The 57,671-nt window shown below is 33.2% G+C and carries 48 protein-coding genes, 3 tRNA genes and 1 pseudogene (1 of these 52 running past the window's edge); 14 read left to right on the top strand and 38 right to left on the bottom strand.

All coding sequences use genetic code 11. The annotated features are described in order from the left end of the window. From KHA90_RS19465 to KHA90_RS19385, 17 genes are all read right to left on the bottom strand, one after another. Positions 1-656, bottom strand: partial view of a PorP/SprF family type IX secretion system membrane protein gene (locus tag KHA90_RS19465; protein WP_213305123.1) — the 5' portion only. 247 nt of this gene lie to the left of the window's left edge; 656 of the gene's 903 nt are visible here — the first part of the coding sequence; the start codon lies at positions 654-656; its stop codon lies beyond the left edge, outside the window. Between the two features lie 64 nt (positions 657-720). Further along, positions 721-5,562, bottom strand: coding sequence for an MBG domain-containing protein (locus KHA90_RS19460; RefSeq protein WP_213305109.1), 4,842 nt, complete (start codon positions 5,560-5,562; stop codon positions 721-723). Between the two features lie 666 nt (positions 5,563-6,228). After that, a tRNA-Arg gene (locus tag KHA90_RS19455) sits at positions 6,229-6,302 on the bottom strand. Positions 6,303-6,375: 73 nt separating this feature from the next. After that, positions 6,376-6,825, bottom strand: a complete 450-nt coding sequence (locus tag KHA90_RS19450) for a GatB/YqeY domain-containing protein (protein ID WP_213305106.1) — start codon at positions 6,823-6,825, stop codon at positions 6,376-6,378. Positions 6,826-7,033: 208 nt separating this feature from the next. Next, positions 7,034-9,073, bottom strand: a complete 2,040-nt coding sequence (gene ftsZ, locus KHA90_RS19445; RefSeq protein WP_213305103.1) for a cell division protein FtsZ — start codon at positions 9,071-9,073, stop codon at positions 7,034-7,036. Positions 9,074-9,154: 81 nt separating this feature from the next. Beyond that, the gene (gene ftsA / locus KHA90_RS19440; protein ID WP_213305100.1) at positions 9,155-10,570 is read right to left on the bottom strand and encodes a cell division protein FtsA; all 1,416 of its coding nucleotides are present in this window, start codon (positions 10,568-10,570) and stop codon (positions 9,155-9,157) included. A gap of 6 nt (positions 10,571-10,576) precedes the next feature. Further along, a complete protein-coding gene (locus KHA90_RS19435; protein WP_213305096.1) occupies positions 10,577-11,299 on the bottom strand; it encodes a cell division protein FtsQ/DivIB in 723 nt (240 codons plus the stop codon). Then, positions 11,286-12,635 carry a UDP-N-acetylmuramate--L-alanine ligase gene (gene murC / locus KHA90_RS19430; RefSeq protein ID WP_213305093.1) on the bottom strand — a complete coding sequence of 450 codons (1,350 nt, stop codon included), beginning with the start codon at positions 12,633-12,635 and terminating at the stop codon, positions 11,286-11,288. The genes KHA90_RS19435 and murC overlap by 14 nt, the downstream gene beginning before the upstream one ends. A 155-nt stretch (positions 12,636-12,790) precedes the next feature. After that, the gene (gene murG, locus KHA90_RS19425; RefSeq protein ID WP_213305090.1) at positions 12,791-13,876 is read right to left on the bottom strand and encodes an undecaprenyldiphospho-muramoylpentapeptide beta-N-acetylglucosaminyltransferase; all 1,086 of its coding nucleotides are present in this window, start codon (positions 13,874-13,876) and stop codon (positions 12,791-12,793) included. A 48-nt stretch (positions 13,877-13,924) separates the two neighbouring features. After that, a complete protein-coding gene (locus KHA90_RS19420; protein ID WP_213305087.1) occupies positions 13,925-15,244 on the bottom strand; it encodes an FtsW/RodA/SpoVE family cell cycle protein in 1,320 nt (439 codons plus the stop codon). An 80-nt stretch (positions 15,245-15,324) separates the two neighbouring features. After that, the gene (gene murD / locus KHA90_RS19415) at positions 15,325-16,656 is read right to left on the bottom strand and encodes a UDP-N-acetylmuramoyl-L-alanine--D-glutamate ligase (protein WP_213305084.1); all 1,332 of its coding nucleotides are present in this window, start codon (positions 16,654-16,656) and stop codon (positions 15,325-15,327) included. A gap of 162 nt (positions 16,657-16,818) precedes the next feature. After that, positions 16,819-18,051 carry a phospho-N-acetylmuramoyl-pentapeptide-transferase gene (gene mraY, locus KHA90_RS19410; RefSeq protein ID WP_213305081.1) on the bottom strand — a complete coding sequence of 411 codons (1,233 nt, stop codon included), beginning with the start codon at positions 18,049-18,051 and terminating at the stop codon, positions 16,819-16,821. Between the two features lie 92 nt (positions 18,052-18,143). After that, positions 18,144-19,607 carry a UDP-N-acetylmuramoyl-L-alanyl-D-glutamate--2,6-diaminopimelate ligase gene (locus KHA90_RS19405; protein ID WP_213305078.1) on the bottom strand — a complete coding sequence of 488 codons (1,464 nt, stop codon included), beginning with the start codon at positions 19,605-19,607 and terminating at the stop codon, positions 18,144-18,146. Further along, positions 19,604-21,616: a penicillin-binding protein gene (locus KHA90_RS19400; RefSeq protein ID WP_213305075.1), complete on the bottom strand. Its 2,013-nt coding sequence runs from the start codon at positions 21,614-21,616 to the stop codon at positions 19,604-19,606. Before KHA90_RS19400 ends, KHA90_RS19405 begins: the two co-directional genes overlap by 4 nt. Then, entirely contained in the window at positions 21,607-21,954 is a 348-nt protein-coding gene (locus KHA90_RS19395; RefSeq protein WP_213305072.1) for an FtsL-like putative cell division protein, read from the bottom strand. The genes KHA90_RS19400 and KHA90_RS19395 overlap by 10 nt, the downstream gene beginning before the upstream one ends. A 16-nt stretch (positions 21,955-21,970) precedes the next feature. After that, positions 21,971-22,879: a 16S rRNA (cytosine(1402)-N(4))-methyltransferase RsmH gene (rsmH, locus tag KHA90_RS19390; protein ID WP_213305069.1), complete on the bottom strand. Its 909-nt coding sequence runs from the start codon at positions 22,877-22,879 to the stop codon at positions 21,971-21,973. After that, a complete protein-coding gene (locus KHA90_RS19385; protein ID WP_029273286.1) occupies positions 22,854-23,327 on the bottom strand; it encodes a division/cell wall cluster transcriptional repressor MraZ in 474 nt (157 codons plus the stop codon). The genes rsmH and KHA90_RS19385 overlap by 26 nt, the downstream gene beginning before the upstream one ends. Before the next feature lie 378 nt (positions 23,328-23,705). Between KHA90_RS19385 and KHA90_RS19380 the strand changes: the two genes are divergently transcribed. Further along, on the top strand, positions 23,706-24,470 hold the full coding sequence (locus KHA90_RS19380; RefSeq protein ID WP_213305054.1) for an alpha/beta fold hydrolase: 765 nt from the start codon (positions 23,706-23,708) through the stop codon (positions 24,468-24,470). A 42-nt stretch (positions 24,471-24,512) separates the two neighbouring features. Next, complete coding sequence (gene yihA / locus KHA90_RS19375; protein WP_213305051.1) at positions 24,513-25,133, top strand: ribosome biogenesis GTP-binding protein YihA/YsxC; 621 nt, start codon at positions 24,513-24,515, stop codon at positions 25,131-25,133. A 391-nt stretch (positions 25,134-25,524) separates the two neighbouring features. Here the strand turns inward: yihA and gldC are convergent, their stop codons facing one another. Then, a complete protein-coding gene (gene gldC / locus KHA90_RS19370; protein WP_213305038.1) occupies positions 25,525-25,860 on the bottom strand; it encodes a gliding motility protein GldC in 336 nt (111 codons plus the stop codon). Beyond that, positions 25,860-26,819, bottom strand: a complete 960-nt coding sequence (gene gldB, locus KHA90_RS19365; RefSeq protein ID WP_213305035.1) for a gliding motility lipoprotein GldB — start codon at positions 26,817-26,819, stop codon at positions 25,860-25,862. Before gldB ends, gldC begins: the two co-directional genes overlap by 1 nt. A 100-nt stretch (positions 26,820-26,919) precedes the next feature. On the opposite strand from gldB, the gene nadE reads away from it, so the two are divergent. Further along, positions 26,920-27,726 (top strand): NAD(+) synthase, encoded by an 807-nt coding sequence (gene nadE, locus KHA90_RS19360; RefSeq protein WP_213305032.1) that lies wholly within the window; start codon positions 26,920-26,922, stop codon positions 27,724-27,726. Positions 27,727-27,819: 93 nt separating this feature from the next. Further along, positions 27,820-28,449, top strand: a complete 630-nt coding sequence (locus KHA90_RS19355; RefSeq protein ID WP_026730588.1) for a response regulator transcription factor — start codon at positions 27,820-27,822, stop codon at positions 28,447-28,449. Here KHA90_RS19355 and dnaG read toward each other — a convergent pair. The 8 genes from dnaG to rlmN form a co-directional block, all read right to left on the bottom strand. Then, entirely contained in the window at positions 28,446-30,506 is a 2,061-nt protein-coding gene (dnaG, locus tag KHA90_RS19350) for a DNA primase (RefSeq protein WP_213305029.1), read from the bottom strand. The two genes, KHA90_RS19355 and dnaG, sit on opposite strands and share 4 nt — an antisense overlap. Before the next feature lie 125 nt (positions 30,507-30,631). Beyond that, positions 30,632-31,663, bottom strand: coding sequence for a hypothetical protein (locus KHA90_RS19345; RefSeq protein WP_213305026.1), 1,032 nt, complete (start codon positions 31,661-31,663; stop codon positions 30,632-30,634). 680 nt (positions 31,664-32,343) lie between these two features. Beyond that, positions 32,344-32,565 carry a hypothetical protein gene (locus KHA90_RS25470; protein ID WP_244860453.1) on the bottom strand — a complete coding sequence of 74 codons (222 nt, stop codon included), beginning with the start codon at positions 32,563-32,565 and terminating at the stop codon, positions 32,344-32,346. Then, positions 32,552-33,112 (bottom strand): RNA polymerase sigma factor, encoded by a 561-nt coding sequence (locus KHA90_RS19335; RefSeq protein ID WP_213305023.1) that lies wholly within the window; start codon positions 33,110-33,112, stop codon positions 32,552-32,554. The genes KHA90_RS25470 and KHA90_RS19335 overlap by 14 nt, the downstream gene beginning before the upstream one ends. A gap of 312 nt (positions 33,113-33,424) precedes the next feature. Beyond that, positions 33,425-35,347, bottom strand: coding sequence for a DUF2207 domain-containing protein (locus KHA90_RS19330; RefSeq protein WP_213305020.1), 1,923 nt, complete (start codon positions 35,345-35,347; stop codon positions 33,425-33,427). 12 nt (positions 35,348-35,359) lie between these two features. Continuing rightward, positions 35,360-35,914, bottom strand: coding sequence for a LemA family protein (locus KHA90_RS19325; RefSeq protein ID WP_213305017.1), 555 nt, complete (start codon positions 35,912-35,914; stop codon positions 35,360-35,362). A gap of 60 nt (positions 35,915-35,974) precedes the next feature. Next, positions 35,975-36,952, bottom strand: coding sequence for a polyprenyl synthetase family protein (locus KHA90_RS19320; protein WP_213305014.1), 978 nt, complete (start codon positions 36,950-36,952; stop codon positions 35,975-35,977). Between the two features lie 402 nt (positions 36,953-37,354). Next, positions 37,355-38,398, bottom strand: a complete 1,044-nt coding sequence (gene rlmN, locus KHA90_RS19315; RefSeq protein ID WP_213305011.1) for a 23S rRNA (adenine(2503)-C(2))-methyltransferase RlmN — start codon at positions 38,396-38,398, stop codon at positions 37,355-37,357. Positions 38,399-38,690: 292 nt separating this feature from the next. Here rlmN and KHA90_RS19310 point away from each other — a divergent pair, with 292 nt between their 5' ends. From KHA90_RS19310 to KHA90_RS19280, 7 genes are all read left to right on the top strand, one after another. Then, entirely contained in the window at positions 38,691-39,281 is a 591-nt protein-coding gene (locus KHA90_RS19310) for a YceI family protein (RefSeq protein WP_213304996.1), read from the top strand. 236 nt (positions 39,282-39,517) lie between these two features. Continuing rightward, positions 39,518-40,087: a YceI family protein gene (locus KHA90_RS19305; RefSeq protein WP_244860451.1), complete on the top strand. Its 570-nt coding sequence runs from the start codon at positions 39,518-39,520 to the stop codon at positions 40,085-40,087. A 5-nt stretch (positions 40,088-40,092) separates the two neighbouring features. Next, positions 40,093-41,472, top strand: coding sequence for a hypothetical protein (locus tag KHA90_RS19300; RefSeq protein ID WP_213304993.1), 1,380 nt, complete (start codon positions 40,093-40,095; stop codon positions 41,470-41,472). Positions 41,473-41,477: 5 nt separating this feature from the next. Further along, positions 41,478-42,029 (top strand): hypothetical protein, encoded by a 552-nt coding sequence (locus KHA90_RS19295; RefSeq protein ID WP_213304990.1) that lies wholly within the window; start codon positions 41,478-41,480, stop codon positions 42,027-42,029. 255 nt (positions 42,030-42,284) lie between these two features. Further along, positions 42,285-42,617: a hypothetical protein gene (locus tag KHA90_RS19290; protein ID WP_213304987.1), complete on the top strand. Its 333-nt coding sequence runs from the start codon at positions 42,285-42,287 to the stop codon at positions 42,615-42,617. Between the two features lie 111 nt (positions 42,618-42,728). Next, a complete protein-coding gene (locus KHA90_RS19285) occupies positions 42,729-43,370 on the top strand; it encodes an O-methyltransferase (RefSeq protein ID WP_213304984.1) in 642 nt (213 codons plus the stop codon). Between the two features lie 70 nt (positions 43,371-43,440). After that, positions 43,441-44,169, top strand: a complete 729-nt coding sequence (locus tag KHA90_RS19280; protein WP_213304981.1) for a phytanoyl-CoA dioxygenase family protein — start codon at positions 43,441-43,443, stop codon at positions 44,167-44,169. A gap of 402 nt (positions 44,170-44,571) precedes the next feature. Here KHA90_RS19280 and KHA90_RS19275 read toward each other — a convergent pair whose 3' ends face one another. From KHA90_RS19275 to KHA90_RS19245, 7 genes are all read right to left on the bottom strand, one after another. Continuing rightward, positions 44,572-45,135, bottom strand: coding sequence for a phosphatase PAP2 family protein (locus KHA90_RS19275; RefSeq protein ID WP_213304967.1), 564 nt, complete (start codon positions 45,133-45,135; stop codon positions 44,572-44,574). Continuing rightward, entirely contained in the window at positions 45,135-45,494 is a 360-nt protein-coding gene (locus KHA90_RS19270) for a Sec-independent protein translocase subunit TatA/TatB (protein ID WP_213304964.1), read from the bottom strand. The genes KHA90_RS19275 and KHA90_RS19270 overlap by 1 nt, the downstream gene beginning before the upstream one ends. 102 nt (positions 45,495-45,596) lie before the next feature. Continuing rightward, a complete protein-coding gene (locus KHA90_RS19265; protein WP_213304961.1) occupies positions 45,597-47,834 on the bottom strand; it encodes a M1 family metallopeptidase in 2,238 nt (745 codons plus the stop codon). A 67-nt stretch (positions 47,835-47,901) separates the two neighbouring features. After that, complete coding sequence (locus KHA90_RS19260) at positions 47,902-48,408, bottom strand: DUF6702 family protein (protein WP_213304958.1); 507 nt, start codon at positions 48,406-48,408, stop codon at positions 47,902-47,904. After that, on the bottom strand, positions 48,405-49,160 hold the full coding sequence (locus KHA90_RS19255; RefSeq protein WP_213304955.1) for a hypothetical protein: 756 nt from the start codon (positions 49,158-49,160) through the stop codon (positions 48,405-48,407). The genes KHA90_RS19260 and KHA90_RS19255 overlap by 4 nt, the downstream gene beginning before the upstream one ends. Next, on the bottom strand, positions 49,150-49,875 hold the full coding sequence (locus tag KHA90_RS19250) for a carboxypeptidase-like regulatory domain-containing protein (protein WP_317197402.1): 726 nt from the start codon (positions 49,873-49,875) through the stop codon (positions 49,150-49,152). The genes KHA90_RS19255 and KHA90_RS19250 overlap by 11 nt, the downstream gene beginning before the upstream one ends. Next, positions 49,862-50,629 (bottom strand): carboxypeptidase-like regulatory domain-containing protein, encoded by a 768-nt coding sequence (locus tag KHA90_RS19245; RefSeq protein ID WP_244860448.1) that lies wholly within the window; start codon positions 50,627-50,629, stop codon positions 49,862-49,864. The genes KHA90_RS19250 and KHA90_RS19245 overlap by 14 nt, the downstream gene beginning before the upstream one ends. A 165-nt stretch (positions 50,630-50,794) precedes the next feature. Between KHA90_RS19245 and pepE the strand changes: the two genes are divergently transcribed. Then, positions 50,795-51,502, top strand: a complete 708-nt coding sequence (gene pepE, locus KHA90_RS19240) for a dipeptidase PepE (RefSeq protein WP_213304952.1) — start codon at positions 50,795-50,797, stop codon at positions 51,500-51,502. A gap of 140 nt (positions 51,503-51,642) precedes the next feature. Here pepE and KHA90_RS19235 read toward each other — a convergent pair. After that, positions 51,643-51,715: transfer RNA gene (locus KHA90_RS19235), tRNA-Gly, on the bottom strand. A gap of 104 nt (positions 51,716-51,819) precedes the next feature. Further along, positions 51,820-51,892 (bottom strand) — tRNA-Gly (locus KHA90_RS19230). A 577-nt stretch (positions 51,893-52,469) separates the two neighbouring features. On the opposite strand from KHA90_RS19230, the gene KHA90_RS19220 reads away from it, so the two are divergent. Next, on the top strand, positions 52,470-54,053 hold the full coding sequence (locus KHA90_RS19220) for a L,D-transpeptidase family protein (RefSeq protein ID WP_213304949.1): 1,584 nt from the start codon (positions 52,470-52,472) through the stop codon (positions 54,051-54,053). On the opposite strand, the gene KHA90_RS19215 is transcribed toward KHA90_RS19220, so the two are convergent. Continuing rightward, positions 54,042-54,764 (bottom strand): murein L,D-transpeptidase catalytic domain family protein, encoded by a 723-nt coding sequence (locus tag KHA90_RS19215; protein ID WP_213304946.1) that lies wholly within the window; start codon positions 54,762-54,764, stop codon positions 54,042-54,044. The two genes, KHA90_RS19220 and KHA90_RS19215, sit on opposite strands and share 12 nt — an antisense overlap. Positions 54,765-55,040: 276 nt before the next feature. Between KHA90_RS19215 and KHA90_RS19210 the strand changes: the two genes are divergently transcribed. Then, positions 55,041-57,470: a DUF5916 domain-containing protein gene (locus tag KHA90_RS19210; protein WP_213304943.1), complete on the top strand. Its 2,430-nt coding sequence runs from the start codon at positions 55,041-55,043 to the stop codon at positions 57,468-57,470. Between the two features lie 92 nt (positions 57,471-57,562). On the opposite strand, the pseudogene KHA90_RS19205 reads toward KHA90_RS19210, so the two are convergent. Next, positions 57,563-57,671, bottom strand: a pseudogene (locus KHA90_RS19205) (IS982 family transposase); the annotation flags it as partial.

The following is a 57,671-nucleotide window of genomic DNA, read 5'->3' as shown; positions in this document are numbered from 1 at the left end:
TCAATATTTAAGTTTTCATCGTAATTAGATAATAATATCTTGTAACTTACAGCTGAATAAAAAGTAGAGCGATCTGCGTAATTTTTTACTCCATTATCATTTTCATAGAAAAGATTATGAAGTTTTGGCAATGATGCCTGAACTGTCAATAATCTACTGGTATAGGCAATACCTAAATCTCCATCTAATTGTGCTCCTTCATTAAAGTTCTGTAGAACAACATCATCTTTATCCCCTACCATTTTACTGTAATCAATTGATGCAAATTTTGCACCCGCAGACAATCCAAAATGAATTTTGTCTTCTACTCCTATCGGTAAATGATAAGCATAGGTTCCCATTATTCTTGTTCTATTGATTAAACCGGCTCTGTCACTAGTAACGTTTAATCCTAGCCCTGTTCTATTTCCTGAATTGTATTCAAAGGTGGCATTCATTAATATTGGATTACCGGGAACTTCGTCCCATTGTCTTTGGTAACCTAAGTTCAGTTTTACCCCTTCCTCTAACCCTGCCATAGCAGGGTTATTAATATACTGGTTTTGAAAATACATAGACTCGTATTCTGTTAACTGCGCATTTGCGGAATTTGTTCCTAATATAAGCAGGAACATAATTATTGGCAAATAGATTGTTTTTATTGATTTTATTTTCATTTTATTTATCTCTGTGTGATTATGATTTAACCACTTTTACTATTTTTCGTTCTTTTACTTTAGATTAGTTTCTAATGATTGAAATGAATCCTTTAATTTTAGGTGAACCATTTCCTAGATCAATTAGATAGTAATAAGTATCCTCATTAACCGGAGATCCTTTATAAGAACCATCCCAATCGTTGTTATAATTATTTTTAGAATACACTAATCTTGCTGCTCTATCAAAAACTTTAACTGAATTGTTTGGATATTTATCCAGACCATCAATTATCCAATAATCATTTTTACCATCTCCGTTTGGAGTAATAATATTTGAAGGAATAATTGCCTGTGGTTCAGCATCTGCTCTGTTTACAATCACAACATATGTATCTTGTGTGCCATCAGGAGCTGTAACAACTACTGTAATTACATTATCTCCTACATTTAAATCTATTGGAGATTTAGGATCAATGATTTTTCCATCAACTTTGATTTCAATGGTAGCATTAGGATCGATTGCTATAGGATTAACGATGTATGAATTAGTTTCATTTGGCACATCTACTCTATAATCATTTGTATCAGTATTAAAAGCCGGACTTAAAGCTCCGTCACTAATAACAATATCAGATAAACCTGCATTATCAGGAGCAGTAGCTTCTTCTCTTGTAACAATTATAGTATAAGTGTTAACAGTTCCGTCCTGAGCTGTTACGGTTGTGATAATTACATTTTCACCTACTTTTAGTGGCAGATCCGCTGAAGCTGTTCCGCTTGGCACTACTATTCCATTTACTGTTATTGTTGCCGTAGCATCTTCACTAACTGGTGTAACTTTTATACTTGTAATGTCATTAGGAACAATAGTAGTATAATCTTTAGTTCCTTCTGCAAAAGCAGGACTTAAAGTACCTTCACTAATTGCCAAATCTGTTAAAGCTGCATCATTAGAAAGCGGAGCTTCTTCTCTTGTAACTATTACGATATAAGTCTGAACAGTTCCATCCTGAGCTGTTACTACAGTAATAATTTCATTTTTCCCTACTTTTAATTCCTGTTCTGGTGATGCTGTTCCACTAGGTACTACGATCCCGTTTACTGTTATTGTTGCCGTAGCATCTTCACTAACTGGTGTAACTGATATAGTTTTAACATCATTAGGAACTGTAGTTGTATAATCTTTCGTTCCTTCATCAAAAATTGGGCTTAATGTACCTTCACTTATAGCTAAATCTGTTAAACCTGCATTATTAGAAAGCGGGGCTTCTTCTCTTGTAACAATTACTGTATAAGTCTGAATAGTTCCATCCTGAGCTGTTACAATAGTAGTAATTTCATTTTCTCCTACTTTTAATTGCTGGTCTGGTGAGGCTGTTCCACTAGGTACTACTATTCCATTTACAGTTATTATTGCGGTAGGATCTGCACTAACCGGCGTAACTTTTATACTTGTAATGTCATTAGGTACCGTAGTTGTATAATCTAAAATTCCTTCTGCAAAAGTTGGACTTAAGGTACCTTCACTAATTGCCAAATCTATTAATCCTGCATTGCTGGAAGGTTCTCTTGTTACTATTACTTCATAAGTTTCTTGTGTAATACCATCTTCAGCCGTGACAACTATTGTAATTACATTATCTCCCACTTTTAAATCTAATGGAGCTGTAGGATCAATAATTACTCCGTCAACTGTCATTGTAACCGTTGAATTTGGATTACTTGGTATTGGATTGATTACGTATGTATCAATATCATTTGGTACCTCTACGGTATAACCTTTTTTATCTGTATCAAAAGTTGGATCTAAATCCCCTTTACTAACATCAATATCAGATAAACCTGCATTATTTGAAGCAACTACATTTAAAACATTACCAACAAACTTGATATTATAATTTGAAGAAGATGCTCCTGCAACCGTGATAGGATACTCTCCTATTGCGCTTTCAGTAACTGCTGTAGTTGTAATCACAGGTTTAGTAAAAGTCAAACCATTTTCGTTATCTCCATTTACAAAGCCAGAATACTTTACTGTTAAAGTAGGATTCTTGTCGCCGTGTATTTTTCTCGCTTCATCTGCTGTGATAGTTAATTCTGCAGGAGTAACCGTTAATGCTGTATTTGTTCCGTAAATGATGTTGTAATTTGATGAAACTACTCCACTAGCTGTAATCGGATAAGTTCCTACTGCGCTTGCTATAGTTGCCGTAGTTGAAATTGTAGCTGCTGTAGTTAAGTCCGCAACAGTATCTCCATTTACAAAACCAACATAACTTGCTGTTAAAACCGGATTATCTGATCCGTAAACTTTACTATTATTGTTTGCCACAACAGATAAATCTGCAGGAGTAATCGTTAATATTGCATTTGGTCCATAAGTAATAATATAATTTAACAAAACTGCTCCACTAGCTGTGATTGGATAAGTTCCTACTGCACTTGCTTTATTTGCTGTAGTTGTAATTGTAGGGGCTGTAGTTAAGTTTGCAACGGTATCTCCATTTACAAAACCAACATAACTTGCTGTTAAAACCGGATTATCTGTTCCGTAAACTTTACTATTATTGTTTGCCACAATAGACAAATCTGCAGGAGTAATCGTTAATACTGCATTTGCTCCGTAAGTAATCGTGTAATTTGATGAAACTGCACCACTAGCTGTGATTGGGTAAGTTCCCACTGCACTTGCTTTTGTTGCTTTAGTGGCAATTTTAGCTGCTGTAGCTAAATTTGTATCATTATCTCCATTTACAAAACCAACATAACTTGCTGTTAAAACCGGATTATCTGATCCGTAAACTTTACTATTATTATTCGCTGTAATAGATAAAGGTGCGGGAGTAATGGTTAATACTGCATTTGCAGCATAAGTAAAAGTATAATTAGATGAAGTCGCTCCACTAACTGTGATTGGATAAGTTCCTGCTGCACTTGCTTTTGTTGCAGTAGTTGCAATTGTAGCTGCTGTAATTAAATTCGCAACAGTATCTCCATTTACAAAACCAACATAACTTGCTGTTAGAACCGGATTATCTGATCCGTAAACTGTACTATTATTGTTTGCTGTAATAGTAAGTAGTGCCTTATTTACCGTACTCGTTGCAATTGGTATATTTACATTGGCAGTTCCTGTACTACTTAAAACTAAATTCCCAGAATAATCACCTACAGCAATTGTTCCTTTTAATCTAACATAAACCTTTGTTACTGCAATATCACCAGCTGCTCCAAAGGTAACTGTATCAGTAAAATTAGTTCCATCTGTACTTACTTCAAATGCTGCAGGCGGAGTAACTAAAATTTCTTGAACCATATCAGTACCTGATATAGTAAAATTATTTGATATCGATGGTGTACCATAAATAGTAGTAAATGCAGCTAAGTTATTAGTATCTATTACTATTGTTGGTCCAACATTTACAATACCATTATTAAGAACAAAATAGCTATCATTTTTATTAACTGCGTTTGAATTTCTACTACCCCATGATCCGCCGGCTCCTTCTGAAAATCCCAATTGTATCGTTTTTGCCTTATGTACCAAATTAGCAGTCAAATCAGCAATTACTCCACTTACGATAGAGAAAGTTTCATTTATCGTAGTTTTTGCACCAAAAGTTTTAATTGCACTTCCTGATAATATAAGATTATTATATGTTATAGATCCCGAACCTAAATTCTGGGGACCTCCATTAAACTCTACTGTACCGGTTCCTGCATTAAAAGTACCTGCATTACCAACTACATTTCCTAAAATTTTTAAAATACTCGAACCTGCATTTAATGTTCCCTGAGTTCTAGTCCAGTCAGAAGTAAATATATGAGTCAAACCTGTTCCAAGACTCAGTGTTCCTAAACCATTAAGTGTTAACTTTTTTGTATTTATATTTCCTGTAAAAGTAGCTATACCTGCATTTTTAATCATTGAAATTCCTTGCGTAGAAATAAAACTATCAATACTTTGATTAACACTTCCTGTTAAGTAAACGAATTTGTCCGTATTTAAAGATCCTCTATTATTAATAAAATCACCGCCTAAATAAAGTTCACTATTAGTAATTACTAATAAAGCATCTTCATCTATTATTAACGGAACACCATCATTAAATCTTTTTTCTGTACCATTCCCATTTATAGTAACCACACTTACAGCAGGATTAGCAGTAGAAACTTCAACTCCTCCCGCAGCCACAAAAGGAGAAAGCCATTCCGGACCAACTGTTTGAGGTGACAAGCTACTGTATTTTAAGGCTGCATTAGCTCCATAAGTTGGCGCAGAAGAAGCTGTCGCCGTTCCTGACATAGTAAGTGTACCATTTACAACTACTCCTGAAGTCGCAACTGTTTTGACACCACTACCAGAAAGTATTAGATTATTATAAACATATGTGCCAATTGTACGTGATCCCGCAGCACTATAGTTTACAGTTCCTATTCCGTCAGCATTTAATGTTCCTCCGTTCATCATACCCCCAATTTTTAAAATGCTCTCTCCGTAGAAAGTCACATTATTTTGGAGGGCATTTCCAGTCATTGTAATATCTCCAGTGACATTTACTGTCCCTGCACCGATTTTTAAACTACAATTACTTGTATCGCCAGTACTATTCATTGTTATTGATGCAGGAGAAAAAGACCCTGCTTTTACGGTTAGAACAACCATACTGCCAGGAGTTGAATTTGACAACTCAAGAATAGCACAAGCAGCTCCCGCTACATTTATCACAGGCTGATTGGCAGCATTTTTTATTAATACATTTTCACCAGCCGTAGGCTTTCCAACAGGACTCCAGTTTGAATCTGTTTCCCACGCTGTGCTCGTAGCTCCTGTCCATATTTTTTGCCCATACCCTATATTAAATAGAAGAAAGACTAGTACAATAAGTAAGTTTTTGTTCATTTTTATTTTATTTCTATTCATTTTTGTTTTAGTTTTTTTAAAAGTCATTTAATTAATTTTCTACTTCATACATTTTGTTTTTAACTCATTTTTTTAAATTCATTTTTACTCCTTTTTTTCAAACTTTAAAACCTAACAAATCATTAAAAAAAGCAATTACATCTAATTCACTTATCATTTAATTCAAAATTCTTACAAAAAAAAACACTTAAATAAGAAATCATTATTTTACATGAAAATGAAACAATAAGTATAATATGCTGATTGCAAAACTATTGTGGTTAAACATTCGAAATCCCTTTAGATACAAGGGATACTGCTATTTGATTATTCAAATATTGTAACTATAAGAATCTAAATCTTCCTTTAAAAGTTTTTAGATTGACAGATAAAGACATTTGTTGCAATAACAAGAATTATAAAAAAAGAGGGGGGAAAGATTACATTACAGCTGAGAAAATCTGTAGAATGCATTAAGCATTTCGACTTGAAACTTTAATAATAAGTGTATTAAATCTAATTAAAAGTCTAGGGTGAATATGAAATTAAAGAAGAAGAAGTATGGATAATAAATAAGAGAAGTTATTGACTACTACAAATAAGAATGCATTAAGCGTATATAACAGAAATGAGAAAATTTTTAAAACAAAAAAGGCAAAATACATAAGTGTATTTTGCCTTTTTAAGTGACCGCGGAGGGGTTCGAACCCCCAACCCTCAGAGCCGAAATCTGATATTCTATCCAGTTGAACTACGCGGTCTTTTTATTGATGATTTAGAGTTCAGATTAGATCCAAATAGTAATTTAAAATCTGAACTCTAAATCTAAAATTCTTATACTAATAACTTCTTAACTATTGTCGAAATAGTTTTTCCTTCAGCAGTTCCGCCTAATTGTGCAGAGGCTAATCCCATTACTTTACCCATTGAAGCAATTCCTGAAGCACCTGTTTCAGCAATGATTTTTGCAATTACAGCTTCTACTTCTTCTTCACTTAATTGAGCTGGAAGAAATTTCTCGATTACAGCAATTTGTGCTAATTCCGGTTCAGCTAAGTCAGGACGATTTTGTTCTGTAAAGATTCTTGCGCTTTCTTTACGGGTTTTAACTAATCTTTGAAGTAATTTAATTTCATCATCTTCAGTTAATTCTTCTTTAGAACCTGTTGATGTTGCAGCTAGTAACATTTCTGACTTAATTGCTCTTAAAGCTTCTAATGCTACTGTATCTTTTGCTCTCATGGCGGTTTTAATCTCGTCCATGATTAATGTTTGTAAACTCATCTTATTTTTTTATTTTAAATAGGTAAGTAACACCTATAATGTATGAATATTTGAAAATGTGTTTTAGTCTTCGCTCGAACTAACAACTAAGATTAACTTTAAAAGTTAAGTATAGAAGTCAAATCTTAAATCCTGTGCGAAGATAAAAAAAATAACCCGAAAATTAAATCCAATTTTCGGGCTATCTGCATTATTTATGATTGTAAAATTAATCTACGTTGTCATGCAAAAATGAATTGTTTGAACGCAATTGCAAATCGTTGTTACTATCTGTTCCAACTGATATTCTCGAATTGTTATTATTTGATTGTGAATTTGATAAATCAATGCCTAATCTTTTGTAAGCAGGCTCTTTTTCAAGTTCATCAATTCTTGTAGCATTATTGTTATGGAATTTATAATTAAATTCTTTCAACTTCTTTCTTCTTTCTTCTGCTCTTAAGCGTAAAGTTTCTTCGATTGTTAATTCAAGCGGAGAAGCTTCTGAAGTGGTTGTAAAATTAGCTTCGCTTGCAAAATCAACTTTTGGTTTCATGGTGATATTTAATTCCGCAGGAATTACTTCTTCCACCACTTTATCCACTGGTTTTGATGCTACAAGTTCATTTTCAACCTCCATATATTCTTCTAACGAATATTTGATGATTCCTTTATCCGAAACTTCTGTAACCGGTACAAATTGTACTGGATCATTCACTTTTATATTACGTGTTTCATTCGATAATTCGAATAAAATTTTGTTTTCCTGTTGAGCAACCGGCTCTTTTTTAACTTCCGGCTCTGATTTGAAAAGAGGTAAATCAAATGAGAATGTTGTTTGCTCTTCTCTTTCAAAAACTCTTTGCTGAACTGGTTGTGTTTGCTGAAAAGTTGGCACTTCAGGAGATGAAATAGTAAAATCAATGTCTGTAATAGGCGAAACAATTTCAAATGTTACATCAAGGTTTTTAATAAACTCTGACATTATTACTAATTCTTCCTTATTCATTGAAGGATTTACTGCTGGAGCGACCGCAACAACCGGAGTAACTTCAATTGGAGCAACTTCAACTGGAGTAACTTGTGTAGGTGCAAACGGAGTTATCTCATCTTCATCTTCCATTAAATCAAAAACAATTTTCTCTTCTGATTTCGCAGTAGGTGTTTCAGCATTTAAATCAAAGGAAGTAACAGTTTTATTCGATAAATTATGAACACTTCTTTGCTCATCTTCCAGCGTATGAATGATTTTTTTAGGCTCTGTATTTACAATTTCGTTTTGTTGTTCAACATCAAAACCTGTTGCAATAATAGTCACGGCAATAGCATCACCAAGAGTTTCGTCTTCACCAACTCCCATGATAATATTAGCATTATGACCTGCTTCTACCTGAATGTGATCATTGATTTCTCCAATCTCATCCAATGTAATTTCGTTTGATCCAGAAACGATAAGCAACAATACGTTTTTGGCTCCTGTAATTTTGTTGTCGTTTAACAACGGAGAATCCAATGCTGAAACGATAGCATCTTTTGCTCTGTTTTCACCCGCAGCAACAGAAGATCCCATGATAGCTGTTCCACTATTCGAAAGAACAGTTTTAGCATCACGTAAATCGATATTTTGAGTATAGTGATGCGTTATTACTTCAGCAATACCTCTTGAGGCTGTTGCCAAAACTTCATCAGCTTTAGAGAATCCTGCTTTGAAACCAAGATTTCCGTATACTTCTCTTAATTTATTATTATTAATTACAATTAACGAATCGACTTGCTTACGCAATTTTTCGATTCCTAAAAGTGCCTGTTCCTGACGTACTTTCCCTTCAAACTGAAAAGGAATGGTCACGATACCAACAGTAAGGATTTCTCTTTCTTTTGCTAATTGTGCAATTACCGGAGCCGCTCCTGTTCCTGTTCCTCCACCCATACCAGCGGTAATAAATACCATCTTAGTACCTCGGTCTAACATTTTTTCGATATCGGCAATACTTTCTATAGCAGATTGCTGTCCTACATCAGGATTTGCTCCTGCGCCAAGACCTTCTGTTAAATTCATACCTAACTGAATTTTGTTAGGTACAGAACTGTTTTGTAGTGCCTGTGAATCAGTATTACAAACGATGAAATCAACGCCTTTAATACCTTGTTTGAACATATGGTTGATAGCATTACTACCACCTCCACCTACACCTATTACTTTAATTACATTTGATTGATTTTTTGGTAAATCAAATGAAATACTTCCAAATTCTGAGTTGCTCATCATCTTTTTGGTTTTTGAAATTCTTATTTAATACATTTTTTACTTCTTGACTTGGGGCAAAAAGTAATTCCTTTTCTTATTACTCTATTCTGCGTTGTCTAAAAAATCCTTGATTTTATCGACATATCTATCAAAAAATGATCTTCTAATTTTAGTCTCCGTAGATTCTGCTTTATTTCCATTATTTCTGTGGGAATCTTCAATAGTTTCTACTCTTTCAACGTAGTTTTCTTCAACTTCGTATCGCGGTTGTACCGGTTGTTGTATTTGAGGCGGTACATTTCTGTAAACCACTTTTGGCTGCTCATTTACCAGCTCCATTCTAACGGCACTTTGAGTACTATTTTCGATACTGTTCATTACTAAACCAACAGCTGTCGCATATAATGGGCTAGAAATTTCTTCGCTTGAATTACCTGCTAAATGCTCGTTTGGATATCCTATTCTGGTATCCATACCAGTAATATACTCAACTAATTGTTTAATATGTTTTAGTTCAGCGCCACCACCGGTAAGAACAATTCCTGCAATTAATTTTTTGCGGGGATCTTCGTGTCCGTAAGCTTTAATTTCTGCAAAAACCTGTTCTATAATTTCAACTACACGAGCATGAATAATTTTAGATAAGTTTTTAAGCGAAATCTCTTTTGGCTCTCTTCCTCTTAATCCCGGAATAGAAACAATTTCGTTGTCTTTATTTTCTCCCGGCCATGCTGATCCGAATTTTGTTTTTAAAAGCTCTGCCTGTTTTTCAATAATCGAACAACCTTCTTTAATATCTTCGGTGATCACATTTCCTCCAAAAGGAATTACTGCGGTATGACGAATAATACCATTTTTAAAAATGGCCAAATCTGTTGTTCCACCACCAATATCAATTAAAGCTACACCAGCTTCTTTTTCTTCCTGACTTAAAACGGCATCTGCAGAAGCTAAAGGTTCTAATGTCAATCCTGACAACTCGATTCCTGAACTCTGAATACATCTTCCAACATTTCTGATAGATGATGCCTGCCCAACTACTACGTGAAAACTGGATTCTAATCTTCCGCCGTACATTCCGATAGGTTCTTTAATTTCAGATTGTCCGTCGATTTTAAATTCCTGTGGTAAAACGTGAATAATTTCTTCTCCCGGTAACATAGCCAGTTTATTTACCTGGTCAATCAATAGCTGAATATCATTTTCACCTATTACTTCTTCCGGATTACTACGGCTGATGTAATCTGTATGCTGAATACTTCTAATGTGTTGTCCGGCAATACCCACAACAACATCTTTTATTTTATAACCTGAATTGTTTTCCGCCTCAAGTATTGCTTGCTGAATAGATTGAATAGTTTGTGTAATGTTACTTACTACCCCTCTGGCAACGCCTAAACTTTTGGATTTACCAATACCCAAAATTTCCAACTTACCATACTCGTTCTTTCGGCCAATCATGGCAACTATTTTTGTCGTTCCAATATCTAGACCTACTGCAATGTTATCTTTTTCCATTTTCTATTATTTTGTGCAAACTACTTGTTCCGTAAACCTAAGGTCAATCTTACTATATTTATATAACGAACTATCTAAAACCGCTTTTTGAAAAAAGGCTTTATAGTTATTAAATTTCTTATCAACATTCATCGTTCTGCCAAAATCGATGAAGTAATTATAATTTCTATTAAACATTTTTAAGCTACCATTAGGCATAATTTGAATTGCAATGATGTTTTTTTTCAAAAACGCATCGTCATAAATTGTGCGAAATAAAGTAGCTAAATCTTCGTTATTTTTTTTATTTATTGCCCCGGAAACAAGAGGAACCCGAGCAGTATAATTGTCAGATAAAGGCATTTTATTACCCTCATAGTCAATATAAAAAGAAGCACCACCATCATAAACTCGCGCTATTGGTGTCTTCTGTTTTACTACTGCTTTTAGAACGCCATCAATACTTACAAAAACATTTGATTTCTCAATCATCTCTTGCGTATCAAGGCTTTTTTCAATCTTATTCAAATCTAGTTCATCTTTTCGTATACTGGAAGCGTCTCTTTTATTTTCTATTAACAATTTATTAACCGTCTCAGGCTTTACAAAAAGCGTATTTTCTCCTACAAAAACAACCATTGATTTTTTCAATTTTCTATCTCCGTTTCGATGTTGAGCAAAAGAATATAAAAAAAGTACAAGCCCTAAAATGAGAATTAATCTAACATTTGTCCAATTAAATATTTTCATTTAGCATTTTTTTAATTGACGGAACCATTTCACCAATATCACCAGCTCCTATTGTCACAATTATTGGCGCATCACTGGCTTTGATCTCCGCTAATAAATCACTTTTTGCAACAATTTTTTTGTTCGAATTTGTCATTTTTCCTAACAGCCAATCAGATGTAATCCCTTCCATCGGTAATTCGCGTGCCGGATAAATATCCATTAAAAACACTTCATCAAAAGCCGATAAACTTTCGGCAAATCCATCAACAAAATCTCTTGTTCTGCTAAATAAATGCGGCTGAAAAATCGCTAGTACTTTACGTCCCGGATATAATTCTGTAACTGCTTGATGAACAGCATTTATTTCTGTTGGATGATGTGCATAATCATCTATATAAACTAAATTTTCAGTTTTAATTTGATATGAAAAACGTCTTCTGATTCCGCTAAATGAAGCCAAAGATTTTGCAATTGCATCTGTTGGAGTTCCAAAAGTTTTTGCCATCGCAATAGCCATTAATCCATTCATTAAATTGTGCTTTCCAGGCAATCCAAAACGCAAATCTTTCATGATTTCTGATGGCGTCTGCACATCAAAAACATAACTTCCGTTTTCTATTCTAACATTGAAAGCTTTATATACAGCATCTTCATTTATAGCACATTGCACTCCTTCAAGTGGCAATTCTTTAGTTATAAACAGCTTGTTTTTATCTTCTACTTTATTAGCAAATTCTACAAACGACGCTTCAATAGCCTCACTTGTTCCGTAAATATCCAAATGGTCCGCATCCATAGATGTGATACAAGCGATATTGGGGTGTAAATGCAAAAACGAACGATCAAATTCATCTGCTTCTACAACTGTTACGGTTTTTCCGCTTCCAATTAAGTTCGAATTATAATTCTCTACAATTCCACCCACAAAAGCTGTAACATCAGCTCCGCTTTCAAATAAAATATGTCCTAAAATACTTGAAGTGGTAGTTTTACCGTGCGTTCCCGCAACAGCAAAACAGAAAGTGTCTTTAGTTATAATTCCTAAAACTTCTGCACGTTTTTTAAGCTGATATTCTCTTTCTAAAAAGTAGTTCCACTCTGAATGTGTTTTTGGCACCGCAGGCGTTATAATTACCAATGTGTTTTCAGAATAATAATCAGACGGAATCAAACTAATATTATCTTCAAAATGAATATCAATACCGCTTTCGATCAACTCATTTGTCAACATTGACGGCGTTTTATCGTAACCCGATACCTGTTTCCCGATATTTTTAAAATAGCGGGCCAGAGCACTCATTCCGATGCCTCCAATGCCAATAAAATAAACGTTTTGTATTTGATTTAGATTCATTTTAATTTTTGATTTTGAGCTATTTACAAACAGTTTTCTTTTATAAAAAACTAGTAATTAGGTCTTTGTATTTTTCTTATCTTAATAACTCAAAACGCCTAAAAATAACGTTCTGCTCTATATAAATTGTTGTATAATTTTTGTAAAAAATTACATTATAACAACTTTTCTATCTGTTCTACAATTGCTTTTGTAGCATTTGGCATAGCCAGTTTTTTGATATTCTCGCTTAATTGTTTTTGTTTGCCATGATCTTTCAGTAAAGCTTCAAAAACAATACTAAACTGACTGTCTAATTCTGATTCTTTCAACAAAATAGCTCCTTTTGCATCTACAATTGCCTGCGCATTTTTTGTCTGATGATCTTCGGCTACATTTGGTGACGGAATAAAAATTACAGGTTTCCCAACAATACACAATTCAGATACTGAAGATGCGCCCGCACGTGATATAATCACATCTGCCGCAGCATAAACAAAATCCATTCTTTCAATAAAATCAACAACTCTTACGTTTTGCTGACTGTGTTTTTTATAATCTTCAAAGTATAATTTCCCACATTGCCAAATAATCTGAACATCCTGAGAAAGTATATTATGTAACTCTTTTTCAATTAACTGATTGACCCTTCTTGCGCCTAGACTTCCTCCCAGAATTAGCAACGTTTTTTTGTTAGGATCCAAACCATAAAAAGTAATTGCTTCATCACGTTTACTTTCAATATCAATTAAATCCTGACGAACCGGATTTCCGGTTAAAACCATTTTATTTTTAGGAAAAAATCTTTCCAGATTTTGGTACGCCACACAAATTGCATTTGCTTTCTTGCTCAACAATTTGTTTGTAATTCCAGGAAACGAATTTTGTTCCTGAATCACTGTTGGAATTCCCGCTAAACCTGCTGCTTGTAATAAAGGTCCGCTTGCAAAACCGCCTGTTCCTATCACTACATTTGGTTTAAATTGCCTGATGATTCTTCTCGATTCCAGTAAACTTGTTGCCAGTTTTAGAGGAAACATCAAGTTTTGTAATGTCAATTTTCTTTGTAAACCTGCAATCCAAAGCCCTTTTATTTCATAACCTGCCTGAGGTACTTTTTGCATTTCCATTTTATCTTTGGCACCCACAAAAAGAAATTCAGCATTAGGAAATTTCAACTTTAATTCATTAGCAATCGCAATCGCAGGATAAATATGTCCTCCTGTTCCGCCACCGCTTAATATGAATTTATAATTTGTCATATTTTTAAAAGTTATTCGCTTTAAAAATTATTCTATTTTTTACTCTCTTTATTTATTCAAAACTGCATTCATCGGATTTTTGGAATTATCTTCAATAGAATACATTCCTTCCTCTTCATAAACTCCTGCCTTCTCATATTCAATTTCATCTTCTACAGCTAATTCTTTATCAATTAATCTTTGAAGTGCTTCTTTTCTTCTTTCCTTTTCCTCTTGCTCTTCTGCAATTTCTTCTTCTTTTTTAGTTACGCTGATGATAATTCCAAGAGAGAAACAAGTCATCCATATTGAACTTCCTCCACTACTAATCAACGGAAGTGTTTGTCCTGTTACCGGCAATAATTCTACTGCAACCGCCATATTAATCATCGCCTGAAATATCATTGGAAACCCAAGCCCGACGACGACTAATTTCCCAAATAGTGTAGTTGCTTTATGTGACGCAATTACAAACCGGAACAATAGCAATAAGTACAAAATCAATATTGCAACGCCACCCACTAAACCATATTCTTCAACAATAATTGCATAAATAAAATCTGAAGATGATTGTGGCAAAAAGTTTTTCTGAACGCTTTTTCCCGGTCCAACTCCGCCAAATCTCCCGGATGCAATTGCAATTTTTGCTTTCTCGATTTGGTAATCATCTTCATCAGGTTTGTCTGTGGTAAAGTTTTCAATACGACTTCCCCAAGTTCCTACCCTGCTAAAGAATCCTGACTCCGGAAAAGCCTTTGCAACCAAAAGAAAAAATGCCAGCATTGCAATTCCTGAACCTATAATAAAACCTATATATTTTAACGGATACCTGCCTATAAAAGTCAACATTATAACCATTGAAAATATCAACGCAGTGGTCGAAAAGTTAGCTGGCAAAATAAGTGCCAAAGTTATAAAAACCGGCAGCCAAAGCTGAATTAATGATGTTTGAAACGGTTCATTTTCTTCTCTGGATTTTGACAAATAACGTGCAACAAAAATAAATAATATACTGGCTGCTAATGTTGAAGTCTGGAATGTAATACCTATAAAAGGTACCTGAATCCAACGGCTTGCATTTGCTCCGGCAATTACTGTTCCTTTCAACAATGTGTACAATAATAGAAACCAAACTATTGGCAAAGCTATTTTTGAAATCGCTCTGAAATAATGATATGGAACTCTGTGTACCCAATAAATAATCAGGAAACCAATACAAATATGCGCCAGATGTTTCACCAAATAACCCAAGGTATTTCCGGTTCCATGACCAATATATGCCAAATTACTACTCGCACTAAAAACAGGCATAAACGAAAACAGTGCCAATAAAGCCACGAATGACCATATTACTCTATCTCCTTTTAATTTGTTTACTAACTCCTTCATGTCTTTAGTTTCAAGTTTTATTTTGTTTCATGTTTCAAGTTCCCACATAACGTGAAACCTGAAACTTGAAGCTATTTTTTTTACAAATTATGAACCGCTTGCTTAAATTGTTTTCCTCTGTCTTCGTAGCTTTCGAATAAATCGAAACTTGCGCAGGCTGGAGACAATAAAACCGCATCACCTTTTTCAGTTAAACGTTGTGCCGTTTTCACAGCGTCGTTCATATTATTTACTTCAACCATGATATCAACAACATTCCCAAAAGCGTTGATAATTTTATGATTATCAACTCCCAGGCAAATAATTGCTTTTACTTTTTCACGAACTAAAGACATCAATTCGTTATAATCATTTCCTTTGTCAACTCCACCAACAATCCAAACCGTTGGAACATTCATACTATCCAAAGCAAAGAATGTAGCATTTACATTTGTTGCTTTTGAATCGTTGATATATTGAACATTCTGGATTTTTAATACTTTTTCTAAACGGTGTTCAACACCTTGAAAATTAGATAAACTTTCGCGAATTGTTGCATTTCTAATTTGCATCAACTTTGCTACAGAGCTTGCTGCCATTGCGTTTTTCATGTTATGTTTTCCTTCTAACGCAATGTATTCTGTTTCCATTGTAAACTCTTCTTGGTTGATCTTTATTTCCATTTTGTTGTTATTTATAGAAGCCCCTTCATCGAATGTTTTAGTCAATGAAAAAGGAATTAATTTTGCTTTTGTTGTATTATTCTTAAACCATTCTGCAATTGCCTCATCATCTGCATCGTAAATAAGATAATCGCTTTCGGTTTGATTCATTGTTATTCGAAACTTTGAATCGATGTAATTTTGATATTTATATTCGTATCGGTCTAAATGATCCGGACTAATATTTGTTATTATGGCAATGTCCGGTCTGTAATCTATAATTCCGTCAAGCTGAAAACTACTTAGTTCAAGCACATAGGCATCATATTTATTGTCGGCTACCTGCCAGGCAAAACTTTTCCCGATGTTTCCGCCTAAACCAACATTCAAACCTGCTGATTTCAGCAAATGATGCGTTAACATTGTTGTCGTAGTTTTACCGTTACTTCCGGTAATCCCTACTGTTAATGCTTCGGTAAAAGGTATTGCGAATTCAATTTCTGAAATCACCTTTATTCCCGCAGCAATAAGCTTTTGTACCATGGGAGATTTATCAGGAATTCCGGGACTTTTCATCACCACGTCGGCGTTTAAAATCAGGTCTTCAGTATGTTTTTCTTCTTCCCATTCAATTTTATTAATGATAAGAACTTCTTTATAGCTTTCTTTTATTTTTCCAAAATCAGATACAAAAACATCATACCCTTTTTTCTTTCCGAGAATAGCGGTACCTACACCACTTTCTCCTCCTCCTAACACTACTAACCTCATACTTTATATAATTAAAAATTAAAAATCTAACTCATTAGGCCTTTAACTGTTTCACATTTCCCTTTTAAGGTTATTATTATTTTCTTTAGTATTATCGTGAATACTATTTTCTTTCATTTATAAGAACTTTTAATTTTTAATTCTAAATTTTTAATTTAAAAATTATCTAAGTTTTAAAGTAACGATTGATAATATGGCTAACATGATCGCAACAATCCAAAAACGAGTTACAATTTTACTTTCATGATATCCTTTCTTTTGGTAATGATGGTGCAAAGGCGACATCAGAAAAATTCTTCGACCTTCACCGTAACGTTTTTTAGTAAATTTGAAATAGCTCACTTGTAAAACCACTGAGAAATTTTCTACTAAAAAGATTCCACACAATAGCGGAATCAATAATTCCTTACGAACTGCAATTGCTAAAACTGCAATGATTCCTCCAATGGTCAAACTTCCTGTATCTCCCATAAAAACCGATGCGGGATAGGAATTGTACCAAAGAAATCCGATCAAAGCTCCCACAAATGCGGATATAAAAACGGTCATTTCTCCCGAATTCGGGATGTACATAATATTTAAATAATTCGAAAAAATAATATTTCCGGAAACAAACGTAAATATCCCGAGCGCGAGCACAGAAACTGCCGAAGTTCCCGCGGCGAGACCGTCAATTCCATCTGTTAAATTAGCTCCGTTTGAAACTGCTGTGATAATAAAAATAACAACCGGAATAAAAATTAACCAAGCCCATTTTTCATATCCTTCACCTGTCCAAGCTAATAATTCAGCATAATCAAATTCATTATTTTTTACGAACGGAATTGTTGTTGCTGTCGATTTTTCCTCAATTGGCGCAGGTAAAATCACAGTTGTATTTGTTGTAGTTCTAAAAACATCAGTTCTGCCCGTATCTGTTCTAACGGTTACAGCAGGATTAAAATAAAGAACTGCTCCAACGATGATTCCTAAACCAACTTGCCCGATAACTTTAAAAATTCCTTTAAGTCCTTGTTTGTCTTTTTTGAAGATCTTAATATAATCGTCTACAAAACCAATTGTACCCATCCAAAGCGTGGTTACAATAAGCAATACAATATAAATATTATGCAAACGAGCAAATAACAAAACCGGCACAAGCGTTGCAAAAATGATGATAAGCCCACCCATTGTTGGCGTTCCTGCTTTTTCATTTTGACCAGCCAGACCTAACTCACGAACGGTTTCGCCAACTTGTTGTTTACGCAAAAAGTTTATAATTCTTTTTCCGTAAATCGTTGACAAAAGCAATGAAAGCATCAATGCTAAAGCCGATCTGAATGTGATATACTGAAACACTCCTGTTCCCGGTATATCTAATGTTTTGTCTAAATATTCAAATAAATAGTATAGCATATATCTTGGTTTATTTGTTTAATTTTTTATTTGTTAGTTTTTTGATTTTATAATTACTCGGTTAAACGAATAACCAATTCACCGTTTAAACTTTATTTACCCAGTTGTTCTAAAATTTCCTTTACGGTTTCCATATCATCAAAATGATTTCGAACACCGTTTATTTCCTGATATGTTTCATGCCCTTTTCCGGCAATTAAAATAATATCATTTGGCTGAGCCAATTGACAAGCCGTTTTAATTGCTTGTTTTCTATCTGTAATTCTCAATATTTTTTTATAATTATGAGCCTCAACTCCTTTTTCCATTTCGTCTAAAATCACTTCAGGATCTTCGTTTCTTGGATTATCCGATGTTAAAATTGCTTTATCACTTAGATCTGTAGCAATTTTTGCCATAATTGGTCTTTTTGTTTTATCTCTGTTTCCGCCGCAACCCACAACTGTAATCAATTGTTCGTTTTTTGTACGGATATCAGCAATCGTTTTTAGAACATTATCTAAAGCATCCGGCGTGTGTGCATAATCTACAATTGCAGTAACATTTCCTGCTGAAACAATATATTGAAAACGACCCGAAACACTTTCTAAATCAGACAATAAACGCAATGCTTCTAAACTATCCATTCCTAATTCTACAGCCGTTCCGTAAATCGCTAAAACGTTGTAAGCATTAAAACTCCCAATTAGTTTTACCCAAACTTCATTATCGTTTACCTTTAATAATAAGCCTGACAATTGACTTTCTAATATTGTTGCTTTAAAATCAGCATATGATTTCAATGCATATGTAAATTTTCTCGCCACTGTATTTTGCAGCATCACAGGTCCGTTTTTATCATCTATGTTTGATAAAGCGAAAGCTGTTTTAGGCAACGAATCAAAAAATGACTTTTTAACATCTCTGTATTCTGCAAATGTTGGATGATAATCCAAATGATCGTGCGAAAGATTTGTAAAAACTCCGCCAACAAAATGCAAAGCTTCTGTTCTTTTTTGGTGAATCCCGTGTGAACTCACTTCCATAAAACAGTGTGTTACACCAGCTTCAATCATTTCGTTTAAATAATGATTGATTGTAGTTGAATCTGGTGTTGTATGCGTTGCCTTATATTCGGTTTCATCCACCATGATTTTTACGGTTGACAACAAACCAACTTTGAAACCTGCTTTTTGAAACAACTGAAACAATAATGAAGCAATTGTTGTTTTTCCGTTTGTACCTGTTACGCCAACTAATTTTAATTTTTCAGAAGGATTTCCAAAATAATTAGCCGCCATAAAAGCCAAAGCCGAATTGGTATCTTTTACTTTAATGTAAGTGATTCCTTTTTCAATATTTTCAGGTAACGTATCGCAAATAATCGCAATTGCACCTAATTGAATGGCCTTTTCTATATAATCGTGACCATCAGAAAGTGATCCGCGAATGGCTACAAAAACATCATTTGTTTCAATTTTTCTTGAATCAAAATCAATTTTATGTATATCAATTTCTGTCGAACCTGTTACAGATTCAATTGCTACTTTATATAATATGTCTTTCAGTACTTTCACGATAATTCTAATACTATTGTTGTGTTTTTACTAATATTTTGTCCAGCTTGTAAAGACTGTTTTTTTACTTTTCCTACTCCGTTTACTTTTACTTTTAAACCTAAATTTTCTAGTAAAGCAATCGCGTCCATTCCCGGCATTCCTTTTAAATCCGGAACCTGATTTGATTTTTTATTCGCTTCAACAACATAATATTTATCATAACTTGAATCCTGTTTTGGCACTCTTGAATCCAGTTTTTTAATTTTATTTGTTGATGGCGCATCTGTAAATATTTTTTGGGCAATTCTTTTAAAAACCGGTCCCGCAACATCTGCTCCGTAATAATTATTTTTTGATGTATTGGGCTTATGAACCACTACAATACAGGAATATTTAGGATGATCTGCCGGAAAATATCCCACGAAAGAAGACGCGTAATACAACGCTGACTTCCCTTCTTTCCCACCATAATTTACCTGAGCTGTTCCTGTTTTTCCTGCCATCGAAAAATCTTTTGAATACAACTTAGAACCAGTTCCTTTTTTAACTACATTCTCTAATACTGCTTTTAATTTTTTAATGGTTTCCGGCGAACATACTTTCGGATTTATTACTTCAACATCAAATTTCTTGATCGTTTTGTTCCATTCTTTTATTTCTGATACAAACTGAGGTTTTACCATTACACCATTATTGGCAACAGAATTATAAAAAGCCAAAGTCTGCATTGGCGTAACCGAAACTCCGTAACCAAATGCCATCCACGGAAGCGAGACACCCGACCAGTGTTTGTCACCAGGTTGTGGTATATAAGGTCTGCCTTCTCCTTTAAAATGCAATCCTAATGTTTTGTTTAATCCGTACGAATTAATATGATTTACAAACTTAGAAGGGTCGTTTTTGTAACTATTATAAACCGCCTGAACCATTACCGTATTTGATGAAAGCTCGAAACCGCGTGCTAATGAAACTTTTCCATAACCAGCTCTGTGCGAATCAGTAACGGTACGACCATAATATTTCACTTGTCCGTTGTGACTATCAAAAACAGTACTTGTATCTGCTACTTTATCATCTAAAATCGCCATTAAATCGACTAATTTAAAAGTAGATCCCGGCTCATGAGATTCTGCTACAGCATAATTTGTAGTTTCATAATACGATCCGTCTTCGCCTCGTCCTAAATTCGAAATTGCTTTTACATGACCCGTTTCTGTTTCCATTACCACCACACAACCGTGATCAGCTTCGTATTCTTCAAGCTGTTTTAATAAAGCGTGATGTGCGATATCCTGAATAAAAACATCAATTGTCGAGATGACATCAAAACCATCCTGAGGATCAACTTCATTGACATCACGAATAGGTTTCCATTGTCCTTTGGCAATTTTTTGTTTTAAAATTTTACCGTCTTTTCCGTTTAAATAGCTTTTAAAAGCGTACTCGATTCCTTTCCCTACTTCTACTCCAGTTGCAGGATCAATACGATCGTAACCAATTGTTCTTTCAGCAATTTTTCCTATCGGATGTTTTCTAACCGTTTCCTGTTCAATGATAATCCCACCTTTAAAAGCACCTAATTTGAATAATGGAAAACCTTTAATCTTAACATATTCAGTATAACTCAAATTGCGGGCAATCAAATAGTAACGATTTTTATTGTCTCTCGCTTTTCTTAATTCTTTTTCGAAATAACTTGCCGGTTTATCTAAAACTTTTGATAAAGAATCTGACAATCCTTTTACATACTTTTCGAAAGTTTCTGTTTTTGGCGCTTTTGCATCAAAACGAATTTCATAATTAGGAATCGATGTTGCTAATAAACTTCCGTCAGCTGAATATATATTTCCTTTGTTTGCCGGAATTACAAAATTTCTAACCGTACGCTGTTTCGCCAGTTTTCTATAATAATCTCCTTCAACCCATTGAATATTGGTCAACTTAACAACAATAGCAATTGCCATCACAAAGATGAAAACTGCTACGAGGTAAATTCTGTAGGATATATTTTTATCGTCTACTGCCATATTCTTTTAAAGAAATTTTTTTCTTCTTCTTTTTTAACTTCTATTTTAACCGGTGGAACTGTTGATGGATAAATTTGTTTTTCAAACATTTTATCTGATATCGTTGATTCCATTTTCAATTTCATTAACTCAGAACGTCGGTCTACAAATTCAGATCGCAATTCTTTGACTTCATTATTGAGTTTTGCAATTTCAAAAACCTTTTGTTCGTATCGTTGTGTATTTGCAATCATCAATATCGCAAGCAAAATTATAAAAACTATGAATCGCCAGTTTTTCACCGCGTCATCGTTTAAAAGAAATCTTGCTTTTAATATGCCAAATACTCCACTTTTCATTTTCTACCTATATATATTATATCTTCTCGGCAATTCTTAATTTTGCACTTCTTGCTCTGTTGTTGATTTTAATCTCTGCATCGTCAGGAATAATCAATTTCCCTATTGTTTTATATGGTACAGAAAAATTTCCAAAAAAATCACGTTCAGGTTCTCCCTCAAACATTCCGTTTTTAATAAATCTTTTAACCAATCTGTCTTCTAACGAATGATATGAGATTACAGAGAATCTTCCGCCCGGATTTAGAATTTCTAAAGATTGCTCTATGAATTCCTTCAAAGCTTCCATTTCGTGGTTTACCTCAATTCGAATCGCCTGATAAATCTGAGCCAATACCTTATTTCGAACTCTTTCCGGTAAAAATTTTGCCAGAACGTCTTTCAATTCATCTGTCGTTTTTATTGGCTGATGCTCTCTGGCTTCTAAAATTGTTCTTGCAATCACGGGTGCATTTTTCAACTCCCCATAATCAAAAAAAACACGACGTAAATCCTGTTCTTCATATTCATTAACCACTCTGTAAGCATTTAAGTCATTCTTCTGACTCATCCGCATATCCAGATCGGCATCAAATCTTGTAGAGAATCCTCGTTCCGGAACATCAAACTGATGTGACGAAACACCTAAATCAGCTAAAATTCCGTCTACACTTTTAACTCCGTGAAAACGTAAAAATCTTTTTATAAATCTAAAGTTCTCATTAATTAAGGTAAACCGTTCATCTGGTAATGCATTTACAAGCGCATCTTCGTCCTGATCAAAAGCAAACAATCTTCCGTTTGGCCCTAAGCGTTTCAAAATTTCTTTTGAATGACCTCCGCCACCAAACGTTACATCTACATAAATGCCATCAGGTTTAATGTTTAAACCATCAACTGTAGGATGAAGCAAAACCGGATTATGATATTCCATTGTCGTCGTCATTAATATTTCCCATTACTTCTTCGGCTAAATCTGCAAAATCCATATCTTCGCCGCTTATTGATTTCTCGTATAAATCTTTATCCCAAATTTCCACAATATTAACCGCAGATGAAAAAACCACATCTTTAGAAATACTTGAAAAAGCTACCAAATCCTTTGGAACCAATAATCTTCCTAATGCATCAATCTCTACCACTTTAACACCAGCAGTAAATCTTCGGATGAAATCATTGTTCTTTTTTACAAAACGATTCAGCTTGTTGATTTTTTGCATCATCAGGTCCCACTCTTCCATTGGATACAGTTCTAAACACGGCTGAAAAACAGAGCGCTTCAAAACGAATCCGTTTTGAAGAGAAGAAGCCAATTGCTTTTTTAAAGGCGCAGGCATCATTAGCCTTCCTTTAGCATCGACTTTACACTCATATGTTCCAACAATTGTGTTCAAGAAAAATACTTTAATATGTTATACAGCAAAAATATAAAAAATATTACCACATTTTACCACTAACTACCACTTTGTTGATAAGTTTAACCACTTTCTCCCCACCATCCTTAATTTATGGACAATCAATACTTTAGATAATAATTAGCCGATCCGTAATTCTGTTTCCACATCAAAAAAAATACGCACTATATTTCTTAAAAAAATAGTTATTATGCAGTTTTCTTAACATTTAACAAATACTCGAAAACACCCCATAAAAGCTGATTTTTAAACACTTAGAAGTTCGACAAAAATTATCTAGTTAAAAAATGGTAGCAAAAATTCATTTTTATTTATTAAACCCTATATTTGTCCAAATTGAAATTGGCATTAAATTAAATGGACAAACACTACAAAAAAGAAGGCAAATACAGCTATTATGAAGCTGGAGAAGGAACTCCTATCGTGATTTTACATGGCTTAATGGGAGGCCTTAGTAACTTTGATGCTGTAGCACAATATTTCCCAACGAAAGGATACAAAGTTGTTATCCCGGATTTGCCAATATACACCCAAAGTATTTTAAAAACCAACGTAAAAAGCTTCGCTAAATATGTTAAAGACTTTATCACATTTAAAGGCTTTGACAAAGTTATTTTGCTAGGTAATTCACTTGGAGGTCATATTGCACTTTATCACACAAAACTATATCCTGAAAAAGTAGCAGGACTTGTAATTACCGGAAGCTCTGGTCTTTATGAAAGCGCTATGGGTGACAGTTACCCAAAAAGAGGTGATTATGAATACATCAGAAAGAAAGCTGAAGACGTATTTTATGATCCTGCAATTGCCACTCCGGAACTTATTGATGAAGTTTATGCAACGGTAAACGATCGTATTAAACTAATCAAAACCTTAACAATTGCAAAAAGCGCAATTCGTCATAATATGGCTAAAGATTTACCTAAGATGCCAGTGGAAACTTGTATTATTTGGGGTAAAAATGATGCTGTAACGCCACCGAATGTTGCTGAAGAATTTGATAAATTATTGCCTAATTCAACTTTGTACTGGATAGACAAATGTGGACACGCTGCTATGATGGAACATCCTGAAGAATTCAACAAAATTCTTGAAGAATGGCTCGTTAAAACGAATTTATAGCATCTAACTTTTGACTTTTAGGAGGTCTTAAACACAAAAAACATGAAAATTAATACCGCCGAATTTATAATCAGTAATTCTGAAGTTGCAAAATGTCCACAGGATTTTTTGCCGGAATATGCTTTTATCGGAAGATCAAACGTAGGGAAATCCTCTTTGATCAATATGCTTACCAATCATAAAAATTTAGCTAAAACATCAGGAAGACCTGGAAAAACGCAGTTAATTAATCACTTTAAGATTAATAACAATTGGTTTTTGGTCGATTTACCTGGTTATGGCTACGCAAAAGTATCTAAAAAAACAAAATCGGTTTTCCAGCAATTCATTACTGATTATTTTGAAACCAGAGAACAATTAGTTTGTGCTTTTGTTTTGATTGATATTCGTCATGAAGCTCAAACTATCGATATTGAATTTATGTCGTATATGGGAGAAAGCGAGATTCCGTTTTGTATCATTTTTACTAAAGCCGATAAGATCAGTAAAACGAAAATTGATTCACATATTGCTGCCTACAAAAAACAAATGTTTGCCAATAACTGGGAAGAAATGCCACATTATTTCGTGACTTCCGCTACAGAACAAACCGGAAAAGATGAAGTTTTGAGTTATATCGATGAAGTAAATCAGGAAGTTTTTAAAAACAATAGTCAATTTTAAATTCCAATTTTTTAAATTCCAAATTCCAACACAAGGAAATAATCAATAAAGAAATCCCAAATTCCAACCTTACAATTGGAATTTGGGATTTCTTTATTGGAATTAAAACTACTTCTAAGTATCTGCTAGCGCGAGCGTCCCGCTCGTGAACGTACTTTTATATTTATAAAGTAGAAATATTGTAAATCTTATTTTGCATGCATTCACGAGCGGGACGCTCACGCCAGCAGCTGAACGAGGAATCTCCCGCGATGAATCGATAAAAATTGTCGATAATCTGTGCGGAGTTACTTGATGAGATTCCTCGTTCCTCGGAAATGACAAGAAAACAAAAATCCCAAATTCCAATTTTAGGTTGGAATTTGGGATTTTTTATTATTGGAATTTAAATTTATTTAGCAAGTTCCAGTTTTTCTGCAAAATAATCACAGAAATCCTTCATTGTATCCGACATTTTTTCGTCGTCTGTTGCGCGTTTAAAAGTATCTGCCATTGCAACTAAAGTCTGATGGAAGAAAATCTTCATTTCATCAACCGGCATATCTTTTGTCCACAAATCGATACGCATCGTTTCTTTGACTTTACTGTCCCAAATAGACAACATAATTGCTTTTGCTTCTTCCGCTTCAACACCGCCATCTTTTGCGCTCCACGTTAATTTTTCCGGCACACGGTTTTCATCTAATTCTATATTGAATCTAATTTCTGAGTTTACTGTATCTGACATTACTTCTTAGGTTTATATTTTGATTGTTCAAAAATTTCTTTTGCATTTATTTTTAATAATTCCGGCAATGTTACATTCGTATTATTCTTCATGTAAGATCGCACTATTTGCCATCCCAGCCAGGCGCAAATTCGTCCCGGAGAATCGTTATCTATTTCTAAATAAAATTTAGAAAACGGAGCCGGCGCTATAAATCGGGTTGTTAATTTTGGATCATCACTGTACAGCATTTCATTTTCAATAATAAAACGCCACATATACGCTTCATTTTCCTGACTCCATTTTATTTGTTCCGGTGTGTAACCTATTTTATCCGCATCTGAATATTCAGGTAAAAGCAGATCTTTTGCGTACAATTGTTTTCCTTCAAAAATCATTTGAGAAATTAAGTTTTTATCCGCAAAAGCAGGAATATTTCTGTAGGCAAAACTTGAAACTACATCCGGCATAATTTGTTTCTCTTCAAAATTCTGTTTAAGATAATTAGGGAACTGATAAAATTTATGTTCTTTCCCTAAATACAACTCTAAGGCAACAATTACGAGACTATCAGCATAAATTGCTTTTGAGGTATAATCCATTTCTCCAATTACAGTAATTACTTTAGGAGTTTTTGATTTTGGAAAATAATACTTTACGTGCTGAAACAATTTATTGAATTCCTGACGAACAGGTTCAAAATTGGCGTATTTTTTTTGCACTTCAGTATATACTTCTTTCCAAAGCGGATCCTGCATTTTTTTCAACCAAATATTATCGTCATTTCCTGCCGGGAAAAAGAAAGGATATTGTCTTTTTACTTTCGCTAAATCTTCCGGTTTAGTTTCAAAAAACACTTTATCAAAGCGCTCTACTTTAATATCCACAGGGATTTCTTCGACCTCTTTTTCTACTTTAGTTTTTTGTTCACAGGACAAAAAAAACAAGGACAGAACCACTACAAAGCGATAAATTTTCATTTTATTTTAATTAGATTTGTGTTGCTGGATTTTAAGTAAAAAGATACTTAAAAAATAATTCTGCAAATATACATCCCTACATCTTAAAACTTGAACTATTATGGCTAAAAAAAGTACGATTCAGACAGAAAAAGTAAATACCCACATTGTAGAGTGGCTAAAAAATTATGCTAACAATGCAAAAGCAAACGGTTTTGTTATTGGAATTTCCGGTGGAGTTGACTCTGCTGTGACTTCTACCCTATGCGCCCAAACGGGTTTGAAGGTTTTATGTGTTGAAATGCCAATTCACCAGGCTCCAAATCAAGTTTTAAGAGGAAGAGAACATATTGACCAGTTAAAAAAGCGTTTTTCAAACGTTTTTGATGTACAAACTGACCTTACAAATACATTTGAAGCTTTTAAGTCAGCAGTTCCTACAACGGAAGATTCAACAAAAGTTAATTTATCGTTAGCAAACACTCGTGCACGCCTCAGAATGACGTCTTTATATTATTTAGCCGGAATTCACGGCTTATTAGTTGCAGGTACTGGGAATAAGGTAGAAGATTTTGGCGTAGGTTTTTACACCAAGTATGGAGATGGAGGAGTCGATTTAAGTCCAATTGCCGACTTAATGAAATCAGATGTATATGCTTTAGGTGAATTTTTATCAATTCCGACAACAATTTTAACAGCCGCTCCTACAGATGGATTATTTGGCGATAATCGTACAGATGAGGATCAATTAGGGGCAAGTTATGACGAACTTGAGTGGGCAATGTTAGCCGCGGAGTCAGGAAATACGGTATCTGACTTTGATGGGAGAGAAAAATCTGTCTTTGAAATTTATAAACGTTTAAACACCAGCAACAAGCATAAAATGGACCCAATTCCAGTCTGTTTAATACCAAAAACGTTAAAATAAAAGATTTTAACATTTGTCTGCAATTAATTACAGAATTTATTTATTAATTTTACAGTTCCAAAAACATGAACAATTCTAAAAAAGGTAAAAATTATGATTAAAGTATGTCTTGCAGACAATCATCCTGTGACTCACTTTGGCGTTAAGTCTTATTTCAAAGACCACGATCAAATTTCAATTGTTGCCAACGTAGGCAATTTTTCAATGGTTAGAGATATTCTTCAGACGAAGGAGATCGATATCCTAATTCTCGATCTAGAGCTGGAGGGGCTTTCAAGCATCTTCGAGGTCAAGTCGATCCTGAAAAATTTCCCGAAGACAAAAATTGTAATTTTTAGTGACCTCGCTGAACAAATGTATGCTCCAAATGCTATTAAAGCAGGAGTTTCCGGGTATGTGCACAAAACAGAAAAACTTGAAACTTTAGGTCTTTCTATTATCAAAGTACACGAAGGAAAAATTATCATCAACGAAACGGTACGTAAAAACATGGCACTTATTGCTAAACAAAGCAAAAGCGAACGTTTGTACAGAAAACTTTCTAATCGTGAGATTGAAGTTTTACGTTACTTAAGTGATGGTAAGAAGAATAATGAAATCTCTAAAATCTTAAATCTGAACGAGAAAACGATCAGTACTTACAAATTAAGATTATTGACTAAATTAAATGTTACTAATTTAGTTGACTTAGTTAATAAAGCGAAGACTTTAGAAATTATTTAATGGTATCTCGACATTACTCTTCCTAGTTTTTTCGAGAATGAATTGACAAGTTTCGAGTAATCGACAACCATAGACAAAAGCTCTGTATTATCTGAATTATCAGGTTGTATAGAGCTTTTTAATTCTTCAATGATTTTGTCTACCAAAAACCAACGCATAGACATAATAGTTTCAGAAACATATTGTGCAATTGTTTCGTGTTTCATTTTTGAAAAAATGTTCTGCCCTTCCCAATCGTGCAGCGTCAATCTTTCATCTTCCATCAAAATATCAGTAACCTCCTGAGCAAAATCAGGCTGTAAACGCATTAAATACTGCTCCAGATTGAATTTTTCAGTTTGGTTGTAGAATCCAATTAAGTCGGTATAAATATCTCTGAACAAATTATTAGAAAGTTCAACCTCATCTTCCTGCAAACTCAAATAAATTCGCTGGAAAACTTTGTATTGTCTCTTTTCAGAAACCATTACGACTTCACCTTCATCATTATTTTTTAAAAGTACATCTTCAAACTCTTCTGTTTTATCTCCATAAAGCAATAGGATTTCAATTACTTTTCGTTCTAAACGGTAAAGAATATCTACTTTTTCTGTCGACTCTGCTGCATATCCGGATTCTCCCGGATAATCCTCTGGTGGTCCATTTCTTGGATCTTCCGGATCTCCTCCTGAATATCCGCTATTTTTTTGATTTTGGTTTCTATGAACTTCAAAAGGTTTTTGTTCCTGCTTTTGCCTTTTACCAGCCTCAACAAGATCTTTTTGAATTAATTGTGCCAAAGTACTCGTAAGTACCTGTTCAGAAATATCCATGATTCTGGCACATTCCTGAATATAAACTTCACGCTGGATACGATCCGGTATTTTTGAAATACTAGCGACCATATCCCTGATCAAATCGGCTTTTTTTATAGGATCGTTCTTAGCATCCTTCATTAAGAGCGACGCTTTAAACTGAATAAAATCTTTACTGTTTTCTTCTAAATAGGCAACCAGTTCATCGTGAGAATTTTTTCGTGCAAAACTGTCCGGATCTTCTCCATCAGGAAAAGCACAAACTCTTACATTCATTCCTTCTTCAAGAATCAAATCGATTCCTCGAACAGAAGCGCGCAATCCTGCAGCATCTCCATCAAAAAGAACGGTTATATTTCTGGTCAGCCTATTTACCAAACGAATCTGATCTGGCGTTAAAGCGGTTCCTGATGAAGCCACAACGTTTTCAATTCCTGCCTGATTGAACTGAATTACATCTGTATAACCTTCAACCAGATAACAATTATTTTGTTTTGCTATAGCTTGTTTTGCCTGAAAAATTCCGTAAAGTACTTTACTTTTATGGTAAATATCACTTTCCGGCGAGTTTAAGTATTTCGCAGCCTTTTTATCATTAGTTAAAATACGTCCTCCAAAACCTAAAACACGTCCGGACATACTTTCGATAGGGAACATTACACGACCTTTAAAACGGTCAAAAGGGCGGTCTTCTCGGGCAATTGTCAAACCGGTGCTTTCCAGAAATTCCAGTTTATAACCTTTACCAAGAGCTTCTTTGGTAAAGGCATCCCAGGTTTCAGGCGAATATCCTAAACTAAATTTCTTGATGGTTTCATTTGTAAAACCTCTTTCTTTAAAATACGAAAGTCCAATTGCTTTTCCTTCTTCTGAATTTAAAAGTGTATTGTTGAAATATTCTTTTGCAAATTCTGATACTAAATACATACTTTCACGAACATCTGTCATTGCTTTTTCAGCATCTGTCTGTTCGGTTTCTTCAATTTCAATGTTGTATTTTCTTGCCAAATACCGAATGGCTTCCGGATAGGTAAACTGTGAATGTTCCATTAGGAATTTAACAGAGTTCCCTCCTTTTCCTGTACTAAAATCCTTCCAGATTCCTTTTGCAGGCGATACCATGAACGAAGGTGAGCGCTCATCTGAAAATGGGCTCAATCCTTTGAAGTTACTTCCGGCTCGTTTTAAATTAACAAAGTCGCCAATAACCTCCTCTACACGAGCAGTTTCAAAAACAGTATCAACAGTATTTTGTGAAATCAAAACGTAAAATATTTTAAAAATTTGAAGTCTGTAAAAGTACACAAATCGATTCTTAATCTTAGGGTTTTCCATAAAAAAAGTGCCTCTTTCGAGACACTTCTTTCACTAACTAATTAACTGTATTCTTAATTTAAATCAAGGCGTAATCCTAACGAAATATTATTTTCCTTTACTAAATTATCCTGAAACAGCGGGTTCAAATCATACTTTGCATACAAACTCAACTCTTTGTATCCAATATAAGAACTCACGCCGTAAATAAAATTGTTTACATTATAATCTCCTTTTATTGTTGTTTTATAATCTAAATCGTCCTGATCGTATTTTAAAATTTGTTTCGATTTTACATTTATTCCTGCATAACCACCAATCCCGAAGCGGAAACTTTTATGTGTTTTAAAATATGTTTTTCCGTTACTTACCTGAGGTTTTGAGAAATCAAATTCTAAATGTAATGGCAATACTACATAAACATTTCTAAAACGAGATTCATCTAAATTTATAGCATTTGTTTGCAGTTCCGTTTGATTGCCATTTACCACAAAACTTCTGTTATCTGTTGCACGAATATTATTGTACATTAACGAAAGTCCATATTTAGCGTGTAATAAATTGTCGTTTTTCATTAGTCTGGAATTATAGGTAAAACCCCATTCGTAGAAATGCGAACCAATAAAACTGTAATTTGCATCCTGAAGTTTTCCGTCGACCATCATATTATTTAAACCCATTGCAAATACAAATTGTGACGTAGTTCTTTTTTCTCCGTGAATTGAATCTTTATCAGCATCTCTTCTTTTCCAACTAAAGACATAAGTATGTGTAGAATCCTGTTCTTTGATTTTACCGTCGACTTTTTGCTGTACCAGATCGTTAAGTTCATTTTGAGCCAAAGTCACTTTTTCTTCAATGATAACCGCTCGGGCTTCAGCCAATTCTTTTTTGCGCTTATCTGCTTGTTCCTGTGTAATTTTGCCTTCAGACAATTGTACGTTTACGGCTTCTACTTCTTCTTTTAAAGTAGCTTTTTCTTCTTTGGTAATCTTCTCTATTTTATTGGCAATTTTCTTTGCTCTGGATTCAAAAGTTTCCTGCCCCAGAACTTTAGTAACAAATAAAAAGACCAGGATTACGAGATAAATGGTAAAATTTTTCATGATTGATTGATGATTTTTTTAAATTATTAATTATTGATTATTAATTATTGATTGTTAATGGTTAATTGTTGATTGCTTAACCTTCTTTCTTCTATACTCTTTATTCTATACTCTTTCTTCTATATTCTTTATTCTATACTCTTTCTTCTATATTCTTTCTTCTATACTCTTTATTGTTGCTGATTACGATTCGCCAACGCCACTTTCACCGATTGGTAGTTTTTATTGACTTTTGTAATCATTTTTTCCCTAAACGAAAGCTCTAATTCCCCATCGACCTGATTGAGTAGATCATTAGCATTGATTTTTACTTTTGATTTTGGTTTTACCGAATTTTCAGCGACAACGCTTTTTTCGGCTGTTTCCAGTAACTGATCTACCGTTTCTCTTTTAGGATTTTCAGTTTCAGTAACTGAAGTTTTAATGATTGATTGTTTTTCCTGATTGTTTTTGATGATGATTGAAGACTCCGCTATTTGATTTGATCCATTTTTTATGGTTTGATTTGATTTTTGTCCCGAAACTTCAGGCAGGTTATTTTCTTTTTTTATTGATTTTTGAGTTGAAGTTTTTTCTGAAATTGCAACTTCAGTTTTATTGGAATCTATTATGTGTGAATTTGGTTTTACAACCGAATCCTTCTTTACATTCTCTTTTACAACAATTGCATTTTGTGGTGTTTAAACTGGATTTTTCTTCTGATTAAAAAAGAATGTTCCCACTAATAAAAACCCCACAATACTGGCTGCGATATAAATCCATCTTTTATTATTTTTTGGCTGTTTTTTTTCTTCAGCAATACTCAACATTGCATCTAATCGATCCCAGGCTTTGTCGCTTGGTTCTATTTTACGTTGATTTAGCTTTTCACGGAAATCCTTTTCAAAATTATTCGGTTCCATTATCTTGTTTTTTTAAAATATTAATCTGTGTATGCAGCATTTTTCTGGCGTGCGATAATTGCGATTTTGATGTTCCTTCATTAATTCCCAACATCTTTGCAATTTCATTGTGTTTGTATCCTTCAATGGCGTATAAATTAAAAACCATTTTGTATCCGTCCGGCAAAGCATCTATTAAAAACTGAATCTGATCTATTGTAAACTGGCTGTCAATTGCATTGAAACTTTCTTCTGTGTAAATCTCATCTTCGGCAAACTTTACTTTTTTCTGAACTCGTAAATACGATATACATTCATTTACCATAATCCTGCGAATCCAACCTTCAAAACTTCCTTTATTTTCAAATTTGTTTAAGTTGGTAAACACTTTCATAAAAGCGGTTATCATTACATCTTCGGCAAGTTGAATGTCCTTTATATATTGGCGGCAAACACTCAACATTTTTGGAGAAAACCGACTATAAATTTGCTGTTGTGCTTGTCGATTATTTTCGACAGCCAACTTTATAAGTTCAGTTTCTTCTTGATGTAAATGAATAATTTTCATTAATAAGCGTTTGGTTTTTGGTTTAGTAGCGGTCTTCTATTAGCATAGACGATTGTCGTGTCGAAATGGTTGCATCAAGGAGGTAAAATTTCAATAAAAAAATTCCAAGTCCCAAAAAACCTCCATAAAAACACTGTTTTACAGAGAACTAAAAACAATTATCAAATTGACAAATTTTCTAATTATCTAATTAATTCTCTTCACTGAGGCAAGATAATCTAAATCAAACTATTCAAAAACAAAAAAACCTTGCACTATTATAAATAATACAAGGTTCATTAAAAAGCTATTATTTAAGCAGTATTGCCGGGTTTACCAACCGCCGCCTCCACCGCCACCGCCGCCGCCGCCGGAACTTCCTCCGCCTGAACTTCCGCTGCTCCAGCTTCCGCTGCTTCCGCCGGAACTACTTGATGAAGATCCTGATGATGATGCCGGAGGATTAGGATTAACTGCCGCGTTATTTACAGAGCTTCCAAAACTGGTCAGAAACATTGTTGGCTGTCTATAAAATGTATCATCGCCCTGATACCAGGAAGGATCATATTTTGCCAGTTCTAAAACCTCTTCAAATTGTTTTCCCCACTCTATTTCAACTTCTAGTGCTATTGCATATGGAAATAATTTTTCAAATAATTGAGGTGTCAATTCCGGAGGGTTTAACATATTCATTCGGTCTTTTTCTGCCGTTTTAAGATAAAGTTTAAAACCTTCTAATCTATAAAGTGCTTCGGCACCTTTTTCAGTAAACTTTCCTAAAGTTTTTACATATATTATATACATCAGGAATACGACACCTATAACAACAATTTGTATTGCGCTTAGAAAAAATATAGTCATAAAAAATATTGCGACTGCCGGAGTAAAAATAAAGAAAGCTAAAATTGCTCTCAAAATTATTAAACCAAGACTTGTTTCTTCTTTTGTAAACCAAAATGTTAATGCCGAAACTGCAATAATCAATCCTATATAAAAAGCATAATTTATATATCCTTTGTTATTAGAAAAAACCTCAAAAGCTAATCCTGCAACTAAAAAAACAGCAAAACCAATCCATTTTTTCCTTGTATTATTTTGGTAATAATCTTCTAAATTTATTTGTTTGGTTACTGTATTTAACCATTTGGAATATGCTTTGTCAAAAATCTTATAATTAGAATCTTCTACCTTTATATTATCCTTTTTTGTAAAACCGCTTATTATATCAGATTCTTCTGTGCTTAAGGCTTTTGATTGCCTGTTTAAAACCTGTATCTCATATTGATGTTTGTTTTTAAAAATGCCATTTTCTATTGTTGATAAAATTCTAATCGCACCTTTTACAGAAGCATTTATAAATGACGCCATATAGGTTTTATCAATAATTTTTCTGTGATAAACATATCCTGTAATTGCAGGAGACCAATCAAACGGTGGTGTAAATTCCGGCATCAATGTTTTCTTAGTAGGGTCTTTACCATATTTCTTCCAGCTAAAAAAGAAGAATAAAAACATCCCGATTCCGTAAATAACAGACCACAAATTAGTTTTTATTTGTTTATAAAAAGAGGCTGTTTCCTGAAGAAAAGTAGGCGGATCAACAATTCCTTTAGCAAAAGACGCTGCAACTGTCAAGCCTTCATTTGCACGAAGTTGTACAGTTCCAAAACTAGCAATAGTATGCTTCGTGTTTAAAGAACTTATGCAATTTGAATCTGTAGATCCTGATAATCCACTATAACAATGTACACTTTCAAATTTATTGTTTTCTGACGGAAGTGAAATATCGCAAGTTACTTTATCTATTGGCAAATCCCAACCGTTTCCTGTTACGTTCCAATATAACTCATCATATTGGTCAAAATATCCAATCTGAAATGGAGCTGTATAACTAATTTCATAATCATAGATACCACTTTCTAATTCAAGATCTTTGTTTCCTACGTAAATTTTCCAGTCACCTGATTCTTCTTTTGTAAAGTAAGACTCAGTCTTTCCATCTTTTTTTATGGAATTTATAGTGTATTGTACGTCAATTTCATGACCATCTTTATCTTTTCTGGTCAATGGCAAAACTCTTAAAAGTCCGTGTCTGAAAATATTGCCTTCTGCATATATAGAAATTTTTTCTACAACATTAATATTACCCGCTTTTTCGATTTTAATTTTAACATCAAAATTCAGAATTCTTTCCTGGGCTTGGGCGTGATAGAAGAATACAGAAAATAAAACGAAGAATATTTTTTTTAATAACATATTATAATACAATTAAAACTGAACTTTAGGTGTTTCTCTTTGTTTCTCGTCTTCTAATTCAAGGAAGTTTTTCTTAGGGAAGCCAAATGAATTTGCCACCAAATTACCCGGAAAAGATTCAACTGCAATATTGTAATCTCTTACAGTGGCATTATAATATCTTTTTGATCGTTCTACTTCGGTTTCAATTTCGGTTAATTCTTCCTGTAAACTAAGAAAGTTTGTATTGGCTTTTAGATCAGGATAATTTTCTGCTAATGCAAAAATAGTCCCCACGGCACTACCCAATTTTTTATCTAATTGCAATTTTTCATCTTCACTACCTGCATTTAAAGCCTGATTTCTAAGATTTACAATATTAGCAAGAGTTTCTTTTTCGTGGGTTAAATATCCTTTTACGGTTTCTGCAAGATTGGGAATTAAATCAAATCGTTTTTTTAAAATAACGTCAATGCCGCTTAAAGCTTCTTCGAGCATATTGCGTTTTGACACAAAACTATTATAAAGTATGATCAGGTAAATACCTAATAGAACAACAACCGAGAGTATTACAATTAAAATAACCATATTTCATTATTAAATTAGAGTCCAATTTAACAATAAAAATATTAAGAATAGAGTGTGGGATTATTTTTTTCTTTCAATTACGTAGTTTACCATTAAGGTAAGTGCTGCCTTAAATTCTGAATCAGGAAAGTTCCCTAATAATGAAAGTGCTTCTTGCTGGAATTCTACCATTTTATTTTCGGCGTAAGCCAAACCATTATTGTCTTTTACAAAAGCAATCACTTCTTTGACACGTTTTTTGTCTTTATTGTGGTTTTTTATGGAGTTTATCAACCACTTTTTTTCTTGCGGAGTACAAGTATTTAAAACATGAATTAAGGGTAAAGTCATTTTTTGCTCCTTAATATCTATTCCCGTAGGTTTGCCAATGGCTTCTTCGCTATAATCGAATAAGTCATCTTTGATTTGAAAAGCCATTCCGATAAGCTCTCCAAATTTGCGCATATGTTCTACTTTTTCCTCCTCTTCAATTACTGATTTCGCGCCAAGAGCACAACAAGCAGCAATAAGTGTTGCGGTTTTCTTGCGGATGATTTCGTAATAAACATCTTCGGTAATATCAAGTCTTCTCGCTTTTTCGATTTGAAGTAATTCTCCTTCGCTCATTTCACGAACGGCAACAGAAATGATTCTAAGTAAATCAAAATCTCCATTATCTATAGAAAGCAATAATCCTTTTGACAATAAATAATCTCCAACTAAAACGGCAATTTTGTTTTTCCAAAGCGCATTGATTGAGAAAAATCCGCGACGGCGATTACTATCATCTACCACATCATCATGCACTAGAGTTGCAGTGTGAATAAGTTCAATTACCGATGCTCCACGATAAGTTCGCTCATTTACAATACCTCCGGAAACCATTTTTGAAGTTAAAAAAACAAACATCGGACGCATTTGTTTTCCCTTCCGGTTTACTATATAATAGGTGATACGGTTAAGTAAAGCGACCTTTGAAGTCATCGATTCATGGAACTTTTTTTCAAAAAGTTCCATCTCGCTAAAGATGGGCTGTTTTATTTGAGAAGTAATATTCATTTCGTTCCCAAATATACTATTTTAAATAAAAAAACGTTGTATAATTTAGGTTAGTATATCAATAATTTATAGAATAATTATGAAAACAAACCAAAAGCATTCCGGATTTAAAGCCTGATTTGAATCATTATTTAAAAGTAAAAACTATTTGAACTTTTTAATTGACGTTTAAAACAATAATCCTTTTTGCCCAAAAAAAAGCACTAAGAACAAGAGTAATTCTCGTTTTTAATGCTTTTTGTTTATTTGTAATTTTAATGTAATTTGGTTTAGAAATGTGTAGTCCCTACGGGACATTTTAAATTTTTACATCATTTTTTTTCTACCAATATTTAATTCCTAACGGAATAAATTTACAACATGCTTCATTTATTTGTACGTCGGGAGTACACAAAATGCAATTTACCCTTCTTTATTGGCTAATTGTCCACAAGCGGCATCAATATCTTTTCCGCGGCTGCGACGTACTTTACATACTACTCCAATGTTCTCCAATGCTTTTATATAAGCCATTATAGATTCTTCTGAGGCTTGTTGAAATTCGCCGTCGTCAATTGGGTTATATTCGATTAGATTTACTTTGCAAGGCACATATTTACAGAATTTTACTAAGGCATCAATCGAAGCTTTATCGTCGTTGATTCCTTTCCATACTACATATTCGTATGAAATTTTATTCTTGGTTTTTTTGTACCAATATTCTAATGATTCTCTTAAATCTGCTAAAGGAAAGTTTTTACTGAATGGCATTATTCGCGCACGAATTTCATCTATCGCCGAATGTAAAGAAACCGCCAATTTGAATTTTACATCATCATCGGCCATTTTTTTAATCATTTTCGGAATTCCTGAAGTCGAAACCATAATACGTTTTGGCGACATTCCTAAACCTTCGGGAGAGGTAATCATATCAATGGCTTTAATGACATTGTTATAATTCATTAAGGGTTCTCCCATTCCCATAAAAACAATATTCGAAAGCGGATGATTATGATATAAGCGACTTTCTTTATCAATTGCAATTACCTGATCGTAGATTTCTCCCGGTTCAAGATTTCGCATTCTTTTTAAACGTGAAGTCGCGCAGAAATTACAATCTAAACTACAACCAACCTGACTTGAAACGCAAGCTGTTGTTCTGGTATCTGTAGGAATCAGAACAGATTCTACTACTAAACCATCGTGTAAACGAACGGCATTTTTTACTGTTCCGTCGCTGCTGCGCTGCATTGTATCAACTTTTATATGATTGATTACAAAATTATCTTCCAGCATAGAACGGGTTGATTTGGCAACATTTGTCATGTCCTCAAAACTATGTGCTCCTTTGCTCCACAACCATTCATAGACTTGATTTCCACGAAAAGCTTTGTCATTATTAGCGACAAAAAAATCGCGTAACTCGTCTTTTGATAGGGCTCGTATATCTTTTTTCTCAATTTGCATGGCGCAAAGTTACTACTTTTTTTCTTAAAATTTCTGATGATGTACTGAGGCTTAGTGCCTGTAAATACTTGTTTTTGTTTTTGGCATTACCCATTTTCTTTAAAAGGCGACAAGAAAAACCCATTGTAATAATTATAGTTATTTAATAATATCTCAACAATGACTTTTATCATACTTGTTGTTGCGAGTTCGCAATAAATTTGATCTAAAGAAACAACACAATCTTTTATTATAAATACCTGATTGAATCCTGTTTCCATTATCCCAAAAAAGAACTAAATACCACATCAAAATGAAAACAACTAAATCAATTTTATTGACAATAATTTTAATAACATTGTCAATACAAACAAATGCTCAAAGAAATTATACTCTGGCAAAATCAACTTTTGAAGTTGCCGGAACTTCAAATGTGCATGATTGGGTAATGAAATCTTCTGAAGGAAACGGTACTGCAAATCTAACTGTTATAGATTCTAAATTATCTGACATAAATACTTTAACTATTACATTGCCGGCAGAAAGTATAAAAAGCAGCAAAACAAGCATGGACGACGTGGCTTATGAAACGCTGGATACTAAAGCACACAAAAACATTAAGTACGTTTTAAAAGCTGCAAATAAAGTAAACGAAACAACCTGGAATTTAACTGGCACTTATACAATTGCCGGAATCAGCAAAGATTATAAAACTCAGGTAAATGTAACGGCTAATAACGGGAATTTTATTTTGAAGGGATCTAACCAAATCACTTTTGCTGATTTTGGTATGTCACCTCCAACAGCCGCTCTTGGAGTTGTGAGAGCCGGAAAAGAATTGGCACTAATTTTCAACATTACTTTAAACGATTTTAACATGAAAGAATCTTTGACTCAAAATTGATCCGTGAAAATTAAAAAAAAAAAAAAAACAGCTATTTGGTAAAATCAAATAGCTGTTTTTTTTGATCTTAAAATGAAAACGATGCAGTTATTAAATAAGAATTTAATAAAATTTTAACAATGATTATTATCATACAAATCTCATGATAACAGAGATAAATTTGAACAAGATAATAAAACGCGCGATTAAAATTGAATTCAAATAATTGTAAACACTTCAATAAAATAATAGTAAAAATGAAATCACAAAAAATTAAAATATTCGCCTTCATAATTTCCTTTTTAGGAATTATATCAGTTGCCACGGCACAAAAAAGTTATACGGTGGATAGTAAATCAACATTTTCAGTTTTAGGCACATCAACCTTACATGATTGGGAAATGAAATCTGCTTCGGGAACAGGAACTGCAAACTTGACTATTACAAATGATAAACTTACTCATATCGAATCTATATCTATAACGCTCTTAGCAGAAAGTATTAAAAGCGAGAAAAAAAGTATGGACAAAGTAGCGTATGAAACTTTAAAAACTGATAAAAACAAAAACATAAAATATGTTCTTAAATCTGCCGAAAAAGTAAATGAAACTACTTGGGAACTAACCGGAACTTACACAATTGCAGGTACTAGCAAACTCCTTAAAACTACTGTAAAAACAAGCATTATAAAAGATATATTAACGTTGCAGGGATCAAACAAAATTACTTTTAATGATTTTGGAATGAAGTCTCCAACCGCTTTGTTAGGTACTATTAAAACAGGTCAGGATTTAACCTTAAAATTTAATTTAAACTTTAATTTATAATAACCATGAAAAAAATCTATCTCCTATTTATAGCATTAACAAGCACGTTTGCTGCAAATGCACAACTAAGTTTTGGACATATTCAAAATCAGGTTCCCCGTGATCAAAGAGCCATCAATGTATTTGATATAAAAAAAGATACCACAGCTTATAAAGGTATCAGTGTGGACTTAGGCGGCGCATTTACCTTACAGTTTCAAGCCATAAATTCGTTCAACGATCAAAGAGATTTAACCGGCGCTAACGCTGCTTATAGATTAAATAATCTAACAAACGACTTTAATTTACCTAACGCTAATATGACTATTGGTGCACAATTAGCAGATGGTGTGCGTGTAAACTTAGACATTTATCTTGCGTCAAGACACCATCATGAAACCTGGGTTCAAGGAGGATATTTACAAATCGACAAATTAGATTTTATTAAAAAAGGACTTCTTGAAGATGTGATGAAATATACCACCATCAAAATAGGTCAAATGGAGAATAACTACGGTGATGCGCATTTTAGAAGAAGTAACAACGCTTACACGATAACAAATCCTTTTATTGGAAACAATATCATGGACGCTTTTACTACCGAAATGGGAGCTGAAGTATACTATAACAGAAGTGGCTTTGTAAGTATGATTGGAGTAACAAACTCTAAATTAAATCAAAATGTACAAGAAGTTATTCCAGGAACACCTACTGTAATTGCTCCAGATCAAAATACAACGATTAGCCCTACAATATTGGCTAAATTAGGCTGGGACAAACAAATTGACAGTGATTTAAGAATCAGACTTACCGGATCTTACTATCATACAGCAAACTCTAGTGGTAACTTATACTCTTCTGACAGGGCAGGAAGTCGTTTTTATAGTGTTATGACGCACGCCGGAACAATTGGTTACCCAAGTTCAAATATCTTAGATTCTGAAACTAATAAAGATACAGGCAGATTTAATCCTGGATTTGGGAACTGGGCTACTTCGTATATGATTAATCCATTTGTAAAATATAAAGGTTTTGAATTCTTTGGTACTTTAGAATTTGCTTCGGGAGGTGATTATAAAGGAACGGATGATACCCGTAACGTCAACCAATATGTGGGCGATTTAGTATATCGTTTTGGAAGTCACGAAAACTTATATCTAGGCGCTAAATATAATTTAGTTGATGGAAAACTTAAAAACACTGATGCTGATGCTGTTCAGGTTAACAGATTTGAAGCTGCCGCAGGTTGGTTTATGACTAAAAATATATTGGCAAAACTTTCATATGTACAGCAGAATTACAAAAACTATCAGCTATTTGGGAACGTAGCGGGAGTGTCAATGCCAAATGATTTCTACGGAGGAAAATTTGAAGGACTAATGTTTGAAGCAACAATTTCATTCTAAAAAAAATGAAAACGAGATTTTTAATCTTAATTATGGGTTTAGCAATTTTCTTTTTTTTGGGAAGCGCTAAACCCAATTTTTTAACAGAAGATACAACTTTGATAATAAATAAAATTAAAATAGAAATTAACGGACTATCTACTGTTGGCAAGTATAACTGTTCAAATACTTTTACTATAAAAGACACAGTTTACTTAAACTCAAATAAAAAAAACACTTTTAAAACCGAAATCAAAATGTCAAATTTTGATTGTGGCAACAAAATAATGACCAAAGATTTACAAGGTACTGTGAAGGCGAAAAAATTCCCGAATAGTATTGTTTGCATAACAGATATAAAACCAAACGGTAAAAACTACAAATGCAATCTTAACTTTTTTATTACAGATAAAACATTAAAATACAAAGATTTTATATTGTATAATACAGATGATAAAATTGAGGGAACACTTAACTTAAAGTTTTCGGATCTGGAATTAGAAGCTCCGGTAAAAATGGCAGGCTTAATAAAGGTTAAAGATGAAATTGTAATTAATTTTAGTTTATACAAAAACTAAATTATATCCTTTTTTGATAAAATCGAAATTTCATTTTATCATTTTACAGATTTTGATTCCAAAGGATTATGAAGACTATTTAAGCATTAAAAAAATCATATCTAATATTTTAAAATTAAAATTTGTGGCACGAGTATTGTCTTGTCCTGAAATGAAAAATAACTTTACAAAGAGCTCAGTCATTTTAAAATGTGTATCTTTATTTTTCAGCTTTATAACCTTTAAATTTTATCAACCTAAAAAAAATCATTCATTATGAAAAAACAAATTTTAAGCTTAGCTGTTATCGCTCTATTAGCATTCGCTGTTCAATCTTGCGAGAAGAAAGAACCAAAACCTGCAGAAGATGAATTAACTCTTGGAAACAAAGTTGATACGTTAACTACAGATATTGAACAAGCAAAAGACAGTGCTGTTATTAAAGCCGAGAATGCTGCTGCAAAAGCTAAAGCAGCTTCTGAAAATGCTGCGCAAGATGTAAAAGATGCAACTAAAAAAGGAGCTCAAAAAGTAGAAAATGCTGCAAAAGCTGCAAAGGACGGAACTGTGAAAACAGCAAAAGAAGTTAATGAAGCTTTAAAAAAATAATTCTATCAAAATGTAGAATTGAAACCATCTGCCGCCGCGGATGGTTTTTTTATGCAAAAAAGTGAAGCAATATTTTTTGTATTTTTACAATCAAATTTAGAAGATTATCACATGCATTTTATATCACAGGAACTAGAAGATTATATTGAACAACATTCTGAAAACGAACCAGAATTATTAGCCAAACTAAACAAGGAAACGTATCAGAAAATACTTTTGCCAAGAATGTTAAGCGGACATTTTCAGGGTCGTGTTTTAAGTATGTTATCTAAATTGATTCGTCCGGTAAATATTCTTGAAATTGGTACTTATACCGGTTATGCGGCTTTGTGTTTGTGCGAAGGAATGCAGGAAAACGGTCAATTGCACACTATTGACATAAAGGAAGAATTAGTCGATTTTCAACGTAAATATTTTGATGCGTCGTCTTGGGGGAAGCAAATTTTTCAGCATTTGGGTGAAGCTGTGGATATTATTCCAAATCTGGATGTAAAATTTGATTTGGTTTTTATTGATGCGGATAAGGAAAATTACCTGAACTATTGGGAAATGATTGTTCCGAAAATGAATAAAGGCGGCATCATTTTGTCTGATAATGTTTTATGGAGCGGAAAAATCCTTGAACCCGTTCATCCAAATGATGTTAGTACAAAAGTACTTTTAGAATATAATCTGCTTTTGAAAAATGATCCAAGAGTTGAAACGGTTTTATTACCTATTCGTGATGGTTTGACTGTTAGTAGGGTTCTTTAAAAAAAGCGCTAAGTTTCTGAGGTATTAAGATGCTAAGTTTCTAGTAATAATTACATAAATTGATTTCAAAATGAATGTTGCAAATCAAATAAATTCCGAAGGTTTTACAATTATTGATAATGTATATTCTGAAGTTGAAATTAAAAAACTGATTTCTCTAATTGAGGATGTTACGGAGAATAAAACTGAAAATTCAACTTTTAGAAAATCTCAGGATTTATTTGCTATCAGGCAATTTCACAAAGAAATTCCTGAAACTTTGCCTTATCTATTTAATAAAAACTTAAAAGATATTATAGCTTCAACTTTTGGTAAAGGATATTTTATAACGAAATCTATTTATTTTGATAAACCTGAAAAATCAAATTGGTTTGTCGCTTATCATCAGGATTTGACCATTTCGGTAGATAAAAAAACTGAGATTGAAAACTTTGAAAACTGGACTACAAAACAAAATCAATTTGCGGTTCAGCCTCCAATAGAAATTCTGGAAAACAATTTTACAATAAGAATTCATATTGACAAAACAACGAAGGATAACGGCGCTTTGAAAGTTATAAATGATTCGCATTCAAAAGGAATTTTCAGGGTTGAAAATCTTGAAATTAAAAATGAAACAATTTGTGAAGTTGAAAAAGGCGGAATCATGATTATGAAGCCTTTACTATTTCACGCTTCAAATAAAACTACAAATAACGAAAGAAGAAGGGTTATTCATATTGAATTTAGTAATCAACAACTTCCTGAAGGTTTAGAATGGAGTGAAAAGATTATTGTTGAGAATCTGGCTTTTACATGAATTATTTAGTCGTCAAGTTGTCATTTCGAAGAATGAGAAATCACATGAGAAACTCCGCTTTTGGAGTCGCCAATCTTTATAGAATTACTAGTGGGATTTCTCATTCTTCGAAATGACAAACATGAATCGAAAATTATTAAAACTTGATTAAATTGCCTCCAGCTTTGGCTGGAGTTAAATATGATGATATCAAAAAAAGCTTTAGCCAAACGAAATGTTTGGCTAAAGCTTTTTTTTTTGATTTTTTATGCTCTCGCTAAAGCGGGAGGTAATTCAAAGAGTGATATAATATTAGACTCCTTTTGAAAACAAATGTCCTAGCCCAGATAGAAGTGTAAATCCTTTTGTGCCGGGGTTCGGCATAAAAGATTGAAACGGATAGCTGGAAATAGCTCCTGAAAATTATCCCGGAAAATATTGTGGTTTTAGTTTTCTATATACTAGATAAAGTAAAGATCCGAAAATTGCTCCAAAGAAATAACCTGTTAGAATGTCTCCCGGATAATGCAATCCTAAATAAATACGGCTGTAAGCAAATATTAAAGGCCATAAAAATAAGAACCCTAAATATTTGAAATAACGTTTTAAAACAAAATATAAAAACGTTGCTACTGCCATTGTATTTGCGGCATGTCCTGAGAAGAAACTATATGATTTTCTAACCTGAACAACGCGTATAATCGAATTGATATCTGGATTATTACAAGGGCGTAAACGCTGAAATGTGTATTTGAATAAATTGGTTGTCTGGTCTGTAAAAGCTAATAAAACCGCTATAAATAACAAAACATACAAGGTTTGTTTTCCGCCTATTTTTTTATAAATAAGATAAAACATTAATAAAAAAAGCGGTGTCCAATTTAACTGACTTGTAATAATGAGCCAAAATTGATCGTATTTTTCAGAACCTAAACCGTTAAGATATATTAAAAGACTGGTGTCTAATTCCTGTATTTTTTCAAGCATTACAGGTGGCGTTTTACAGGTCCTGAGATAGTGTCAATATCTTCTTTTACTTTGTCTATTTCTGTGGCTGTATCACCTAACAAATTTGAAGTTAAATTTGCATTATCTCCTAATAAGTTTGTTTTGGCTTCATTGATCTGAGCATTGATATTACCGGTGATACTTGTCAAAGAATTATGGTCAAGACCATTAGCTTCTGCTCCTTTGTGAATTTCACTTTTAATATCGTTGGTCGCGTTTTTTAACTGCGCCATAGCTTTACCCATTGTACGAGCAATTTCAGGCACTTTGTCTGAACCAAAAAGCATAAGTACGATAAATAATATAAAAACTAGTTCTCCTCCTCCTATACCAAACATATCTTTTATTTTTGTGTGCCACAAAGATATTAAATTTTGTAGCTGAGAGTTTTAAAATTTACTTAAAAAAAAAGACTCTTTTCAGAGTCTTTCAGGTTTGTATTAATCAAATTTTGACTTTACTTCTACTTTTGGCCATGAATTATTGGTTACATCAATATCAGCAGTCATTAATTTTGGATCAATTTGTATGCTTTTTATCGCTTTTGAAGTTGCATAAACTTTTTTAGCGGTATCATTACTTTTTCTCCAGATTTGAGCCGGATATTGGTAATTATCTTTTGTACCATCTTCATAAGTAATTTCAACAAGAATTGGCATAATCATTCCGCCTGGCTTGTTAAACTCAACTTCATAGAAATATTTAGGCGTTTTTAATGCTGATTTTTCCTCAGCAGTAAAAGTTTGATCTACATAATCAGCCAATGGCTTAAAATCTTCTACTTTTAACGGTTTTTTGCTTGCAGCGGTAACCTCAGTATTATCTCCGGAAACCAAATAAACGAAAGGTCCTTTCTCGAAACCAAAACGTCCTTTTTTCACTTTTACATCCTTAAGATCTGCCGTTGGCGTTTCAGAAACGTAATATTGTTTCACATCTTTGATTCCAATATCTACAAAATCAGTTGAATAAAACCATCCTCTAAAAAACCAGTCTAAATCTACGGCCGAAGCATCTTCCATAGTTCTAAAGAAATCTTCAGGAGTCGGGTGTTTGAATTTCCATCTGTTTGCATATGTTTTAAAGGCATAATCAAACAATTCTCTTCCCATCACCACTTCTCTTAAAATATTAAGCCCTGTAGCAGGTTTTCCGTAAGCGTTATTTCCAAATTGCTGAATCGTTTCAGAATTGGACATAATAGGCTCTAAAAACTTTTGATCTCCGCTCATGTAAGGAACGATATTTTTTGCCGGTCCGCGTCTTGAAGGGAAAGTTGGATCTAATTCCTGTTCTGCCAGATATTCTAAAAATGAGTTTAAACCTTCATCCATCCACGTCCATTGACGCTCGTCTGAGTTTACAATCATTGGGAAAAATGTATGTCCAACTTCGTGAATTACAACACCAATCATTCCGTTTTTAACTTCTTTACTCGTTTTTCCGTTTTCATCAGGACGACCATAATTCCAGCAAATCATAGGATATTCCATTCCCTGATCTTCTGCCGAAACTGAAACTGCTTTTGGATAAGGATATTCAAATGTATGTGATGAATAGCTTTTTAAAGTATGCGCAACAACCATTGTTGATGTTTCTCCCCAAAGCGGATTTGCTTCTTTTGGATAAACAGATTCTGCCATCACTACTCTATTTCCCATTTTTACAGCCATTGCATCATAAATGAATTTTCTTGAAGATGCAATTCCGAAATCACGTACGTTTTTAGCACTGAATTTCCATGTTTTTTTCTTTTCAGAAAATCCTTTTTCTGTTACTTCTGCTTCAGCTTGTGTAACAATTACAACTGGTTTATCAAATGATTTTTGAGCTTGTTCGTAACGTTTTACCTGTTCTGGTGTAAAAACTTCACTTCTGTTTGTCAATTCTCCCGTAGCGTCAATAACGTGATCTGCAGGAACTGTAATATTTACGTCAAAATTTCCAAAAGGCAAAGCAAATTCTCCACCTCCCCAAAATTGCATATTCTGCCAGCCTTCAACGTCATTATAAACTGCCATTCTTGGGTAAAATTGGGCAATTACGTATAATTTATTGCCGTCTTTTTCGAACAATTCATAACCAGAACGTCCGCCTTCTTTTCTGTAGTTATTAATATTGTACCACCATTTTATTGCCAATGAAATTTTCTCACCGGGTTTTAATGGCGTAACTAAATTAATACGCATCATGGTTTCATTGATGGTATACGACATTGGATTTCCTTTTGAATCCTTTACCGTTTCAATATTAAAACCGCGTTCTAAATTCTTTTTTAAATATTTAGTCGAAAAACCTTCAAGTGGTAATACCTGACTAATTTTTTCTCCTTCTGCTAATGATGTCTGCGTATTGGCTTTTGCCTGATTTTGATCTAACTGAATCCATAAGTATTCTAAACTATCCGGTGAATTGTTTGAATATGTTATTACTTCAGAACCGCTTAATTTTGAATTTTTATCGTCTAATTCAATATCAATTTTATAATCTGCCTGTTGTTGGTAATAAGCAGGTCCGGGAGCTCCGGATGCAGTACGAAACATATTAGGTGTTGCTAACAAATCATACATTTGACTGAATTTGTTAGTATCGTACTTTCCTTGTTGTCTTGGAGCAACTGTTTTTTCCTGAGCGAGCAATATTGCAGGAAAAATCAATAATAATGAAAGCTTTTTCATAAATTTTTAATGGTAATTTGAGTCAGGGTGTGAAAATAACAATTAAAACCATAATTGTATGTTTTAATTAGTACTTTAACACTTCTTTCCTTGAAGATTCTGTAAAGAGAACGCTCTTTTTTGTGCCAAATGCTGAAATATGTGTAATGTTTTGCTGTTCACTATTCCAGTCTACTAAAACAGTATTTGAGATTTCGATTGTTTTGAATTTATCGATATCTTTTATTCGGGAATAGCATACTAAAACATCATTAGATTCTACTTCTTTAGATAAAAAAGTGATGGGTTTTGACTGACCATTTATTTTGATAATAAAATTTTCAGCAAGATATTTCTTTAGCAAATCAACATCAGCCTGGGTTTCCTTATCGGTTCCTACGAATGTTTTTTGATGGTATTTCTTTTCCATTCCATTATTCAAATCATCGATAAAGATTCTCGAAGTAATTTGAATCATTTTTTTCTCGACCGCATAATTGACCTGAAAAACTCCCATATAAAACTTATGGAATGCAAAAGATGAAAGCGATAAAAATAATATCCCAATTAAGGGATATATTACTTTTGTTTTCATTTTTTATTCGTTTCGATTTTTTTAAACTCTTTGTTTTTATTAATCATGAAATCAATCAATTCAAACTTTTCTTCAGGCTTAAGATATTTCTTAGATTCAGCATCGTTAGAACAATACATTAAAAACAAATCAATTTCATCTGGCTTTAATCCTAATGTTTTAGTATAAAAATCAGGCGTAAAATTATCTTTAGAATATTCTACAAAAGCAATATCACTGATAACATCTTCTTTTACATCATCATTTTTCTTCAACAGTTTTTTAACGTCTTTAAATATTCTCACAAAATCAGTTCCGTATTTAATAGTCTGATCTGAGTACATTACGTTATTTTTCGCTGTAGATTGTTTATCATCCTCAAATTGCATATCCACAATACCTTGTGATCCGCCTTGCAATGATTTCACTTTAAGTTCTTTATGAACCAAAACCTCTTTTAACTCAATATTCACTAAATCCAATGGCACTGAAAAAAGTATTTCAGCACAATCTTTCTCTGTCAAAACCACTTTTTTAGATTGAAATGCCAACCCTGTAAATAACAAAGTATCTTTAGGCCTAGCCATAATATCAAACAATCCGTTTACACCAATAAAAGTTCTGGCGTTGGCATTAATATTCATCACATAACCACTTTCTATAGCCAGTGATTTATTTACTACTTGTCCATGTAATGGCTTCCTTGAATTATTTTGTCCCAGCATAATCTGGCAAAATAAGCACACAACGAGTATTCCTAGTTTATTTTTCATTTTCGAGAATTGTTAGATATTTCCTTGCTAAATCTGTTATTAAAAACATACTCATTGTCTTGTTCTTAGTATTCAAAGATAAGGCAAAATCAGCATCATCTACACAAAATAATTGAAATCCTTTGATATCCTGGGCAGGAATTTTCAATCTTTCTGTATAATAATTCTCCTCAAAAAGGTATTCTATTTTATGAAAAAGCATCTCCTTTTTTTCCACATTTACCTCTTTTTTAAGCATTGCAGTTCGTCCCGAAATTTTATTAAGTAACTTATCTACAGAGGTTGACGTTGCTGTATATACTTTTCGTTCTGCCGGAGTATATTTTTTTTGACCAGCCGGAATTATCCCTAAATTTTCAGCAGTGATATTCGCATTTTCATTTACAATTACTTCTTTCAATTCTACCTCTTTTGCTGTCATTTTAACAACAATCGAAACCGAATTTAAATCTTCAACCGTGATTCGGCGTTTTACAGGATCTAAATTAACTGCCGAAAAAACAAGAACATCGCCTTCTTTTACCACAATAGAAAACATCCCGTTTACATCTGAAACAGTTGTGACCTGAGTGGTATTATTGATGATATTTACTCCTTCAACATTAGAGGATTCTTCAAATATTTGACCATTAATTTCTTTTGAAACATCTTTTTGACCAAAACCAATCTGAACGACCAATAAAAGGATTATTTGTAAAGCACTATTTATTTTCACGTTCAATTATTTCTTTATATTTTACAGCTAATTCCCCTAACAGAAACTCCGTTGAAGTTTTGTTTTTAGAATTTAAAATCACTGTGAATTTATCATTGTCAACGGCGTAATATTCAAATCCTTTTACATATTCTAACGGAATTTTTAATCGATTCACAAAATGATCAATTGAAAACATACGCTCTAACATTTTCATAAAAAGTTCTTTTTTCTCCACCGCAACTTCTTTTTTAAGCATTGCCGTACGTCCTGAGAAAAAATTCAATAAAGGATCTGCAGAAATTGATCCTCCAGCCATTGTTCCTGCATTTGCCGTAGGATTTAAAGCTGTTGCTGTATGTAATTTTCTTTCGGCTTCAGTATATTTTTTTTGATCACCGGGAATTATTCCCAATGAAACTGCATTAATTCCACTATAATTTCTCACCACAACTTCTTGCAATTGATGCATTACCATATTTAATTTTACAGTAAAATTCAGATCCGAAAAGTTTTCCTTCGTTAGCAAAACTCTGTTTTCCTTAAATTGTATGGATGAAAAAACAAGCATTTCTCCCGGTTTTGCTGCAATAGAAAAAGCTCCTGAAACATCTGTCGTTGCCATCAGCTCTGTTTGCGCGTTGACTACATAAACACCGTCTAAATCTGAAGTATTTGAGGTTATTCGTCCGTTTATAACAGCACGATCCTCAATTTGAGACCACGCGGTTTGAGTCATCGCAACAAGCAGAATAAATACGACTTTATTAATCAAAATAGAAGAAAATTAGTTTTGTTCTTAAAAATGTAAAAATATCTTAATGTACTCCAAATTTAGTATTAAGGACTTGGTAAAAATATGTTAATTAAACCTTTGTTATGAGTCGTAGAACAACAAGATTTTAATATCTTTAACCTCAACAATCTGAGTTAAATTTTTATGAAAAGTATTATCATTGCCAGCACTTCTACTTTGCACGAAGGCAGCTATTTAGAGTATTTATTACCTACTTTAAAATCCCATTTTCAAAATTGCAAAAGCATCTTGTTTATTCCGTTTGCGCGTCCGGGTGGTATTTCACATGACGATTATACAGCAAAAGTTGCGCAGGCTTTTGCTTCAATAAATATTGAAGTAAAAGGAATCCATGAATTTGAAAGTGCCGAAAATGCCATAAAAAATGCAGAAGGAATTTTTACCGGAGGAGGAAATACTTTTTTGCTTGTTACTCAATTGTACAAACACAATATCATGCAATTATTGTCTGAAACGGTAAAAAACGGAACTCCTTATTTAGGAACCAGCGCCGGCAGTAATATTTGCGGTTTATCGATGCAAACTACGAATGATATGCCTATCGTTTATCCTCCAAGCTTTCAGACTTTAGGATTGATCCCTTTTAACTTAAATCCTCATTATTTAGATCCGGATACGCAATCTAAACATATGGGTGAAACGAGAGAAACACGAATTAAGGAATTTCACGCTTTTAATGCTATTCCGGTTTTAGGTTTAAGAGAAGGAAGCTGGCTAGAAGTAAAAGGAAACAAAATTACTTTAAAAGGAAATCTAAAAGCCCGTTTGTTTTTGAAGAATGAAAACCCTACGGAATTAGAAACTGAAAGCGATTTGAGCAGCTTAAAATAAAAATCCAATATTTTTAAATTCCAAATTCCAATTCTTTTGTGGATTGTTTCAAACTTTAAATTTGGAATTTAAAAATACTGGAATTTACAAACTTACTGTAAAGTAAAAATCCCCAAACAAATTGTTTGAGGATCTTGAAGAGCGAAAGACGAGGCTCGAACTCGCGACAACCAGCTTGGAAGGCTGGAGCTCTACCAACTGAGCTACTTTCGCATTAACAGGGTGCAAATATAAATAATTAAATGGTTTAAAAAAATAAAAATCAATAATTATTTAACTTTGATAAAAAACCGAAACAATTAAGTTCCGGTTTTTAGAGCGAAAGACGAGGCTCGAACTCGCGACAACCAGCTTGGAAGGCTGGAGCTCTACCAACTGAGCTACTTTCGCATTACTGGTGCAAATATAAAAATAAAGTTAAGTTCAAAACAAGCTTTTTCGCAAAAAAAATCAATTAAAATCAACATTAATTTATAACTTATTTAAAACTAAAAAGTTATACAACCAATTATTTTTCGAAAATCGCGAATATTATTAAAGAAATCCCCTTAAATGAAACTTATATTGTTCATCAATCCGTTTTAAGAAAAGGAAAACCTCCTGAAAGCTCTATCTTATATGGAGACGAACCGAAAACAACGCATCACTTCAGATTATTTGATAATAAAAATTTAATAGGAATTATTTCGTAATTCAATAAAATCAATACTATATTTGCGGAGCAGAATCAAGCTCAAATTTATCAGATGGCAGTTTAAGAAACGCATCAAAAAAAAATAGATTTGGAAAAACTTTAGTCAAGCATTGTCAAACCTACTACAATGCTAACGAAGTTGATTTGATTTGGTTGAACGCCAGAACCGCAGCTGTAGGTCTTTATAAAAAAATGGATTACCAACCCCTGGGTGAACCATTTGACATTAAAGACATGGGCGAACATTATTGAATGTTTAAAAAATTATAGAGAATGAACAAACTTTACTTTTTATTGGTAATATGCATTTTTATTGGTTGTAAAAAAGATACGCCCAAAATTATTCCCGCGGTCAAAAAAACTGCTCCTGCAATTATACTTACTGATGAAAGAAAAGTACAAATTGATACTGCACTTATAAGCACTTTTAAAAGTGAAACGCTAAAACAATTTTATAATTCATCTGAAAATAAAACTGTTTGGGGAAACCTAAAAAAAAGAACCTACGTTTTAACGCAATTATCAAAAGCAGAAGAATTGGGTCTTGATCCGGAAGATTACAAAGCTTCAAAACTCAAAAAGTTTGAAGAAAAAATTAGTAATCTGAGCGATTCTGATCTTTCCACTTATGATATATTACTTACTTATAATTTCGAAAAATACCTCAACCATCTTTATAAGGGAAAATTAGATCCTAAAAAACTATATGCAGATTGGGATCTGGAGGAAAAAACTTTTGATGTCAATAATGTACTTATCAAAGCTTTCAATAAAAATAAATTAGACAGTGTCGTTGATAATATTCAGTCAAAAGCATCTACTTATAAACAACTATTAAAAGCGCTTGAAATCGTCAATACTTTTCCTGATGACGATATCAAAACCATCGAATCTGTAAATAAAATAACCTTGCATGATACAAACACAGCTTTGATCAACATTAAAAAAAGGCTTTTATTCTGGAAAGACATGTCCGGAAAAGACAGTCTGACGAAAATTTACGATCAAAAAACTTTTGAATCTGTAAAGAAATTTCAGGAAAGACATGGATTAGCTTCAGATGGCGTTATCGGAGTTGGAACCATAAATGCTTTGAATTATTCTAAAGAAAAAAGAAAACAACAAATTATCGCCAATTTAGAACGATGGAGATGGTACAATAATGATTTAGCCGAAAACTATTTTATTATCAACATTCCTGATTACAGCCTGAATGTTGTAGAAAGTCAGGACACTACTTTAGTGAGAAATGTTGTTGTGGGAACCAGCAAAAGAAAAACACCTATTATAACATCAATACTAAAAACGGTTGTTTTTAATCCAACATGGACGGTTCCGCCAACAATTTTAAAAGAAGATGTTGTTCCGGCAATGAAACGAAACAGGAATTATTTAGCCAAAAAAAACATTACCATTTATGATACTTCCGGAAATGTGGTGGAACCAAATGCATGGAACGAAAACAAACCGGGGAATTACCGCTATGTACAAAGCCCTGGCTATAATAATGCCTTAGGATTAATGAAAATTTTATTCCCAAATCATCATAGTGTTTATTTGCACGACACTAATCATCGTAATAATTTTGGAAGAAACAATCGCTCTCTAAGTTCCGGATGTGTACGTGTTGAAAATCCGTTAGAATTAGCGCAACATATTTTAGATGATTCTGAGAAATGGTCAAAAGACAGGATTGATACCATAATTGCTTCAAAGAAAACAACCAGCATTAAAATCGTAAAAAAATACACTTTGTATCAATGGTACTGGACAGCTTGGAGCAAAAAAAATCAGCTCTTGTTCAGAGCTGATATTTATAATCTGGATTCGGATTTGTATGCTAAATTAAGACATTAACTTTGCTTCCATCACAAAACTTCTTGAAGGATGGTAAATGTACAAACACGATTTGTTTTTTATTAATTCAATTATTTCACTTGTAAGCTCAACCGGCACTGCAGGACAACCCTGGCTTCTGCCTAATCTTTTATGATCTCTGATAAAAGACTCAGAAACATAATCTGCACCATGAAGCACAACAGCTCTTTCGCGGGCATGATCGTTAACACCTCTTTCTAATCCGTCTAAACGTAAAGAAGCACCGTGTTTACCCTGATAAACTTCACCGGTTGCATAAAAACCTAAACTGCTTTTAAAAGATGAATTTGAATTTGAAAAATCAGAGGCAAATTCTTCTCCGGTATTTCTACCGTGAGCAACTAAGGAATTTAATAAAATAGTGTTTGTTGATAAATCAATTACCCAAAGACGTTTGATATTTGATGACAAACTAAAGTCAATAACCGTTAAAATGTCTTTTTGAATAACCCCTTTTTCTCTCAACAAATAAAAACCTTTTAAGGCTTCAGAAAAAGTTCTAAGTTCTGGTAAATTAAAATTGTTAGGATTTAATGTGTTATAAATGTTTTCAATTTTAGCTTCGACAGTTAAATTTTCAACCTTAGCAATGGTCTTTGTCGATACTTTTTTAAGCTCAGGAGTGTTATTTGAATCTTTACCAAAAGATAATAGCAAAAACACTAGAAGTGGATAAATTTTGTAAATCATTGAATTTCTTTAGGTTAATAATAAATTTGGGTTTGACAAAAGTATAAAAATTTGTAGGTTGTCAAAATATATAGCTGAAAATCAGGCTTTTTTTGCTGAAAATTTAACATAATTAACATAAAACCATTATTTATGTAAGATTTTTTCTTCTGTCAAAAAACTTAACGTTTATACCTATTTTCTTAATAAAAATTAAAATAAATGGTAATTTTGAAACTTATACTGTAACAAATAGAACAAAAAACTGTCTATTTTATTGTACCTTTTAAGAAATTCATGAAAAAAATAGTCTTTTACATTCCTCTTTTGATCACAATCTGGAGTTATGGCCAGAAAAAAGTTTTGCATTCTCAATTTTTTACTGACAATATTTCTATTGACGGAAAATTAGACGAGCCAGTCTGGAACAATGCCGCGATAGCCACAAATTTTGTGATGTATCAACCTGATAACGGAAAACCAATTCCGGAAAATCAAAAAACTGAAATCAAAGTTTTATACAATAATGACGAAATTTACATTGGTGCTTTATTATATGATAATGACCCAAATAAAATTTTAAAAGAAATTTCACAACGTGATAATTTTGGAACCGCAGATCTTTTTGGCGTTTTTATAAATGGTTTTAATGACGGTCAGCAAAACTTCGAATTTTTTGTATCAGCGGCCGATGTTCAAGGTGATTGTATTATGACAGATGCAAATGGAGAGGATTATTCCTGGGATGCTGTCTGGATAAGCAAAGCTATTTTAACGGATAAAGGCTGGACGGTTGAAATAAAAATTCCTTATGCGGCATTACGTTTTTCAGCAGAAGACAAACAAACCTGGGGGATTAATTTTTTCAGGGAAATAAAACGGGACCGTCAAAAATATACGTGGAATTTAGTTGACACGAAAATTGGAACATTCACGCAACAAAATGGTATTTTAGAAGGAATAGAAAATATCAAACCTCCTACCCGATTATTTTTAATGCCGTACGCTTCTTTTTATTTAAATGCTGCCGATGGTCAAAAAACATATGGCACAATTAAGGGCGGAATGGATATTAAATACGGAATCAACGATGCATTTACTCTTGATGCTATTTTGATTCCTGATTTTGGACAAACAAAATACGACGATCAAATTTTAAATCTTGGTCCGTTTGAGCAGCAATTCAATGAAAACAGAGCCTTTTTTACTGAAGGAACTGATTTATTCAATAAAGGAAACATGTTTTATTCCAGAAGAATTGGCGGACGACCTTCGACTGAACCAACTTTAAACGAGAATGAGGAAATAATTGAGGAAGTTCAAAATGTAAACCTCATCAATGCCTTAAAAGTTTCCGGAAGAACTAAAAAAGGTTTAGGCGTTGGAATATTAAATGCGGTTACCGAAAAAACTTTTACAACCATAAAAGACACCATTTTTGGCGAAACCAGGCGCGAAGTTGTTGAACCGTTAACTAATTATAACGTATTGGTTTTAGACCAGCGTTTTCGTAAAAATTCTTCGGTTACACTTATCAATACAAATGTAACCCGAAACGGAAATTTCAGAGATGCAAATATTACTGGGTTAGTATGGGATTTGAATACAAAAGCAAATACTTACAACTTATCTGGAAATGTAAAATACAGTTTAATTAACGATATAAAGGATAAAAGTGGTGTTTTTAGCACTTTGAGTTTTGCCGAAACTAACGGAAATTATCGTTATAGTGTGGGATCTGATTTTGTAACTAAAGATTTTGATCCAAATGATCTGGGAATTAATTTTTATACTAATTATTATAACTTCTACGGAAACGGAAATTACAGAATCCTAAATCCTACTAAGCTTTTTAATACTTTTAGAATTGACTACGATATGTATGTTGAATTCAATAAAGAATCCGGAAAAGTACAGGAAAACAAAATTAGTTCAGAAGTTAATCTTTCGACTATAAAAAACAATTATTACGGACTAGGATTTACATTTTTCCCTTTACAATCTAATGATTATTATGAACCAAGAGCCGAAAATCGCTATGTTATAATTCCAAGAAAAATAGAAGTTTGGGGAAGTATTTCAACTAATTACAATAAGAAATTTGCTTTGGATTTAAATCCTTCTATTATTTTTACTGATGAAGCGGGACGAATGGCTTATGGTGTTGACATTGGCCCGAGATATCGCTTTAACGAGAAACTTTTACTAACCTATACTTTTAGCTTTAACAGAAAAAACAACAACAAAGGTTATATTGACAGTGTTGATGATTACGATAATAAAAACACTCCTGAAACTATTATTTTTGCGAATAGAAATGTAATCACATATTCAAACACCTTATCCGGAAAATATGCTTTAAACAGCGCGATGACCATTAATTTAGCTGTTAGGCAATATTGGTCTTTTGCAGAAAACAAACAAAACCTTGAACTTCAGCAAGACGGAGCTTTAACTCCTTACGCAGTATATATCGAAAATAAAAATTCAAGTTTTTATTCCTGGAATACAGATTTATCTTATTCATGGTGGTTTGCTCCGGGAAGTCAGCTTTCGGTTTTATATAGAAATAATGCCTCTAATTTTGAACGCATTATTGATAAAGAATTCAAACATAATGTAACCGGATTATTAAACAACGATGCTTTAAAACATATTTTTTCAATAAGCATGAAATATTTTATTGATTATAATGCCGTAAAAAATAAGGTTAGAAAGCGAGCATAGCGTGAATTAATTTTAAAAAATAAACACTTATATAATTAAATTAATATTTTTTAATACGCTTCATTTTATTAACCATAACCCGTTGGGTGAAATTAAATTATTTGATTTTTAATATTATTAATTGGTCTGTCAAATATAAATTTGTTAATATATTGAACCAATGTAAGTGCTGCTATTTTTGCTAATATTCTTGTTTTAAAA

The sequence above is a fragment of the Flavobacterium psychroterrae genome (assembly GCF_018380615.1).
GTDB lineage: Bacteria > Bacteroidota > Bacteroidia > Flavobacteriales > Flavobacteriaceae > Flavobacterium > Flavobacterium psychroterrae.
Note: the sequence above shows the minus strand (reverse complement) of the source record. Positions and strands in the feature narration are given on the sequence as shown.

Excerpts from the sequence above, each read along its gene's own strand:
- KHA90_RS19275 (WP_213304967.1), bottom strand. The coding sequence starts at position 45,135 with ATGCTTGAAAAAATACAGGAATTAGACACCAGTCTTTTAATATATCTT.
- KHA90_RS19260 (WP_213304958.1), bottom strand. The coding sequence starts at position 48,408 with ATGAAAACAAAAGTAATATATCCCTTAATTGGGATATTATTTTTATCG.
- murD (WP_213305084.1), bottom strand. The coding sequence starts at position 16,656 with ATGAGGTTAGTAGTGTTAGGAGGAGGAGAAAGTGGTGTAGGTACCGCT.
- gldC (WP_213305038.1), bottom strand. The coding sequence starts at position 25,860 with ATGTCAGATACAGTAAACTCAGAAATTAGATTCAATATAGAATTAGAT.
- KHA90_RS19305 (WP_244860451.1), top strand. The coding sequence starts at position 39,518 with ATGAAATCACAAAAAATTAAAATATTCGCCTTCATAATTTCCTTTTTA.
- murG (WP_213305090.1), bottom strand. The coding sequence starts at position 13,876 with ATGACAAATTATAAATTCATATTAAGCGGTGGCGGAACAGGAGGACAT.
- KHA90_RS19220 (WP_213304949.1), top strand. The coding sequence starts at position 52,470 with ATGAACAAACTTTACTTTTTATTGGTAATATGCATTTTTATTGGTTGT.
- KHA90_RS19270 (WP_213304964.1), bottom strand. The coding sequence starts at position 45,494 with ATGTTTGGTATAGGAGGAGGAGAACTAGTTTTTATATTATTTATCGTA.
- KHA90_RS19255 (WP_213304955.1), bottom strand. The coding sequence starts at position 49,160 with ATGAAAAATAAACTAGGAATACTCGTTGTGTGCTTATTTTGCCAGATT.
- KHA90_RS19295 (WP_213304990.1), top strand. The coding sequence starts at position 41,478 with ATGAAAACGAGATTTTTAATCTTAATTATGGGTTTAGCAATTTTCTTT.
- KHA90_RS19330 (WP_213305020.1), bottom strand. The coding sequence starts at position 35,347 with ATGTTATTAAAAAAAATATTCTTCGTTTTATTTTCTGTATTCTTCTAT.
- KHA90_RS19210 (WP_213304943.1), top strand. The coding sequence starts at position 55,041 with ATGAAAAAAATAGTCTTTTACATTCCTCTTTTGATCACAATCTGGAGT.
- KHA90_RS19460 (WP_213305109.1), bottom strand. The coding sequence starts at position 5,562 with ATGAATAGAAATAAAATAAAAATGAACAAAAACTTACTTATTGTACTA.
- ftsA (WP_213305100.1), bottom strand. The coding sequence starts at position 10,570 with ATGGAAAAAGATAACATTGCAGTAGGTCTAGATATTGGAACGACAAAA.
- KHA90_RS19325 (WP_213305017.1), bottom strand. The coding sequence starts at position 35,914 with ATGGTTATTTTAATTGTAATACTCTCGGTTGTTGTTCTATTAGGTATT.
- ftsZ (WP_213305103.1), bottom strand. The coding sequence starts at position 9,073 with ATGATGAGCAACTCAGAATTTGGAAGTATTTCATTTGATTTACCAAAA.
- KHA90_RS19300 (WP_213304993.1), top strand. The coding sequence starts at position 40,093 with ATGAAAAAAATCTATCTCCTATTTATAGCATTAACAAGCACGTTTGCT.
- KHA90_RS19435 (WP_213305096.1), bottom strand. The coding sequence starts at position 11,299 with ATGAAAATATTTAATTGGACAAATGTTAGATTAATTCTCATTTTAGGG.
- KHA90_RS19215 (WP_213304946.1), bottom strand. The coding sequence starts at position 54,764 with ATGATTTACAAAATTTATCCACTTCTAGTGTTTTTGCTATTATCTTTT.
- rlmN (WP_213305011.1), bottom strand. The coding sequence starts at position 38,398 with ATGCAAATTGAGAAAAAAGATATACGAGCCCTATCAAAAGACGAGTTA.
- KHA90_RS19310 (WP_213304996.1), top strand. The coding sequence starts at position 38,691 with ATGAAAACAACTAAATCAATTTTATTGACAATAATTTTAATAACATTG.
- KHA90_RS19420 (WP_213305087.1), bottom strand. The coding sequence starts at position 15,244 with ATGAAGGAGTTAGTAAACAAATTAAAAGGAGATAGAGTAATATGGTCA.
- KHA90_RS19320 (WP_213305014.1), bottom strand. The coding sequence starts at position 36,952 with ATGAATATTACTTCTCAAATAAAACAGCCCATCTTTAGCGAGATGGAA.
- yihA (WP_213305051.1), top strand. The coding sequence starts at position 24,513 with ATGAAAATTAATACCGCCGAATTTATAATCAGTAATTCTGAAGTTGCA.
- pepE (WP_213304952.1), top strand. The coding sequence starts at position 50,795 with ATGAAAAGTATTATCATTGCCAGCACTTCTACTTTGCACGAAGGCAGC.
- gldB (WP_213305035.1), bottom strand. The coding sequence starts at position 26,819 with ATGAAAATTTATCGCTTTGTAGTGGTTCTGTCCTTGTTTTTTTTGTCC.
- murC (WP_213305093.1), bottom strand. The coding sequence starts at position 12,635 with ATGAATCTAAATCAAATACAAAACGTTTATTTTATTGGCATTGGAGGC.
- mraY (WP_213305081.1), bottom strand. The coding sequence starts at position 18,051 with ATGCTATACTATTTATTTGAATATTTAGACAAAACATTAGATATACCG.
- KHA90_RS19285 (WP_213304984.1), top strand. The coding sequence starts at position 42,729 with ATGCATTTTATATCACAGGAACTAGAAGATTATATTGAACAACATTCT.
- KHA90_RS25470 (WP_244860453.1), bottom strand. The coding sequence starts at position 32,565 with ATGGAACCGAATAATTTTGAAAAGGATTTCCGTGAAAAGCTAAATCAA.
- KHA90_RS19265 (WP_213304961.1), bottom strand. The coding sequence starts at position 47,834 with ATGAAAAAGCTTTCATTATTATTGATTTTTCCTGCAATATTGCTCGCT.
- KHA90_RS19450 (WP_213305106.1), bottom strand. The coding sequence starts at position 6,825 with ATGAGTTTACAAACATTAATCATGGACGAGATTAAAACCGCCATGAGA.
- KHA90_RS19380 (WP_213305054.1), top strand. The coding sequence starts at position 23,706 with ATGGACAAACACTACAAAAAAGAAGGCAAATACAGCTATTATGAAGCT.
- nadE (WP_213305032.1), top strand. The coding sequence starts at position 26,920 with ATGGCTAAAAAAAGTACGATTCAGACAGAAAAAGTAAATACCCACATT.
- KHA90_RS19345 (WP_213305026.1), bottom strand. The coding sequence starts at position 31,663 with ATGAAAAATTTTACCATTTATCTCGTAATCCTGGTCTTTTTATTTGTT.
- KHA90_RS19280 (WP_213304981.1), top strand. The coding sequence starts at position 43,441 with ATGAATGTTGCAAATCAAATAAATTCCGAAGGTTTTACAATTATTGAT.
- KHA90_RS19335 (WP_213305023.1), bottom strand. The coding sequence starts at position 33,112 with ATGAAAATTATTCATTTACATCAAGAAGAAACTGAACTTATAAAGTTG.
- KHA90_RS19290 (WP_213304987.1), top strand. The coding sequence starts at position 42,285 with ATGAAAAAACAAATTTTAAGCTTAGCTGTTATCGCTCTATTAGCATTC.
- KHA90_RS19355 (WP_026730588.1), top strand. The coding sequence starts at position 27,820 with ATGATTAAAGTATGTCTTGCAGACAATCATCCTGTGACTCACTTTGGC.
- KHA90_RS19395 (WP_213305072.1), bottom strand. The coding sequence starts at position 21,954 with ATGAAAAGTGGAGTATTTGGCATATTAAAAGCAAGATTTCTTTTAAAC.
- KHA90_RS19400 (WP_213305075.1), bottom strand. The coding sequence starts at position 21,616 with ATGGCAGTAGACGATAAAAATATATCCTACAGAATTTACCTCGTAGCA.
- rsmH (WP_213305069.1), bottom strand. The coding sequence starts at position 22,879 with ATGACGACGACAATGGAATATCATAATCCGGTTTTGCTTCATCCTACA.